Annotated in this window: 47 protein-coding genes and 8 pseudogenes (1 of these 55 running past the window's edge); 18 read left to right on the forward strand and 37 right to left on the reverse strand. The window is 60.6% G+C overall.

Going from position 1 to position 57,671, the window contains the following annotated elements; translation table 11 throughout:
- A pseudogene (locus tag AC0V2S_RS24245) lies at window positions 1-1,582 on the reverse strand (phosphoethanolamine transferase); the annotation flags it as partial.
- 367 nt (window positions 1,583-1,949) lie between these two features.
- Between AC0V2S_RS24245 and xdhA the strand changes: the two are divergent.
- The 4 genes and pseudogenes from xdhA (at window position 1,950) to guaD (ending at window position 8,321) form a co-directional block, all read left to right on the forward strand.
- Window positions 1,950-3,400 (forward strand): annotated as a pseudogene (gene xdhA, locus AC0V2S_RS24250) (xanthine dehydrogenase small subunit).
- Window positions 3,393-5,785, forward strand: a pseudogene (gene xdhB, locus AC0V2S_RS24255) (xanthine dehydrogenase molybdopterin binding subunit). Before xdhA ends, xdhB begins: the two co-directional pseudogenes overlap by 8 nt.
- Before the next feature lie 277 nt (window positions 5,786-6,062).
- A complete protein-coding gene (gene xdhC, locus AC0V2S_RS24260) occupies window positions 6,063-6,896 on the forward strand; it encodes a xanthine dehydrogenase accessory protein XdhC (protein ID WP_475511952.1) in 834 nt (277 codons plus the stop codon).
- A 123-nt stretch (window positions 6,897-7,019) separates the two neighbouring features.
- Window positions 7,020-8,321: a guanine deaminase gene (gene guaD / locus AC0V2S_RS24265; protein WP_475511953.1), complete on the forward strand. Its 1,302-nt coding sequence runs from the start codon at window positions 7,020-7,022 to the stop codon at window positions 8,319-8,321.
- 131 nt (window positions 8,322-8,452) lie between these two features.
- On the opposite strand, the gene AC0V2S_RS24270 is transcribed toward guaD, so the two are convergent.
- The gene (locus AC0V2S_RS24270; protein ID WP_475511995.1) at window positions 8,453-9,220 is read right to left on the reverse strand and encodes a GntR family transcriptional regulator; all 768 of its coding nucleotides are present in this window, start codon (window positions 9,218-9,220) and stop codon (window positions 8,453-8,455) included.
- A 611-nt stretch (window positions 9,221-9,831) separates the two neighbouring features.
- Between AC0V2S_RS24270 and AC0V2S_RS24275 the strand changes: the two genes are divergently transcribed.
- Complete coding sequence (locus tag AC0V2S_RS24275; protein WP_475511954.1) at window positions 9,832-11,175, forward strand: NCS2 family permease; 1,344 nt, start codon at window positions 9,832-9,834, stop codon at window positions 11,173-11,175.
- A gap of 81 nt (window positions 11,176-11,256) precedes the next feature.
- The gene (locus tag AC0V2S_RS24280; RefSeq protein WP_475511955.1) at window positions 11,257-11,886 is read left to right on the forward strand and encodes a LysE family translocator; all 630 of its coding nucleotides are present in this window, start codon (window positions 11,257-11,259) and stop codon (window positions 11,884-11,886) included.
- 56 nt (window positions 11,887-11,942) lie between these two features.
- On the opposite strand, the gene uraH is transcribed toward AC0V2S_RS24280, so the two are convergent.
- On the reverse strand, window positions 11,943-12,296 hold the full coding sequence (gene uraH / locus AC0V2S_RS24285) for a hydroxyisourate hydrolase (RefSeq protein ID WP_475511956.1): 354 nt from the start codon (window positions 12,294-12,296) through the stop codon (window positions 11,943-11,945).
- 405 nt (window positions 12,297-12,701) lie between these two features.
- Here uraH and puuE point away from each other — a divergent pair, with 405 nt between their 5' ends.
- The 5 genes and pseudogenes from puuE to AC0V2S_RS24310 all read left to right on the forward strand — a co-directional run bounded on the left by puuE (window position 12,702) and on the right by AC0V2S_RS24310 (window position 17,226).
- A complete protein-coding gene (puuE, locus tag AC0V2S_RS24290; protein ID WP_475511957.1) occupies window positions 12,702-13,631 on the forward strand; it encodes an allantoinase PuuE in 930 nt (309 codons plus the stop codon).
- On the forward strand, window positions 13,628-14,143 hold the full coding sequence (gene uraD, locus AC0V2S_RS24295) for a 2-oxo-4-hydroxy-4-carboxy-5-ureidoimidazoline decarboxylase (protein WP_475511958.1): 516 nt from the start codon (window positions 13,628-13,630) through the stop codon (window positions 14,141-14,143). Before puuE ends, uraD begins: the two co-directional genes overlap by 4 nt.
- Window positions 14,144-14,208: 65 nt before the next feature.
- Window positions 14,209-15,204, forward strand: a complete 996-nt coding sequence (gene alc, locus AC0V2S_RS24300; protein ID WP_475511959.1) for an allantoicase — start codon at window positions 14,209-14,211, stop codon at window positions 15,202-15,204.
- Window positions 15,205-15,349: 145 nt separating this feature from the next.
- Window positions 15,350-15,852 (forward strand): annotated as a pseudogene (locus AC0V2S_RS24305) (ureidoglycolate lyase).
- 48 nt (window positions 15,853-15,900) lie between these two features.
- Window positions 15,901-17,226 carry a urate hydroxylase PuuD gene (locus tag AC0V2S_RS24310; RefSeq protein ID WP_475511960.1) on the forward strand — a complete coding sequence of 442 codons (1,326 nt, stop codon included), beginning with the start codon at window positions 15,901-15,903 and terminating at the stop codon, window positions 17,224-17,226.
- 135 nt (window positions 17,227-17,361) lie between these two features.
- Here AC0V2S_RS24310 and murB read toward each other — a convergent pair whose 3' ends face one another.
- From murB to AC0V2S_RS24350, 8 genes and pseudogenes are all read right to left on the reverse strand, one after another.
- Window positions 17,362-18,372, reverse strand: coding sequence for a UDP-N-acetylmuramate dehydrogenase (gene murB, locus AC0V2S_RS24315; RefSeq protein ID WP_475511961.1), 1,011 nt, complete (start codon window positions 18,370-18,372; stop codon window positions 17,362-17,364).
- On the reverse strand, window positions 18,369-18,833 hold the full coding sequence (locus AC0V2S_RS24320; RefSeq protein WP_475511962.1) for a low molecular weight protein-tyrosine-phosphatase: 465 nt from the start codon (window positions 18,831-18,833) through the stop codon (window positions 18,369-18,371). The genes murB and AC0V2S_RS24320 overlap by 4 nt, the downstream gene beginning before the upstream one ends.
- A complete protein-coding gene (kdsB, locus tag AC0V2S_RS24325; RefSeq protein WP_475511963.1) occupies window positions 18,833-19,597 on the reverse strand; it encodes a 3-deoxy-manno-octulosonate cytidylyltransferase in 765 nt (254 codons plus the stop codon). The genes AC0V2S_RS24320 and kdsB overlap by 1 nt, the downstream gene beginning before the upstream one ends.
- Window positions 19,598-19,783: a Trm112 family protein gene (locus AC0V2S_RS24330; protein WP_108097092.1), complete on the reverse strand. Its 186-nt coding sequence runs from the start codon at window positions 19,781-19,783 to the stop codon at window positions 19,598-19,600. It lies immediately after the preceding gene.
- 34 nt (window positions 19,784-19,817) lie between these two features.
- Window positions 19,818-20,819, reverse strand: coding sequence for a tetraacyldisaccharide 4'-kinase (lpxK, locus tag AC0V2S_RS24335; RefSeq protein ID WP_475511964.1), 1,002 nt, complete (start codon window positions 20,817-20,819; stop codon window positions 19,818-19,820).
- 13 nt (window positions 20,820-20,832) lie between these two features.
- Window positions 20,833-21,273 (reverse strand): ExbD/TolR family protein, encoded by a 441-nt coding sequence (locus AC0V2S_RS24340; protein WP_475511965.1) that lies wholly within the window; start codon window positions 21,271-21,273, stop codon window positions 20,833-20,835.
- Entirely contained in the window at window positions 21,270-21,905 is a 636-nt protein-coding gene (locus tag AC0V2S_RS24345) for a MotA/TolQ/ExbB proton channel family protein (protein WP_475511966.1), read from the reverse strand. Before AC0V2S_RS24345 ends, AC0V2S_RS24340 begins: the two co-directional genes overlap by 4 nt.
- Window positions 21,906-22,005: 100 nt before the next feature.
- Window positions 22,006-24,245: pseudogene (locus AC0V2S_RS24350) on the reverse strand (DNA internalization-related competence protein ComEC/Rec2).
- A gap of 136 nt (window positions 24,246-24,381) precedes the next feature.
- On the opposite strand from AC0V2S_RS24350, the gene AC0V2S_RS24355 reads away from it, so the two are divergent.
- Complete coding sequence (locus AC0V2S_RS24355; protein ID WP_475511967.1) at window positions 24,382-24,945, forward strand: DUF2062 domain-containing protein; 564 nt, start codon at window positions 24,382-24,384, stop codon at window positions 24,943-24,945.
- Between the two features lie 58 nt (window positions 24,946-25,003).
- On the opposite strand, the pseudogene AC0V2S_RS24360 reads toward AC0V2S_RS24355, so the two are convergent.
- From AC0V2S_RS24360 to AC0V2S_RS24370, 3 genes and pseudogenes are all read right to left on the reverse strand, one after another.
- Window positions 25,004-26,246, reverse strand: a pseudogene (locus AC0V2S_RS24360) (lipoprotein-releasing ABC transporter permease subunit).
- Entirely contained in the window at window positions 26,246-26,938 is a 693-nt protein-coding gene (gene lolD / locus AC0V2S_RS24365; RefSeq protein WP_475511996.1) for a lipoprotein-releasing ABC transporter ATP-binding protein LolD, read from the reverse strand. Before lolD ends, AC0V2S_RS24360 begins: the two are co-directional and overlap by 1 nt.
- A gap of 7 nt (window positions 26,939-26,945) precedes the next feature.
- Window positions 26,946-28,196, reverse strand: a complete 1,251-nt coding sequence (locus tag AC0V2S_RS24370) for a lipoprotein-releasing ABC transporter permease subunit (protein ID WP_475511968.1) — start codon at window positions 28,194-28,196, stop codon at window positions 26,946-26,948.
- Window positions 28,197-28,337: 141 nt separating this feature from the next.
- Here AC0V2S_RS24370 and AC0V2S_RS24375 point away from each other — a divergent pair, with 141 nt between their 5' ends.
- Genes AC0V2S_RS24375 through AC0V2S_RS24385 form a run of 3 tightly spaced genes read left to right on the forward strand, consistent with a single transcriptional unit; the run spans window position 28,338 to window position 30,022 of the window.
- Window positions 28,338-28,916: a PilZ domain-containing protein gene (locus AC0V2S_RS24375; RefSeq protein ID WP_475511969.1), complete on the forward strand. Its 579-nt coding sequence runs from the start codon at window positions 28,338-28,340 to the stop codon at window positions 28,914-28,916.
- A 32-nt stretch (window positions 28,917-28,948) separates the two neighbouring features.
- Window positions 28,949-29,275, forward strand: a complete 327-nt coding sequence (locus AC0V2S_RS24380; protein WP_475511970.1) for a phosphodiesterase — start codon at window positions 28,949-28,951, stop codon at window positions 29,273-29,275.
- A gap of 24 nt (window positions 29,276-29,299) precedes the next feature.
- Window positions 29,300-30,022 carry a glycerophosphodiester phosphodiesterase gene (locus tag AC0V2S_RS24385; RefSeq protein WP_475511971.1) on the forward strand — a complete coding sequence of 241 codons (723 nt, stop codon included), beginning with the start codon at window positions 29,300-29,302 and terminating at the stop codon, window positions 30,020-30,022.
- A 51-nt stretch (window positions 30,023-30,073) separates the two neighbouring features.
- On the opposite strand, the gene sthA is transcribed toward AC0V2S_RS24385, so the two are convergent.
- Together sthA and AC0V2S_RS24395 are read right to left on the reverse strand one after the other, a co-directional pair.
- Window positions 30,074-31,468: a Si-specific NAD(P)(+) transhydrogenase gene (gene sthA / locus AC0V2S_RS24390; RefSeq protein ID WP_475511972.1), complete on the reverse strand. Its 1,395-nt coding sequence runs from the start codon at window positions 31,466-31,468 to the stop codon at window positions 30,074-30,076.
- 64 nt (window positions 31,469-31,532) lie between these two features.
- Window positions 31,533-32,597 carry an FAD:protein FMN transferase gene (locus AC0V2S_RS24395; protein WP_475511973.1) on the reverse strand — a complete coding sequence of 355 codons (1,065 nt, stop codon included), beginning with the start codon at window positions 32,595-32,597 and terminating at the stop codon, window positions 31,533-31,535.
- A gap of 171 nt (window positions 32,598-32,768) precedes the next feature.
- Between AC0V2S_RS24395 and AC0V2S_RS24400 the strand changes: the two genes are divergently transcribed.
- The gene (locus AC0V2S_RS24400) at window positions 32,769-33,311 is read left to right on the forward strand and encodes a chalcone isomerase family protein (RefSeq protein ID WP_475511974.1); all 543 of its coding nucleotides are present in this window, start codon (window positions 32,769-32,771) and stop codon (window positions 33,309-33,311) included.
- Window positions 33,312-33,495: 184 nt separating this feature from the next.
- On the opposite strand, the gene AC0V2S_RS24405 is transcribed toward AC0V2S_RS24400, so the two are convergent.
- Window positions 33,496-34,944: a glyceraldehyde-3-phosphate dehydrogenase gene (locus AC0V2S_RS24405; protein WP_475511975.1), complete on the reverse strand. Its 1,449-nt coding sequence runs from the start codon at window positions 34,942-34,944 to the stop codon at window positions 33,496-33,498.
- Window positions 34,945-35,104: 160 nt separating this feature from the next.
- Here AC0V2S_RS24405 and mfd point away from each other — a divergent pair, with 160 nt between their 5' ends.
- Entirely contained in the window at window positions 35,105-38,554 is a 3,450-nt protein-coding gene (gene mfd, locus AC0V2S_RS24410; protein WP_475511976.1) for a transcription-repair coupling factor, read from the forward strand.
- A gap of 18 nt (window positions 38,555-38,572) precedes the next feature.
- The gene (locus tag AC0V2S_RS24415; RefSeq protein WP_475511977.1) at window positions 38,573-39,097 is read left to right on the forward strand and encodes a peptidoglycan binding protein CsiV; all 525 of its coding nucleotides are present in this window, start codon (window positions 38,573-38,575) and stop codon (window positions 39,095-39,097) included.
- Window positions 39,098-39,210: 113 nt separating this feature from the next.
- Here the strand turns inward: AC0V2S_RS24415 and AC0V2S_RS24420 are convergent.
- The 20 genes and pseudogenes from AC0V2S_RS24420 to AC0V2S_RS24515 all read right to left on the reverse strand — a co-directional run.
- Window positions 39,211-40,624 (reverse strand): annotated as a pseudogene (locus AC0V2S_RS24420) (sigma-54-dependent transcriptional regulator).
- Window positions 40,625-40,630: 6 nt separating this feature from the next.
- Window positions 40,631-41,835, reverse strand: a pseudogene (locus AC0V2S_RS24425) (sensor histidine kinase).
- Between the two features lie 121 nt (window positions 41,836-41,956).
- Window positions 41,957-43,429 carry a sigma-54-dependent transcriptional regulator gene (locus tag AC0V2S_RS24430; protein WP_475511978.1) on the reverse strand — a complete coding sequence of 491 codons (1,473 nt, stop codon included), beginning with the start codon at window positions 43,427-43,429 and terminating at the stop codon, window positions 41,957-41,959.
- Between the two features lie 220 nt (window positions 43,430-43,649).
- Window positions 43,650-43,964: a flagellar protein FliT gene (fliT, locus tag AC0V2S_RS24435; RefSeq protein WP_475511979.1), complete on the reverse strand. Its 315-nt coding sequence runs from the start codon at window positions 43,962-43,964 to the stop codon at window positions 43,650-43,652.
- Between the two features lie 14 nt (window positions 43,965-43,978).
- Complete coding sequence (gene fliS, locus AC0V2S_RS24440) at window positions 43,979-44,374, reverse strand: flagellar export chaperone FliS (protein ID WP_475511980.1); 396 nt, start codon at window positions 44,372-44,374, stop codon at window positions 43,979-43,981.
- Window positions 44,375-44,577: 203 nt separating this feature from the next.
- Complete coding sequence (gene fliD, locus AC0V2S_RS24445; protein WP_475511981.1) at window positions 44,578-46,029, reverse strand: flagellar filament capping protein FliD; 1,452 nt, start codon at window positions 46,027-46,029, stop codon at window positions 44,578-44,580.
- Between the two features lie 79 nt (window positions 46,030-46,108).
- Window positions 46,109-46,471, reverse strand: a complete 363-nt coding sequence (locus AC0V2S_RS24450; RefSeq protein ID WP_475511982.1) for a flagellar protein FlaG — start codon at window positions 46,469-46,471, stop codon at window positions 46,109-46,111.
- A 77-nt stretch (window positions 46,472-46,548) separates the two neighbouring features.
- Window positions 46,549-48,009, reverse strand: coding sequence for a flagellin (locus tag AC0V2S_RS24455; protein ID WP_475511983.1), 1,461 nt, complete (start codon window positions 48,007-48,009; stop codon window positions 46,549-46,551).
- 435 nt (window positions 48,010-48,444) lie between these two features.
- Entirely contained in the window at window positions 48,445-49,536 is a 1,092-nt protein-coding gene (locus tag AC0V2S_RS24460) for a glycosyltransferase family protein (RefSeq protein ID WP_475511984.1), read from the reverse strand.
- A gap of 352 nt (window positions 49,537-49,888) precedes the next feature.
- Window positions 49,889-50,203 carry a glycosyltransferase gene (locus tag AC0V2S_RS24465; protein ID WP_475511985.1) on the reverse strand — a complete coding sequence of 105 codons (315 nt, stop codon included), beginning with the start codon at window positions 50,201-50,203 and terminating at the stop codon, window positions 49,889-49,891.
- Window positions 50,197-50,694, reverse strand: coding sequence for a hypothetical protein (locus AC0V2S_RS24470; protein WP_475511986.1), 498 nt, complete (start codon window positions 50,692-50,694; stop codon window positions 50,197-50,199). The genes AC0V2S_RS24465 and AC0V2S_RS24470 overlap by 7 nt, the downstream gene beginning before the upstream one ends.
- Entirely contained in the window at window positions 50,684-51,817 is a 1,134-nt protein-coding gene (locus tag AC0V2S_RS24475; RefSeq protein ID WP_475511987.1) for a hypothetical protein, read from the reverse strand. The genes AC0V2S_RS24470 and AC0V2S_RS24475 overlap by 11 nt, the downstream gene beginning before the upstream one ends.
- Before the next feature lie 38 nt (window positions 51,818-51,855).
- Window positions 51,856-53,784: a methyltransferase gene (locus AC0V2S_RS24480; RefSeq protein ID WP_475511988.1), complete on the reverse strand. Its 1,929-nt coding sequence runs from the start codon at window positions 53,782-53,784 to the stop codon at window positions 51,856-51,858.
- A 59-nt stretch (window positions 53,785-53,843) separates the two neighbouring features.
- Window positions 53,844-54,527, reverse strand: a complete 684-nt coding sequence (locus tag AC0V2S_RS24485) for a class I SAM-dependent methyltransferase (protein WP_475511989.1) — start codon at window positions 54,525-54,527, stop codon at window positions 53,844-53,846.
- Window positions 54,524-55,291 carry a phosphocholine cytidylyltransferase family protein gene (locus tag AC0V2S_RS24490; RefSeq protein WP_475511990.1) on the reverse strand — a complete coding sequence of 256 codons (768 nt, stop codon included), beginning with the start codon at window positions 55,289-55,291 and terminating at the stop codon, window positions 54,524-54,526. Before AC0V2S_RS24490 ends, AC0V2S_RS24485 begins: the two co-directional genes overlap by 4 nt.
- Entirely contained in the window at window positions 55,288-56,343 is a 1,056-nt protein-coding gene (locus AC0V2S_RS24495) for a pyridoxal-phosphate-dependent aminotransferase family protein (protein WP_475511991.1), read from the reverse strand. Before AC0V2S_RS24495 ends, AC0V2S_RS24490 begins: the two co-directional genes overlap by 4 nt.
- A gap of 19 nt (window positions 56,344-56,362) precedes the next feature.
- Entirely contained in the window at window positions 56,363-56,806 is a 444-nt protein-coding gene (locus tag AC0V2S_RS24500) for a thiamine pyrophosphate-dependent enzyme (protein WP_475511997.1), read from the reverse strand.
- Between the two features lie 238 nt (window positions 56,807-57,044).
- Window positions 57,045-57,275, reverse strand: coding sequence for a hypothetical protein (locus tag AC0V2S_RS24505; RefSeq protein ID WP_475511992.1), 231 nt, complete (start codon window positions 57,273-57,275; stop codon window positions 57,045-57,047).
- A gap of 5 nt (window positions 57,276-57,280) precedes the next feature.
- Entirely contained in the window at window positions 57,281-57,520 is a 240-nt protein-coding gene (locus AC0V2S_RS24510) for a hypothetical protein (RefSeq protein WP_475511993.1), read from the reverse strand.
- A 115-nt stretch (window positions 57,521-57,635) separates the two neighbouring features.
- The coding region annotated (locus AC0V2S_RS24515) for a hypothetical protein (protein ID WP_475511994.1) crosses the window boundary (this coding region is incomplete at its 5' end): on the reverse strand, window positions 57,636-57,671 show 36 of its 352 nt. 316 nt of the annotated region lie beyond the right edge of the window.

The following is a 57,671-nucleotide window of genomic DNA, read 5'->3' on the forward strand; positions in this document are numbered from 1 at the left end:
CGTACACCTTGGTATTCACCTGCCAACCCCAGCATCGAGCTGAACAAATTGTCCTGGCTCACCGGCTGCTCCCGCTGGGCGCGCAAGCAGTCAGCATCCATCTGAAACTCCTGCTGATAGCTATCCGAGAACCACGCCACCATTCCCACATGCTTCTGCTGCTCGGGCGCCATCATGTACGGCGTGCCGTGCAGGTACAGGTTGTATTCGCCCAGCGACTCACCGTGGTCAGACATATACAGCATGGCGCTGTCGACCTTGCTCTGGTTGGCGCGCAGCACGTCGATCAGGCTGGATAGCACATGGTCGGTATAAAGGATGGTGTTGTCGTAGCCGTTCACGATGCTTTCCCGCGAGCATTCATTCAGCGCGTTACTGGTGCACACCGGGGTGAATTGTTCGAAGGATTTCGGGTAGCGCTTGAAGTATTCCGGGCCATGGCTGCCCATCTGGTGCAGCACCAGCACGGTGTCGTTTTTAAGGTTGTCGATAAACCCTTGCAGGCCTTGCAGCAGAATTTCGTCATGGCATTCGCTGTTGGCGCACAAGGTCGGGTCTTTGAGGTTGCTGACGTCTTCGAAATTCACCCGGTCGCAGGTGCCTTTGCAGCCAGACTGGTTGTCGCGCCACACCACGTCCACCCCGGCACGCTTGATTACATCCAGCAGGCCTTCCTGGGAGTACGCCTTGGTGGCGCTGTAATTGGCGCGGCCCAAGTCGGAGAACATGCAAGGCACAGACACGGCAGTTTCGGTTCCGCAGGAGTGTGCATCCGGGTAGGCGATTACGCCGTCCTGGGCCTTGAGTTTCGGCGTGGTATTGCGGTCGTAGCCGAGGATGCCGAAGTTATCGGCGCGGGCGCTTTCACCCACCACCACCAGCACGGTGAGCGACTTGTGCCGACGGCTCGCCCACGCCGGGGCTTTCACGGCGTCTTCGCCAATCTTGCGGAACGGTTGGCTGTCGGTGCTTATTTGCTCGCGCACGAACTGTACGAAGCGCCCACGTAGTTGCTCGGCACCACCATCAAGCGCAGCTCGTGGTGGTTGCGAAACAACGACGACAGCCCTTGGTAGTTGACCATCGCAACCACACCCAGAACCGCCAGACAGGCCCCCGCCACCAGCAGTTTGGTTAACAGTTCGCGAGGCCAGGCGCGGTATTTCACCGGCGTGGCCCACAGCAGCGCGACCGGAATAATGCCCAAAAACAGCACATAGGCGGCCAATTTGAGCGACAACAGGTCACGCACTTCGGTGGGATTGGTCTGAACGGCGTTGCGCAGCATGCCCAGATCGATCAGTACGCCGTACTGGTTCATGAAATAGGCCACCCCGGCGCTGATAAGCAGCAGCACGGTCAGTACCGGTTTGAGCACCCAGCGAAACGCCAACACGGTCAGCACCAGGTTGAACAGCGCCAGTACGATAAGGCCGAAGGCCAGGCGCATCATCAGGCCGGAAGCGGTGCTCGGGGTGATGGTGAACAGGTGCCCCCACAGCACGGAGTTGCAGGCCAACAGAAGAAACGCACTGCCGATCAGGGTCAGCAGTTCCGGGCGTATGGCCTTTACTTTCAATATCGAGTTCACGTTCGGGGTCCACCATCAGTTGATGGGTGCGGATCCTAGAAACGAAGCGATCAAATTTTCGTGAAAAAAACCTGAATAAACGGTTGGCCAGAATTGCCTACCGCTCACGGCGAACAAGCGCCTGACATAACTATAGGAAAACCTGATTGCCAGGCACGCGGATTGCTTGACTAAAGAGTCAAATATTTTATTGACCCAAAAGTCAGAATTCTCTAAATTCGCAAAACAAACCCATCGGCTCTTCACCCCTCTCCCGCGTGCGGGAGAGGGGCCGGGGGTGAGGGCAAGCCGTTACGCAACCTCGCTCCCCAAAAAAGTTGCGTGCCATAAAAAACAAGAAAGTGCCTGGAGGTCGTCCTTGATCCAGTTTTTACTCAACCGTGAGCTGCGTACTGAGCAGCGTCTCGACCCAAATGTCACTGTGCTCAATTACCTGCGTGAGCACGTGGCCAAACCGGTACCAAGGAAGGTTGCGCTTCCGGTGACTGCGGCGCCTGTACCGTTGTGGTGGGTGAACTGGACAACTCGTCCGGCACCCCGCGTATTCGCTACCGCACCCTCAACTCCTGCCTGACCTTCGTTTCTTCGCTGCACGGCAAACAGCTGATCAGCGTTGAAGACCTGAAGCACCAGGGCCAATTGCACAGCGTTCAGCAAGCCATGGTCGATTGCCACGGCTCGCAGTGCGGCTTCTGCACCCCAGGCTTTGTGATGTCGTTGTTCGCGCTGCAAAAGAACAGCGATGGCTTCGACAAGGGGCAGACCATGGAAGCCCTGGCCGGCAACCTCTGCCGTTGCACCGGCTACCGCCCGATCATCGACGCCGCTGAGCAAGCCTGCTGCCAGAAGCAGCCGGACCAGTTCGACGCCGCCGAAGCCGAAACCATCGCCAAGCTGCAGGCCATCGCGCCGCAGGAAACTGCCGAGCTCAACAGCGGCGATAAACGCTGCCTGCTGCCGCTCACCATCGGCGACCTGGCCGACCTCTACACCGCCAACCCACAAGCGCGCTTGCTGGCCGGTGGTACCGACCTGGCTCTGGAAGTCACCCAGTTCCACCGTGAACTGCCAGTGATGATCTACGTAGGTCACGTGGAAGCGATGAAACGCGTCGAGATCACCGACGATGCCATCGAGATCGGCGCCGCTACTGCGCTGTCTGATTGCTACGGCGCGCTGGCCAAGGAATACCCGGACTTCGGCGACCTGCTGCACCGCTTCGCCTCCTTGCAGATCCGCAACCAGGGCACCCTGGGCGGCAACATCGGCAACGCCTCGCCCATCGGCGATGCCCCTCCCCTGCTTATCGCCCTCGGCGCCAGTGTGGTGCTGCGCAAAGGCGGCCAGACCCGCAGCCTGCCCATCGAAGATTACTTCCTCGATTACAAGGTGACGGCCCGTCAGGAAGCCGAGTTCATCGAAAAGGTGATCGTGCCCCGCCACCAGACCAACCAGGCGTTCCGCGCCTACAAAGTGTCCAAGCGTCTGGATGACGATATTTCCGCCGTGTGCGCGGCCTTCAACATCGTCGTCGCCGACGGCGTAGTGCAAAGCGCCCGCGTTGCCTTCGGCGGCATGGCGGCCATTCCGAAACGCGCGGCCGCCTGCGAAGCCGTGCTGCAAGGCGCCGCCTGGTACCCGGATGTGATCGAACAAGCGTGCGAAGCCCTGGCCAAGGACTTCAGCCCGCTGAGCGACTTCCGCGCCAGCAAGGAATACCGCCTGCTCACCGCACAGAACCTGCTGCGTAAATTCTTCCTCGAGCTGCAAGCTCCAGACGTCGAAACACGGGTGACCGCTTATGTCTAACCACCACGCCCCGAAAAGCCAGGAAGAGCTGGCCGAACTGTTCCGCGCCGGCATCACCACTGGCGTCGGCAAGAGCGTTAAACACGAAAGTGCCGACAAGCATGTGTCCGGCGAAGCCGTGTACGTAGACGACCGCCTGGAATTCCCGAACCAGCTGCACGTGTATGCCCGCATGAGCGACCGCGCCCATGCCCGCGTCACCAAGATCGACGTGTCGCCCTGCTACAACATTCCGGGCGTGGCGATTGCCATCACCCATAAAGATGTACCCGGCCTGCTGGATATCGGCGCCGTTGCGCCCGGCGACCCGCTGCTGGCCGATGGCCTGGTGCAGTACGTTGGCCAGGTGGTAATTGCCGTGGCCGCCGACTCCCATGAAAACGCCCGCAAAGGCGCCATGGCGGCGATCATCGAATACGAAGACCTGGAGCCGGTGCTCGACGTGGTCGAAGCGTTGCGCAAGAAACACTTCGTGCTCGACAGCCATCAGCACAAGATCGGCGACTCGGTGAGCAAGCTCGCCACGGCCCCGCACCGCCTGCAAGGTTCGCTGCATATCGGCGGCCAGGAACACTTCTACCTGGAAACCCAGATTTCCTCGGTAATGCCCACCGAAGACGGCGGCATGATCGTCTACACCTCCACGCAGAACGCCACCGAAGTGCAAAAACTGGTGGCCGAAGTGTTGGGCGTGCCGATGCACAAAATCGTCATCGACATGCGCCGCATGGGCGGCGGTTTCGGCGGCAAGGAAACCCAGGCCGCAAGCCCGGCGTGCCTGTGCGCAGTGATTGCCCACCTGACCAAACGCCCGACCAAAATGCGTCTGCCGCGTGTGGAAGACATGCAGATGACCGGCAAGCGTCACCCGTTCTACGTCGAGTACGACGTGGGCTTTGACGACGACGGCTTGCTGCACGGTATCGAGATCGAGCTGGCCGGTAACTGCGGCTACTCGCCCGACCTGTCGAACTCCATCGTCGACCGCGCCATGTTCCACTCCGACAACGCCTATTTCCTCGGCAACGCCACTGTGAATGGCCATCGCTGCAAGACCAACACCGCGTCGAACACTGCCTACCGCGGCTTCGGTGGCCCGCAGGGCATGGTGGCGATCGAAGAGATCATGGACGCCATTGCCCGCGACCTCGGCAAAGACCCGCTGGAAGTGCGCAAGCTCAACTACTACGGCAAGACCGAGCGCAACGTCACCCACTACCACCAGACCGTCGAGCACAACGTTATCCACGAGATGACCGCCGAACTGGAAGCCAGCAGTGACTACGCCAAGCGCCGTCTCGAAATCGCCGAATTCAACAAGAAAAGCCCGGTACTGAAGAAAGGTCTGGCGCTGACCCCGGTTAAATTCGGTATCAGCTTACCGCCAGCTTTCTCAACCAGGCCGGCGCGCTGATTCACATCTACACCGACGGCAGCATCCACCTGAACCACGGTGGCACCGAGATGGGTCAGGGCCTGAACACCAAAGTGGCGCAGATCGTCGCCGAAGTGCTGCAGGTGGATATCGCCCGTATCCAGATCACCGCAACCAACACCGACAAAGTGCCCAACACCTCGCCGACCGCTGCGTCCAGCGGCGCCGACCTGAACGGCATGGCCGCCAAGAACGCGGCCGAAACCATCAAGGCGCGCCTGGTGGACTTCCTGACCCGCGAATACCGCGTGAGCCCCGAAGACGTGGAGTTCAGCAACGGCCAGGTGCGCGTGCGTGACCAGTACCTGTCGTTTGAAGAGATGATTCAGAAGGCCTACTTCGGCCAGATCTCGCTCTCGGCCACCGGTTTCTACCGCACACCAAAGATTTTCTACGACCGCAGCAAAGCCGCTGGCCGGCCGTTCTACTACTTCGCCTACGGCGCTGCCTGCATCGAAGTGATCGTCGACACCCTGACGGGCGAGTACAAATTCCTGCGCGGCGACATCCTGCATGACGTCGGCAACTCGCTGAACCCGGCCATCGACATCGGCCAGGTGGAAGGCGCGTTCGTGCAAGGCCTGGGTTGGCTGACCATGGAAGAGCTGGTGTGGAACGCCAAGGGCAAGCTGATGACCAACGGCCCGGCGAGCTACAAGATTCCGGCCATTGCCGACATGCCGCTGGACCTGCGCGTAAAGCTGGTGGAAAACCGCAAAAACCCGGAAGACACCGTGTTCCACTCCAAGGCCGTGGGCGAGCCGCCGTTCATGCTCGGCATCGCTGCCTGGTGCGCCATCAAGGACGCCGTGGCCAGCCTGGCTGACTACCGCGTGCAACCCCAGATCGACGCCCCCGCCACTCCTGAGCGCGTGCTCTGGGGTGTGGAGCAGATGAAGAAAGTGCTGAAGGCGCAGAAGGCCGAAACCACCGCAACAGAACCGGCCTAAGCAAAACCAGTGTGGAGAGGCTTCAGCCTCGATCTTTTGATCTTAAAAGCATCGAGGCTGAAGCCTCTCCCACAGGTAATACGATTGACCCAAAAAAACGGTGAACAACAATGACAACACACACCGCACAGACAACGAAGCCAGCCGCGCCACAGAGCACTGAAGCTCTACCGCGTCTGGTCTTACTGGAACAGCCCGCTGACGCGCCATCGAAAGCCGATGACGACTGGCGCCTGTCCCGTTCCGCCAAACCGCTTCGCACCTGGAGGCTGAGCAAATGAGTTGGATCAGCGCCCTCGCCGACTTGCAGCAACAGGGCCAGCCCTGCGTGCTGGTCACTATCATCGAAGAACTCGGCTCTACCCCGCGTAACGCCGGCTCGAAGATGGTCGTGACCGCTGACCGTATCTACGAAACCGTAGGTGGCGGCCATCTGGAATTCAAAGCGATGGAGCTGGCCCGCGAAATGCTCGTCAGCCGCACCCAGGACACCCGCCTGGAGCGCTTCAGCCTTGGCGCGAGCCTGGGCCAGTGCTGCGGCGGCGCCACCGTGCTGCTGTTCGAGCCCATGGGGCAACCACAGGCGCATATCGCCGTGTTCGGTGCCGGCCACGTCGGCCGCGCCCTGGTGCCGCTACTGGCCAGCCTGCCGTGCAAGGTGCAGTGGATCGATTCGCGCGAAAACGAATTTCCCGAGCACATTCCCCACGGCGCCACCAAGGTGGTGAACGAGGAAGTGGTGGATGAGGTAGAAAACATGCCTCCGGGCAGTTACTACATCGTCATGACCCACAATCATGCGCTCGACCTGGAACTGACCGCCGCCATCCTCAAGCGCAACGACTTCGCCTACTACGGCCTGATCGGTTCGCAGACCAAGCGCGTCAAGTTCGAACACCGTCTGCGCGATCGCGGTTTTACGCCCGACGTCATGCAGAAAATGCGCTGCCCGATGGGCATCGCCGAAGTCAAAGGCAAGCTGCCGGTCGAGATCGCCATCTCCATTGCCGGTGAAGTGATCGCCACCTACAACGCCAACTTTGGCCAGGGCGAAAAGAGCGGCGAAAGCGTCGCCAAACTCATGCCCGCCTCGCGCCGCGCCAAGGCATAAAAAATGCGATGTTGGGCTTCGCCTGCGGCTCAACCCAACCTACGGTTTCGGCGTAGGTTGGGTTGAGCGCAGCGAAGCCCAACAGCCCCCGAACACCAATAAATACGCACCACGAGACTGCCCATGACTAGCCATGTAAAAGCCTACCGCGCCGCCATCCTGCACAGCATTGCCGACCCCGCCCTGGTGGGCGACGCGCAGTCCTATGAGTATTTCGAAGATGGCGTGCTGGTGGTCGACAATGGCCAGGTGGCCAAGATCGGCCACGCCAAGGATCTGCTGCCAACGCTCAACGGCGTGGACGTTATCGAATACCGCGACGCACTGATCACCCCAGGCTTTATCGACACCCATATCCACTACCCACAAACCGGCATGATCGCCGCCTACGGCGAGCAGTTGCTGGATTGGCTGAATACCTACACCTTCCCCACCGAAAAGCAGTTCGCCGACCCGGCACACGCCGCCGATGTGGCGAACATTTTCCTCAAGGAATTGCTGCGTAACGGCACCACCACCGCCCTGGTTTTCGCCAGCGTGCACAAGCAGTCGGTAGACGCCTTCTTCGAGGCCAGCCAGGCCCTGAACCTGCGCATGATTGCGGGCAAGGTGATGATGGACCGCAACGCGCCGGACTACCTGACCGACACCGCGCAATCGAGCTACGACGACAGCAAAGAGCTGATCGAACGCTGGCACGGCAAGGCACGCCTGCACTACGCCGTCACCCCGCGCTTCGCCCCGACCAGTACCCCGGAGCAGCTGACTGCCGCCGGCAAACTGCTGGCTGAATACGACGGCCTGTATATGCACACCCACCTCTCGGAGAACGTCGACGAGATCGCCTGGGTGAAGTCGCTGTTCCCCGAGCAAAAGGGTTACCTGGATGTGTACGACCACTTCCAACTGCTGAGCGAGCGCTCGATGTTCGCCCACGGCGTGCACCTGTGCGACGAGGAATGCCAGCGTCTGGCCGAGACTGGTTCGGCCGTGTCGCACTGCCCGACGTCCAACCTGTTCCTCGGTAGCGGCCTGTTCAACCTCAAGCAGGCCGAGCAGTTCGGTGTGAATGTAGGCTTGGGTACTGACGTCGGCGCCGGCACCAGCTTCTCGATGCTGCAAACGCTGAACGAGGCTTACAAAGTGCAGCAGCTGCAACGCAACAAGCTGAGCCCGTTCAAGTCGCTGTTCCTGGCCACTTTGGGCGGCGCGCAGGCGCTGCGTCTGGACGACAAGATCGGCAGCTTCGCCACCGGTAACGACGCGGACTTTATCGTGCTCGACTACCACGCCACGCCCCTGCTGTCGTACCGCTTGCAGCAAGCCAAGAACCTGGAAGAGACGTTGTTTGTGCTGATGACGATTGGCGATGATCGGGCGGTGAAGGAGACCTTCGCAGCGGGCCAGAGCGTGCATAAGCGCTGAGGCCCAATCGAGGCTAAAGCCTCTCCCACAGGTCATCGAGGTTCATTGTGGGAGAGGCTTCAGCCTCGATGCTTTTGCTTCACCCAATAAAAAACCGCCCATCGAGGGCGGTTTTTTTATGGCCGGAGAACCTAGCGCGGCGCCGCTGAGCGCGGTGCTTTTTTCTTGGTCTGCAACAGGTGCGAGAACACCGCGTGCAAATCGTCCGAAGCGCTGTCTTCGTCCAGGTTGAGCTTGCTGTCGATGTGATCCATGTGATGCATCATCAGGCTCACCGCCTTCACCGCATCGCGGGCTTCAATCGCATCAATCAACTGGTTGTGTTCATCGTACGAGCAGTGCGAGCGGCTGCCGCTTTCGTACTGGGCGATGATCAACGAAGTCTGCGACACCAGGCTGCGTTGGAAGCTGATCAGCGGGGCGTTTTTCGCCGCCTCGGCCAGCTTGAGGTGGAATTCGCCGGAAAGACGAATGCCGGCGCCACGATCACCACGGGAGAAACTGGTTTGCTCATCGGCAACCATCTGGCGCAGTTCAGCCAGTTGCTCGGCGGTGGCGTGATCGACCGCCAACTCCGTGATGGCTCGCTCAACCATGCGGCGTGCGTAGAAAATCTGCCGGGCATCCTCAACGCTTGGGCTGGCCACTACCGCACCGCGGTTGGGGCGCAACAACACGACGCTTTCATGGGCCAGACGCGACAAGGCGCGGCGAATGATGGTGCGGCTGACGCCGAAGATCTCACCCAGCGCTTCTTCGCTCAGCTTGGTGCCGGGCGCCAGGCGTTGTTCAAGAATCGCGTCGAAGATGTGCGCGTAAACGACGTCATCCTGCGTGCCGCTGTGGCTGGCTTTACCAGCACGCGGTTGCTTCTTTAGGGGCTGCAATTGTTCGTTCATTCGGGCTCGCGTCAGAAGTTCTGCGGTCATGCGCGACTCTACTGCGTTCCCCCCCAGTGCTGGCAAGCCTTCGAAGGGAAAATAGAGGGTAAAAATACCCGCGCATTGTACACAATCGAAGCGGCAGCTCCTAACCCGCTCAATTCGCCCTCAGACCCTTCGCTATTTGCTATCGCCCTCTCCCCTACAGACGTTTTTAGTTTTTTCCGGCTTAACCAGACAAAAACACCGACGTTTTTACCTCAAAGAGCGTCTTTGCAACGCTCAAGCCGCGCTCAATCGTCGCCAACCCATTACTTAGCTAACAACCTATAAAAGCCTATCTATTTGTTTTAATTGATATTTTTATGCGAAACGAAACAAAACTGTCGCATACAATTTGCTTATCAAGCGATGGACAATCGATAAGAGCAATTTGCGCAACAGTGAAAACATTAATTGCTTTTTTTGTATACAAACGCATAATCGCGCTCGTGTGACTTCCTGACCAAAGAGTCAACAAAACACCAGCAAGCGCACCACGCAAGCCACCTACCTCAGAGCTCTGCCACCTTTCTTATAGGGATGCAGGACTCGGTGACCAAAATAAGAGAATTGAGGAGTACCCCGCTGTGGAAAGCACAAAACAAGAACAACTCTATGCCGCCAAGCCTGCGCGCACCGGCCTGCTGGAACGGCTGTTCAAGCTGAGCCTGCATGGCACCACCGTCAAAACCGAGCTCGCCGCCGGCCTGACGACCTTCATCACCATGGCGTACATCATCTTCGTTAACCCCAACATCATGGCCGACGCCGGCATCGATCACGGTGCGGCCTTCGTCGCCACCTGTATCGCTGCGGCATTTGGTTGCTTCCTGATGGGGCTCTACGCCAACTGGCCAGTTGGCTTGGCACCGGGCATGGGTTTGAACGCGTTCTTCACCTACACCGTGGTTGGCACCATGGGCTACAGCTGGCAGATCGCGTTGGGGGCGGTATTCCTCTCGGGCATTCTGTTTATGATCCTCACCTTCTCGCGTATCCGTGAATGGCTGCTCAACAGCATTCCGGCGAGCCTGCGCTTTGCGATGGGCGCCGGGGTGGGATTGTTCCTCGGCCTTATCGGCCTGAAAACCGCTGGCATCGTGGTCGCAAGCCCGGCCACCCTGATCAAGATGGGTGACCTCACCACCGCCGGCCCGCTGCTGGCAGCGATCTGTTTCCTGATGATTGCGGTGCTGGAATACCACCGTGTCTTCGGCGGCATTCTGATCAGCATCCTCACCGTTACCCTGATTGGCTGGGGGTTGGGTGAAGTGCAGTTCGGCGGCATCTTCTCCATGCCACCGAGCCTGGCACCGACCTGGCTGGCCATGGATATTTCCGGCGCGATGAACGTCGGCATGATCAGCGTGGTACTGGCCTTCCTCTTTGTGCATATGTTCGACACCGCCGGCACCCTGATGGGCGTTGCCCAGCGTGCGGGCCTGGTGGACGAGAACGGCCACATTGAAAACCTCAGCAGGGCCATGAAGGCCGACAGTACCTCCAGCGCCTTCGGTGCTCTGGTTGGCTGCCCGCCGGTGACCAGCTACGTGGAAAGCGCCGCTGGCGTGGCCTCCGGTGGCCGTACCGGCCTCACCGCCGTTACCGTTGGCGTGCTGTTTATTGCCGCGATGTTCTTCGCCCCGCTGGCCGGCATGATCCCTGCCTACGCCACCGCCGGTGCGCTGATCTATGTAGCGATGCTGATGATGAGCGGCATGGCGCACATCGACTGGGAAGACCACACCAACACCATCCCGGCGATCATTACCGTGGTGATGATGCCGCTGACCTTCTCGGTCACCGATGGTCTGGCCATGGGCTTTATCACTTTCGTGGTGCTGAAGCTGGCCACCGGCAAGCACAAGGAAATCACCCCGAGCTTGTATGTGCTGTCGATTATTTGCGCGGCGAAATTTGCCTTCTTGTAATCTCTGCACCACGGCTTAACCCGCAACAAAAAGCCCCGGCGTTCGAGCGTCGGGGCTTTGCTGCATTTGAAGAGAGACGATATGAACCTGGAAACCTGGCTGCTGTTTAGCAGCGCTGCGCTGATCGTGATTCTGATCCCTGGCCCGCTGTCGCTACTGATGGTCAGCAACAGCCTGAACTACGGCCTGCGCCGCTCGGCCCCGGCCTTTCTCGGCGGCGTCAGCGCTTCCATCTGTTTGCTCAGCGCTTCGGCGCTCGGCCTGGGTGCACTGCTGCTGGCCTCGGAAAAGCTGTTCAGCGTGCTGAAAGTGGTCGGCGCCTTGTATCTGTTCTACCTCGCCTACCAGAGCTGGCAAGAATCGCGGCAAGCCGCCAAACCGGCCCAGGCCGATGACCAACCGCTTGCCGCGCCAAGCCGGCGCAGCATGTTTCTCAAGGCCTTTGGCCTGGGTGCCAGCAACCCGAAAGACATTCTATTTTTTGCAGCCTTTCTGCCGCAGTTCATCAGTGCCGACGCGCCAATCCTCAGCCAACTGGCGGTGATGATTGCCACCTGGGCGGTGCTGGATCTGGGCTGCAAACTGTTTTATGGCTTGAGTGCACGCGGCGCGGCGAAGTTTCTGCGCTCGGGCAAGGGCCAGGTATGGTTCAACCGCATCAGCGCTGCGCTGTTTGCCGGGGCCGGCACGGCGTCGCTGTTGAGTCGGTAAGAGAAGGGAATAAGAAGTGCGGCGCCGGTTGAACTGAACCGGCGCCGCCACGCGGACTAGCTGCCGCGGTACGTCGAATAGCTATACGGCGAAATCAGCAGCGGCACATGGTAGTGATCCTGGCCGGCATCAATGCCAAAGCGCAGCACCACTACATCCAGAAACGCCGGTTCCGGCAGTTGCACACCACGGGCGCGGTAGTAATCGCCGGCGTGGAAATGCAGTTGGTAAACGCCTGAGGCGTAGTCGTCACCTTGCAGCACCGGCGCATCGCAACGGCCGTCATCATTGGTGTGCAGGGTGTTGATCAGGACCACGGAAGAGCCTTCTACGCGGTACAACTCAACCTTGATATTGCTACCTGGGCAGCCGTGAGCGGCGTCCAATACATGCGTGGTTAAACGTCCCATCGGTTTCGGGCAGCGGCGCCGGGCCTACTGCCACGCCTCCTCTATGCAGTTGAATTCGGAGCGCCAGGCCAGCGGGTTCGCCGGGGCGCGGTCGGAGCATAGCATGGGCATCTGCGCTTTCGAGACATTCCACATAAAAATTGTACACAATCACCATGAACAATTTACCTCATGGTTTCCTGCCCAGTCGCAGCGCGACATTTCCGCCCATGCACCACAATGGCACGCCATACAGCCAAGAGCGGGCGTTGAGCTACGCTGGATGGCATAGCGCAAATGGAAAAATTGGTGAAATTTACCATTTACAAAACACCCATCACTTTGTATACAATCACTCCATCACGGTCGCCCACCGCCTACCCGGCACGGCACGACCGCACACATTCATAAGAAGGAATACCTGCAGTGAGCGCTGACTACCCTCGCGACCTGATCGGTTACGGCAACGACATCCCCCATCCGCACTGGCCGGGCAATGCCCGCATCGCCATCTCCTTTGTGCTCAATTACGAGGAAGGCGGCGAGCGTAACGTGTTGCACGGCGACAAAGAGTCGGAGGCCTTCCTCTCGGAAATGGTCGCCGCTCAGCCGCTGCAAGGCGCGCGCAACATGAGCATGGAGTCGTTGTACGAATACGGCAGCCGCGCTGGCGTTTGGCGCATTCTCAAGTTGTTTGAGAAAACCGGTATTCCGCTCACCGTGTTTGCCGTGGCGATGGCCGCCCAGCGTCACCCCGACCTGATCCGCGCCATGGCCGCTGCCGGTCACGAGATCTGCAGCCACGGCTACCGCTGGATCGACTACCAATATATGGACGAGGCCCAGGAGCGCGAGCACATGCTCGAAGCCATCCGCATCCTCACCGAAATCACCGGCGAACGCCCACTGGGCTGGTACACCGGCCGCACTGGCCCGAACACCCGGCGCCTGGTGATGGAGGAAGGCGGCTTCCTCTACGACTCCGATACCTACGACGATGACCTGCCCTACTGGGAACCGAACAACCCGACCGGCAAAGCGCACCTGGTGATCCCGTATACCCTGGACACCAACGACATGCGTTTTACCCAAGTCCAAGGTTTCAACAGCGGCGATGACTTCTTCAACTACCTGAAAGACGCCTTCGACGTGCTGTACGCCGAAGGTGGCGAGGCGCCGAAGATGTTGTCCATCGGCCTGCATTGCCGCCTGATCGGCCGCCCGGCGCGCCTGGCTTCGTTGCAACGTTTTATTGAATACGTGCAGGGCTTCGAGCAGGTGTGGTTCGCCCGCCGCGTCGACATCGCCAAGCACTGGCACGCCACTCACCCCTTCAGCCAAGAGAGCGCGAAATGAGCCGCTTCCAGACCCTGACCCCCTCCACGTTGAGCCGCGACGCCTTCGTTGCCGCCTTCGCCGATATCTACGAGCACTCCCCGTGGGTCGCCGAGAAAGCGTTTGATCTGGGTGTTGATTCCAGCATCGACGATATCCAAGGCCTGCACAGCCGCATGGCCGACATTCTGCTGAGCGCCGATCACGCCGCTCAGCTGGCCCTGATCAACGCTCACCCGGACCTTGCCGGCAAGGCCGCGGTCCGTGGCGAACTCACTGAAGCCAGCACCTCGGAGCAATCTGGTGCCGGCATCCACGAATGCACGGCTGAAGAGTTCCAACGCTTCACCGAGCTGAACGACGCCTACAAAGCGAAGTTCGCGTTTCCCTTCATCATGGCGGTAAAGGGCAGCAATCGGCACCAGATTCTCGCGGCGTTCGAGGAGCGCATTCATAACTCCACGGAAGCAGAGTTCACGCGGGCGCTGGCCGAAATCAACAAGATCGCGCTGTTCCGGCTGCAGACCCTATAAGGCCTGAAGCTCCTACGCCGCCACCTCTCCCCGCCGTCTAAAAGGCACATAAAAGGCAGATTTTCATGAAAGCTTACGCCGTACCCTTCGAGAAATACGTCAACCTCGCCGACGCCCGCCTGGGCACCAAAGCCCTCTCCGTCACCGATGACTGGTTCGCCGACGTCAACCGTCTGTTCCAACCCACCCCGGCGGTCTGGAAAGAAGGCGTGTTCGACGACAACGGCAAGTGGATGGATGGTTGGGAATCGCGCCGCAAGCGCTTCGAAGGCTACGACAGCGCCGTGATCAAACTGGGCGTGCCTGGCTCGATCAAGGGCGTGGATATCGACACCAGCTTCTTCACCGGTAACTTCCCGCCGTCGGCGTCCCTGGAAGGCTGCTTCTTAGCCGAAGGCGACCCGAGCGACAGCACCGAGTGGACCGAAGTACTGGGCGCCGTGGAACTGCAAGGCAACAGCCACCACTACCACGAAATCGCCAACAGCCAGGCCTTCACTCACCTGCGCTTCAACATCTACCCGGACGGCGGCGTTGCCCGTCTGCGCGTATACGGCGTGCCGTTCCGCGACTGGTCCAACACCGGCGACAACGAACAAGTCGATCTGGCCAGCGCCCTTAACGGCGGCCGCGCCCTGGCGTGCTCGGACGAACACTTCGGCCGTATGAGCAACATCCTCAACCCAGGCCGTGGCATCAACATGGGCGATGGCTGGGAAACTGCCCGCCGCCGTACTCCAGGCAACGACTGGGTTATCGTCGCCCTCGGTCACCCGGGCGAGATCGAGCGCATCGTGGTCGACACCCTGCACTTCAAAGGCAACTACCCGGACAGCTGCTCCATCCAGGGCGCCTTTGTAAAAGGCGGCACCGACAGCCAGATCGAAACCCAGAGCCTGTTCTGGCGCGAACTGCTGCCAAGCCAGAAACTGCAAATGCACGCCGAGCACGAATTCGCCGAGCAGATCAAAGCCCTGGGCCCGATCACCCACATCCGTTTGAACGTGTTCCCGGATGGTGGTGTTAGCCGTCTGCGGTTGTTTGGCAAGGTTGCCAAGTAATACTCGGCCAGTCCCCTCTCCTCTGGGAGAGGGTTAGGGTGAGGGGCTTTTAAGGCATAACAGAACGTTTGCCCCGGCCCTCACCCCCAGCCCCTCTCCCGTAAACGGGAGAGGGGAGCTCAATCACGAAAATGTAGAAACCAACATGCGCACACTGATCATCGAACCGCTGACCAAGAAGCCTTCGCCCCCTTCGGCGATGTGATTGAAACCGAAGGCAGCGATCACTTCATGATCAACAACGGTTCCACCCGCCGTTACCACAAGCTGGCAACGGTCGAGACCGCGCAGCCGGACGACAAGGCGATCATCAGCATTTTCAGCGCCGAAAAGCTGGAGTACCCCTTGACCGTCCGCATGTTGGAGCGCCATCCGCAGGGCAGCCAGGCGTTTATACCGCTGCTCGGCAACCCCTTTCTGATCGTGGTCGCGCCAGTTGGCGATGCACCTGAATCAGAGTTGGCCCGCGCGTTTGTCAGCAATGGCAAGCAGGGCATTAATTACCATCGCGGCGTTTGGCACCACCCGGTGCTGACGATCGAAAAGCGGGATGACTTCCTGGTGGTTGATCGCAGTGGTTCAGGCAACAACTGCGATGAGCATTTTTTTATCGAGGATGAACAACTTCTCCTCAACCCCCACCAATAAGAGAAGCTTGGACATCGGCGTGCCGAGTCCGAGAAAGAGGTAAAGACTGTGGAAGCACATTTGATTGAATGGGCGAACCTGGCGGTACGCTGGGTTCACATGATCGTCGGCATCGCCTGGATCGGTGCCTCGTTCTACTTCGTCTGGCTGGAAAACAACCTCAACCGGGTCAACCCGCGCGACGGTCTGGCGGGCGATCTGTGGGCCATCCACGGTGGCGGTATCTACCACCTGGAAAAATACAAACTCGCACCACCAAAAATGCCGGACAACCTGCACTGGTTCAAATGGGAAGCCTATTGGACCTGGATGTCGGGCGTTACCCTGCTGCTGATCGTGTACTACCTCAACCCTTCGCTGTACCTGATTCAGCCTGGCAGCGACCTGAGCCCGGCAGTGGCCATCGCCATCGGCGTCGGTTCCCTGGTCAGCGGCTGGTTTATCTACAACTTCCTCTGCGACTCGGCGCTGGGCAAACAACCTGCCCTGCTCGGCCTGGTGCTGTTCGCCCTGCTGGTTGGCGCGGCGTATGGCCTGAGCCAGGTGTTCAGCGGTCGCGGTGCGTATATCCATGTCGGCGCCATCATCGGCACCATCATGGTCGGCAACGTGTTCAACACGATCATGCCGGCGCAGCGCGCCTTGGTGAAAGCCATCGAAGAGAACCGCACGCCAGACCCGGCCCTGCCGGCCAAAGGCCTGCTGCGCTCGCGTCACAACAACTACTTCACCTTGCCGGTGCTGTTCATCATGATCAGCAACCACTTCCCGAGCACGTACGGCAGCCACTACAACTGGCTGATCCTGTCGGGCATCGCGGTACTGGCAGTGATCGTGCGTCACTACTTCAACACCCGCCACACCAGCAACAGCTTCAGCTGGGCGCTGCCGGCCGGCGCACTGGGCATGATCTGCCTGGCGTTCGTCACCGGCCCGAGCCTGTCCACCGTTAGCGGTGCAAGCGATGCGCAAGCGGCGAAAACCATCGAGTACCAACCGCTGCCAGCGACCGCCATTGGTGGCAAGACCGCCAAGGAAGCTGCCGATGACGCCGCCAAGCAGCCAGCCCCAGCTGAGCAACCGGTAGCCCAGGCGACTGCGCCAGCGGCCGGTGCGGGTTTCGACAAGGTGCATGAAGTGATTCAAGTGCGTTGCGCGGTGTGCCACTCGGCCAAGCCGACCAACAGCATGTTCAGCGCGGCACCGGCTGGGGTGATGTTTGATACCCCGGCGCAAATCCAGCAGATGGCGCCGCGTATTCAGGCCCAGGCTGTGGCGACCCAGGCGATGCCGCTGGGTAACCTGACCCAGATGACTCCGCAAGAGCGGGAGTTGATCGGGGCGTGGATTGCCAAGGGTGCACAGGTGAACTGAGTTACCCGCCGAAACAAAAAACCGCGCCTTGTGCGCGGTTTTTTGTTTGGGTAAATCGATTACCCGTAGGTTGGGTTGAGCGCAGCGAAGCCCAACAAATTACGTAACGTTGGGCTTCGCTGCGCTCAACCCAACCTACAACACGTTCGGCTCGATTTCCAAGGTAACGCCGAACCGCGCCAACACATCCGCCTGAATGCGCTTCGCCAACGCCAACAACTCACTTCCCGTGGCGCCGCCGTAATTCACCAGCACCAGCGCCTGCAACTTATGCACGCCGGCATCGCCTTCGCGAAAGCCCTTCCACCCTGCTCGCTCGATCAACCAACCCGCGGCCAACTTCACTTGGCCATCGGCCTGGGGATACGCCACCACATCGGCGTGCTCCGCTCGAACCTGCGCGGCCATTTCAGCACTCACCAACGGGTTTTTGAAGAAACTACCGGCATTGCCGAGCACCGCCGGGTCCGGCAGCTTTTCAGCACGAATCGAGCAAATGGCACGGCTCACATCGCTGGCTGTCGGGCTATCAATGCCCTGCTCGCTCAAGCGCTGACGCACCGGCCCGTATTCCAGGTGCAACGTCTGCTGCCGGCTCAACACAAAGCGCACGCGCAAAATCAGCCAACGCCCGGCCTGCTGTTTGAACAGGCTGTCGCGATAGGCGAAGTTGCAGTCGGCGAGGTTGAAGTCGCACAGCTCGCCGGTGTGTCGGTCCAGCGCGGTGAGGCTATGGAACACGTCTTTGATCTCGACGCCATAGGCACCGATGTTCTGCATCGGCGCAGCGCCCACGGTGCCGGGAATCAGGCTGAGGTTTTCCAGGCCGGTAAGGCCCTGGGCCAACGTCCATTGCACAAACGGGTGCCACGGCTCGCCGGCCTCGGCTTCGATCAGCACCTGCTCGCCGTCTTCCACGATACGAGTGCCGCGGCTGGCCATACGCAGCACCAGCGCTTGCACATCGCCGGTCAGCAGCAGGTTGCTGCCGCCGCCAATCACCAGCAGCGGCAGTTGCCGCTCTTCAGCCAATTGCAGGGCGGCACGCACGTCGGCGTCGTTATGGGCTTCGGCAAACAGCGCCGCCTTCACGTCGACGCCGAAGCTGTTGAACGGCTTGAGCGAGACCTGCTCAGTCAGGGTCATAACCGGCCCCGCACTTCATTGAGCAATTGCGCGCCGGCGTTTTCCAGCAGATCCAGCACATGCTCGAAGCCATCGGCGCCGCCGTAGTACGGGTCGGGCACCTCGTCCTCATCGAGTTGGTAACGACGCAGATAAAGGTCCAGTTCGGCGCGGCTATTGGCCGGCTGCAGGGCCTTGAGGTCGGCGAAGTTGCTGTGGTCCATGGCCAGAATCAGGTCGAACCGCTCGAAGTCGGCACGGCTCACCTGGCGCCCACGCAGGGCCGACAAGTCATAACCGCGCTGCAATGCGGCGGCGCTGGCGCGGCTATCGGCGGGCTTGCCCACATGCCAAGGGCCGGTGCCGGCGGAATCAACTTCCACCAGGCCATCGAGCCCGGCCTGCAGCAATTGCTGACGGAACACGCCCTCGGCAGACGGCGAGCGGCAGATATTGCCCAGGCACACGAACAACACGCGCATCAGGCCCCCAGCAGGCGCCGAACGCGCTCCAGGTCTTCTTGCGTATCGACGCCGGCTTGCGGCGCTTCCAGGGCGTCGGCGACATGAATGCGCTCACCGTGGAACAAGGCACGCAACTGCTCCAGGCATTCGGTGTCTTCCAGCCAGCACGGGCCCCAGCTCACAAAGTTGTGCAGGAACTGCGCGCGGTAGGCGTAGATGCCGATATGGCGACGGTACGGCACGCCGGCCGGCAGTTGCTCGCGGCTCGCGGCAAACGCATCGCGGGCCCACGGCAGCGGCGCGCGGCTGAAGGTAAGGGCCAGGCCGTTCTGGTCGGTAACGACCTTTACCACGTTGGGGTTGAACAGCGCGGCCACGTCTTCAATCGGCTCGGCCAAGGTGGACATCGCCGCCTCGGGGTGGGCAGCCAGGTTGGCGGCCACCTGATCGATAACAGCCGGCGGAATCAGCGGTTCGTCGCCCTGCACATTCACCACGATGGCATCGCCGGCCAGACCCAACGCGGCGGCCACTTCGGCCAGGCGGTCGGTGCCGGAGTTGTGGTCAACGCGGGTCAGCACCACGTCGGCGCCAAAGCCTTTGCAGGCCTCGACGATGCGTGCGTCATCGGTCGCGACGACTACGCGCTGAGCGCTGCTTTTGCAGGCCTGTTCCCAGACGTGCTGAATCATCGGCTTGCCGCAGATGTCCTGCAGCGGTTTGCCCGGCAGGCGGGTGGAGGCGTAGCGGGCGGGAATTACGACGGTAAAGGCTGTGCTCATTTACTTGTCCAGGCGCTCATCGACATTCAGGCTGCGGGCTTCGGTTTCCAGCATCACCGGGATGCCTTCACGCACGGGAAACGCCAGGGCGTCGGCTTTGCACACCAGCTCGGACTTGTCGTCAGCCAGCTTCAACGGGCCTTTGCACAGGGGGCAGGCGAGGATATCGAGTAGTTTCGGGTCCATTTCATAGTCCTTAAACGGTTGAATGGAGAGCGGTTCAGACGGCGGCCAACAGGGTGGCCAAACGGGCGTCGAACCAGGTGAAAAATGCCGGCGAAGGTGCGGCATCAACGGCCAGGTACCACCAGTTTTCGGCGGCGAAGGCGCGGCACTTCACGGCGTCCTTCTCGGTCATTACCAGCGGCAATGCGGGGCTGAAGGTCAGCTGCGCGGCATCGAACTGGGCATGGTCGGCGAAGGCATGGGGAATCGGGCGCCAGTGTAGCGCCTCGAGGGTATTGAAGAAACGCTGTGGGTTACCGATGCCGGCCACCGCGTGCAGGGCTTGGCCGGCGGGAAAATGGTCGAGCCCCACCCGCTGCCCGGTGCGCAGATTGACTAAAGCCGAGGGCTGCAAGGTAAAGCCGAAGCCTTCGTTGCTGTCGCTGGCAGCGCCATTGAGCAGCACGGCATCCACGCTTTGCAGACGCTCCACCGGCTCACGCAACGGCCCGGCCGGCAGGCAACGGCGATTGCCCAGACCGCGGGCGGCGTCGATCAACACCAGTTCAATATCCCGCGCCAGGCGATAGTGCTGCATGCCGTCGTCGCAGAGGATCAGGTCCAGCGGCTCGTCGGCGAGCAAGGCGCGCACGGCGCGGGAGCGGTCGGGGTCGATCATTAGCGGCACGCCGGTGCGCTGCACGATCAGCAGCGGCTCGTCGCCGGCTTCGCTGGCAGCCTGCTCGGCCCGCACCCGCCACGGCAATTGCGGCGGCGTGGCGCCATAGCCGCGGCTGACCACGCCAACCTTGAGGCCACGGGCTTGGCAGTGGGCGATCAGGCTGAGGATCATCGGCGTTTTGCCGGTGCCGCCGACGGTGATATTGCCCACCACCACAACCGGCACCGGCGCGCGATAAATGTCGCCCTCGCCGGCCAGAAACCGCCGGCGCTTACGCTGCACCACCGCGCGGTACAAGCACTCCAGCGGCCATAGCAGACGCAGGGCCGGGTGGCCCTGGTACCAGGCGTTAAGGAGTTTTTCGGAGGCAGCCATCAGAGGCAGGCTATCAAGGCGCCGACGGCGCCTCGATGGTCGTGATGCGCAGGTGGCTAAAGCCCAGCTTGCCCGCGGCATCCATGGCGGTGACCACGGCTTGATGGGTGGCTTTGCCATCGGCATTGATGGTGAGCGGCAGGCTGTTGTCACCCTCGGACTCACGCTGGATGGCGCTCATCAAGGTCGCCAGATCACTCTTGGCCAGCACCTGATCGTTCAGCGAGTAAGTACCGTCAGCGGCAATCGACACTTCCATTTGCTTGAGCTGAGTCGCTTCCGGCGGCGTGCCGCTGGCAGCTTCCGGCAGGTCGATTTTCAGCTGAGTGGGGCGGCTGAACGTGGTGGTGACGACAAAGAACAGCAGCAGCACGAAAATCACGTCGATCAGCGACGTCAGGTTCAAAAACACCTCGTCGCGGGCAACACTGTTGGCTCTGCGGCGGAATTTCACGGCTTGCTGTCCTCAACGAAATCGACTTCGCGATCACCCTGGGTCACTTCCACCAGTTTGATGGCTTCCTGCTCCATGGTGATGACGATTTCATCGACGCGGCGCAGCAGGAAACGGTGAAAGAACACAGCGGGGATAGCGACGATCAAACCGGCGGCAGTGGTCACCAGCGCCTTGCCGATACCACCGGCCAATTGCCCGGCGTTGGCCTGACCGTTGTCCATAAAGCCGGAGAAGATTTCGATCATGCCAAACACGGTGCCGAGCAAACCCAGCAGTGGCGCCATGGCGGCGATAGTACCCAAGGCGTTGAGGTAGCGTTCCAGCTCATGAATAACGCGGCTGGCGGCCTCTTCAATGCACTCTTTCATGATCTCGCGACCATGCTTGGAGTTGGTCAGGCCGGCGGCCAGAATCTGCCCCAGCGGCGAGCTGTTGCGCAGTTCCTTGAGCTTTTCTTTATTCAGTTGTTTGTCTTTGATCATGCGCCATACCTGCCCGAGCAGATGGGGCGGCGCCACGCGGCTGACGCGCAGGGTCCACAGGCGTTCGGCAACGATGGCCAAGGTAGCGATGGAACACAGAATGATCGGTAGCATCATCCAGCCACCTGCTTTGACTAGCTCCCACACAGTGTCGACTCTCCTGGTTATCCGTGGCCTGGTTAATCTGGCCTGACAAAAGTGGCGCCACTCTAGCATAGGGCCGACGCCTCGCCGACCGTCGCGGTTCTCATTTTTCCCGCCAAAATCGACCTTCTTTACGCAGCCCGCTCGGCGGCGCAAACGCCCCTAGCCGAAGCAGCACCGCGCCCTGCTCCACGCTGTCGTAAACCGTCATGCCAAGTGCCTGGTAGCGCGCCATTACCTGCGGATGGGGATGGCCGAACGTGTTGTGCGCACCGCGTGAGACCAGCACCGAGTGGCTGGCCAGGGCGCGCAAGAAAACCGCCGAGGAGGAACTACGGCTGCCATGGTGCGGCGCCTGCAACCACTGCGCCTGAACGCCGGGGTGGGCGGCCAGCCAGGCGGCTTCGGCGTGTACGTCTATATCGCCAGTGAGCAGCAGACGTTCGCCGCTGGCATCGATCAGCAGCACGCATGACGCCGGGTTTCCGGAGGTGGCCTGGGGCCAACGCCAGGTTTGAAAGTGCACGCCATCCCATTGCCAGTGGGCACCGTTGATACAGGGCTTGGCCTTGAGTGCCGGCGGCAATTCGCCCGGCTCGCCGCTTAGCACCTCAGCAACGGCCAGACTGCGTTGCACGGCCAGCGCGCCGCCGGCGTGGTCGTTGTCGGCATGGCTGATCAGCATCTGGTTCAGATACCCGATGCCCAAGCTGCGCAGAGTCGGCACCACCAAACGCTCGCCGCTATCGAAGTCGCCGTAACGCGGGCCGGCGTCATACAGCAGCGTGTGTTGGCGGGTGCGGATCAGGATGGAGAGGCCCTGGCCAACGTCCAGTTGCAGAACCTCGGCCTGGCCTTCCGGCACAGCGGACTTTGGTGGATAAAAAAGCGGCACCAGCATAGCCAGCCCCAGCGCGCGGATCGGGACACCGGCCGGTGCCAACACGGTGAGCGCACCCACCGCGCCGAGCAGCCAGACCCACGGCGGCACCTGCGGCGCCAACCATGCTGGTTGCCAGTCAGCCAATAGCGCGAGCAGGCGAAACAACACCTCCAGCAAACCGCCCGCCAGTTGCAGCAAGCCCTCGCCCACCCACGGAATCGGTAAGGCCACTGTGCCGAACAACGCCAACGGCACCACGGCCAGGCTGACCCAAGGCACCGCCAGCAGATTGGCCAGCGGCGCACTGAGGCTGATGGGCAAACCCAGGCCCAGTAATAAAGGCAACAGGCCGATGCTCATGGTCCACTGCGCCCGGCCCCAGGTTCGCCACCAGGCCCAGGCACCCAGGCGCCCGCCAAACACCCAGACCAGCACCGCCACCGCGCCAAACGACAGCCAGAAGCCGGGCTGCAAACAGGCCAGCGGTTCGGCCAGCAACACCAGATTGAGCGCCAGCAGAATCGGCAGCGCTACGCCCAGATGGCGAAAACGCAGCCGCCAGATCAACACCAGCAGCAACATCACGCAGGCCCGCTGCACCGGCACCTGAAAGCCGGCCAGCACGCCATAACCGAGCCCCCGATGGCGGCGAGAAAACAGGCTGAAGGCAACCACGGCAAGCGTTGCGGCCACAGGCCCAAGCGCGCCAAGCCGGCCACCAAGCCATAGAGCAGCCCGGCAAACAGGCCGATATGCTGCCCGGAAATCACCAGCAGATGCACCGTGCCGGTGTCTTGCAGCACCCGCCAGTCGGCACTGGTTAGCCCGGAATCATCCCCCAGCACCAGCGCCGCCAGACCGCCTTCGCGGCCGAAAGCATCGACCGTCAGCAGCCGTTGCCGCAATTGATCGCGCCAAGCCAACGGGCCGCTGGCCGCACTGATGCGCTCGCCGTATTTGACCGAGCCCTGGGCGCCGATACGCTGCGCCAGCAACCAGGCTTCGTAATCAAACCCTTGCGGATTGACCAGGCCGCGCGGACGTTTGAGCTTCACCGCCAGGCGCCAGGTTTCGCCGGCTTGTACGGGCGGGCCGCCGTGCCAGGTCACCCGCATACGGGCCGGCAGCGTGGCGCGGCGTGCGCTTACCTCTTCCAGCTGAAAACGCACCACCTCCTGGCTCTGCGCAGGCAGGCCTACCACCCGGCCCTCAAGCCAGCGGGTCTGGCCATCCAGCTCCACGGGGAGGCGATCATCCAGCGCGCCCTGGGCTGACCAGCACGCCCAACTGAAGCCCAACAGCGCCAGACCGAGCGGCCGTCGCACCTCGCGGTACCGGCCACCCAACAGCAACAGCACGCCAAAAACCGCGAACAGCACCAGCACCCAACCCGGCGGCAACACCGGCAACCAGCGCAAGGCAACCATGCCCATCGCCAGCGCGAACATCCCTGTGCGCATTGTTTTTTGCTCCTGGCAGCGCCGCCTTACGTCGTTTTACGCAAACCGGCGGCGCTTATTTGTTGTCACAAAGTCAACGTATAACCCCCGAACAATCGGGGCATAATCCGCCTTTTTCCGCCTGCCAGAGATGCCTATGCCGCGCCGCCTGTTCAAGCGCTACATGCCCAACCCCGAGCTGATTCGCGAGCACAAGTCGCTGCGTTTTCTCGGCACGCTGATGCATGACCCCAACCTCTGGCACCTCAATCGTCACTCAGTTGCGCGCGCCATGGCCGTCGGCTTGTTCGCCGCCTTCATCCCCCTGCCTCTGCAAATGCTGATAGCCGCTTCCCTGGCGATTCCCTTGCGCGCCAACCTGCCGATCTCGGTGGGCCTGGTGTGGTTGACCAACCCCATCACCATGCCGCCGGTGTTTTATTGCACCTACAAGCTCGGTTCGTGGGTGATGCAGGTGCCGGTCGGCGAGATCACCACCAACGTCTGGCCGCGCATCAGCCACTTCTTTGAAGACCCTTCCTGGGAGCTGATCCAGCTGTTGTGGAAGCCGATTCTGGCGCCGTTTTTGGTCGGCTCGTTGCTGGCGGGATTGATCGCCGGGGCACTGGGCTATCTGCTGACGATGCTGTATTGGCGCTGGTGGGTGCGCAGTAGCTGGAAGAAGCGTCAAAAGATTCGCCGAGAGAGAGCGGCGCTTTGACGAACCCCGCGCAATAAAAAACGCCGCATTACGCGGCGTTTTTTTGTGGGTTCAACCCTTACTCGTAGCGCAGCGCCTCGGCGGGCTGAATCTGCGCCGCGCGCCACGATGGATACAGCGTCGCCAGGAAGCTGAGGATAAACGCCACACTGCAAATCAACACCACATCGGGGCTTGCAGTTCCGAGGGCAGGTTGCTGACGAAGTACACGTCAGAGCTGAAGATATGTTGCCCGGTGATGCGCTCAAGCCAGCCCACCACTGCACTGACGTTCAGCGCCAGCAACACACCGAGCAGGCCGCCGGCCGCCGTACCAATCACACCGATCACCGTACCCTGCACCATGAAGACGCCCATGATCTGCCCCGGCGTGGCGCCGAGGGTACGCAAGATGGCGATATCGGCACCCTTGTCTGCGACCACCATGATCAGCGTGGCGATGATATTGAATGCAGCCACCGCCACGATCAGCGACAGCAGCAGACCGATCATGGTCTTTTCCATTTTCATCGCACTGAACAGGCTGCCCTGGCTGACGGTCCAGTCGCTGGGGCGGTAGCCGTCACCCAGTTGCTTGGCCACTGCCGCCGCCACTTGCGGCGCCTGGTACAGGTCTTTCAATGCCAAGCGCACGCTCGGCACCTGGCCGCTTTGCATGTGCTGCAGCTGGGCGGCATCGGCGACGTTGATCATGGCCAGCGAGCTGTCCAGTTCCGCGCCGACCTTGAATACACCCACCACATTCAGGCGCTGCATACGCGGGGTAATACCGCCGACCGCGCTGCTCAGTTCGGGAATGATCAAGGTGAGAGCGTCGCCGACGTTCAAGCGGAAACGGCGCGCGGTGATTTCACCGACCACCACGCCAAACTCGCCCGGCTTCAACGCATCCAGGCTGCCCTGCACAATGTGCTGGCCGATGATCGAGACCTTGGTTTCTTCCTGCGGGTCGATGCCGTTGATTTGCACCGCTGCATCACACCCTTGTAGGAGAGCATGCCGTCCAACTCGGCAAACGGTACGGCGGCGGTCACCTGCGGGTTCTTGCGCGCTTCGGCGGCCACCTGCTGCCAATCGGCAATCGGTTGCGCACCGGTGACCGTCGCGTGGGGCACCATGCCAAGAATCCGCGAGCTCATTTCCCGCTGAAATCCGTTCATCACCGATAACACGGTAATCATCGCCATCACGCCCAGGGCCAGACCGATCATCGAGGCCAGGGAGATAAACGAGATGTACTGGTTACGGCGTTTGGCGCCGGTATAGCGCAGGCCGATAAAGAGGCTGAGCGGGCGGAACATCAGGCAGCCACCAACTTGCCGTCTTCCAGACGCCAGATCCGGTCCATTTGCTGCGCCAGTTCCTGCGAGTGCGTCACCACCAGAAAGGCGGTTTTCGAATCGCGGCTCAGCTCCAGCATCAAATCCTGAATGCCCTGGGCGGTGTGGTGGTCGAGGTTGCCGGTAGGCTCATCGAGCAGCACCAAGCCGGGGTTGTTCACCAGGGCGCGGGCGATGGCCACGCGTTGGCGCTCGCCGCCGGAGAGTTCGGCCGGCTTGTGCGCCAGGCGATGGCCGAGGCCGACGCGGGTCAGCAATTTGGTCGCACGTTCCCGGGCTTCTGGAATGCCGACCTTGCCGATCAATAGCGGCATGCAGACGTTTTCCAGCGCGGTGAATTCCGGCAGCAGGTGGTGGAACTGGTACACGAAGCCCAGCGCGCGGTTACGCAGCAGGCCGCGTTTTTTCTCGCTCAGAGCCGACAGTTCTTCGCCGGCCAGCCAGACGCTGCCGGTGCTCGGGGTGTCGAGGCCGCCGAGCATATTTAGCAGCGTGCTTTTGCCCGAACCGGAGCTGCCGACGATGGCCACGCGCTCACCAGGGTGCAGCTCGAGTTGCAGGTTGGACAACACGACGACCGACTGCGGGCCCTCGTCGTAGCTTTTGCCCAGGTTGCGGCAGCTGAGAACGGCTTTATTGGCTGTGGCTTGCATAGCGACATTACTCATAACGCAGGGCCTCCGCGGGCTGGGTGCGCGCCGCGCGCCAGGCCGGGTAAAGAGTGGCGAGGAAACTCAGCAACAAGGCCGCGCCGCACACTTGCAGCACGTCCTGGGCCATCAATTGCGAGGGCAGGTAGTCGATGAAATAGACATCGGCATTGAGGAATTTAAACCCCAACAGGTGCTCGATGCTGGCGATCCAGCTGCTGATATTGAGCGCGGCAATAATGCCGAGCACCGCGCCGATCAGGGTGCCGACCACGCCGATCACGGTGCCCTGCACCATGAAGATCCGCATGATCTGCCCCGGCGTGGCGCCCAGGGTCCGCAGAATGGCGATATCGCCTTTCTTGTCGGTGACCACCATCACCAGGGTAGAAATGATGTTGAAGGCCGCCACCGCGATGATCAGCAGCAAGAGCAGGCCGATCATGGATTTCTCCATGCGGATGGCCTGGTACAGGTTGCCCTGGGTGCGGGTCCAGTCGCGGGCGACGAACTGGCGGTCGCCCAACTGCCCGGCAATTTCCCAGGAAACCCGTGGCGCCTGGAACAGATCGGCGAATTTCAGCCGCAGGCCCTGCACTTGGTTGGGCTTCCAACGGTGCAAGCGACCGATGTCGTGAATATTGGCCAGGGCCATATAGCCGTCGATTTCGCCGGCGCCGACATGAAAGATGCCTGCCACGGTAAAGCGCTTCAGACGGGGAAACAGACCGGCCGGGGTAACGGTTACGTCGGGGGCCACAAAGGTGACTTTGTCGCCGACTTTCACGCCGAGCTTGGCGGCGGCCTTGTCGCCGATCAGCAAGGCGAACTCACCCTTGTTAAGGGCGTCCAGGCTGCCTTGCTTGAAGAATTTGTCGATGATCGAGACTTTCGCTTCTTCGGCCGGGTCGATGGCATTGATCAACACCTTTTGCGAGGTGCCGTTGTTGGTCAGCAGGCCCTGCATCTGGGTGAACGGCGCGACGGCCAGCACCTGACGGTGTTGCAGTACCTTGGTGGCCAAGGCATGCCAGTCATCGATGGGCTCGTACGACTCCACCGTGGCGTGGGGCACCATGCCCAGCACGCGGGTGCGCATTTCATAGTCGAAGCCATTCATCACCGAGAGCACCACGATCATTACCACCACGCCCAAGGCGAGGCCAATCATCGAGGTCAGGGAGATGAACGAAACAAAATGGTTTCGGCGTTTGGCACGGGTGTAACGTGCACCGATAAAAACGGACAGCGGTCTGAACATAGAAGGAGAGTTTTCGCTGCGAAGGAAGGGGCATCCTGCTGTACAAAATCCAACAGTGGCGAGGCGTGGCTTGCGGCCTTACACTTTGGGCACACTGCGCGGAGCTATGGCTCTGACAACCACCGCTGCCATGGGTTCGCCATGACGTCTAACGATGCAAGTGATCGCCGCGAATACTATCGCATCGCCGATACGATCGCACTGGAATTCAGCCTTCTGTCAGGCGCCGAAGCGGTGGCCAGCGAAGCCCTGCACGACGACTCCCCGCTGTTCAATCTGCTCAGCGACCTGCACCTTTCCGACTTCGAATCGCAACATTTGTTGCGCCATATCGGCGAGCGCGACCGCACCCTGGCCAGCTACCTGAAGGTGGTGAACAAGCGCATCGACCTGCTCGGTCAAGCCTTGGCACAGAACCTGGTACGCGAAGTCGGCGCGCCGAAAAAGGTGACCTTGTCGGAGGGCGGCGTGAGTTTCGAACACCCGCAAGCTGTGACCGTTGGCAGCCATCTGGCGATCAAGATGGTGCTGATGCCCCAGGCGCTCGGCCTGCTGTTGCGCGGCCAGGTGGTGCATTGCCGCCAGCAGGAAAACGGCCAGTTCGAGATCGGCACCGAGTTCGAAGCGCTGACCGACGCACAGCGCCAATTGCTGGCTCGGCATATTCTGCAGAAGCAGGCGATGGAACGTCGCCAAGCCCGAGAAACATCCAGCGGCTAAGCTGCTGGTAGACCTGCAGAAGAAGACCCTTTATGCATCGCCCTACTCTGTTGTTAAGCCTGCTGCTTGGCCTGCTGCCCCTGGCGGCCCAAGCCGACACCCTGGAAATCCCCCTCGGCCAGCAAGGCGCCAGCAGTACGCCGCTGCCCGTGCGCGGCCAATTGCAGCGCAGCGTGCTCGACCAGTTCGGCCTGCCGGACGAAGAGCACAAGCCGGTCGGCAACCCGCCAATCACCCGCTGGGACTACCGTGATTTCAGCGTGTACTTCGAGAACACCCATGTGGTCGACGCCGTTCGCCACTTCGAGCCGCGTGCCGCGCAACCTGCGCCGGCGGCCACCCCACCCGTTTCCAACTAAGCACGATTTCAGCAAGGAGCAACCGTGACCCTGATCTACGGCCACCGCGGCGCCAAGGGCGAAGCACCGGAAAACACCCTGGCCAGTTTCCAGCAATGCCTCAAGCACGGCGTACGCCGCTGCGAACTGGATCTGCATCTGTCCCGCGATGGCGAGCTGATGGTGATCCACGATCCCACCCTGAAACGCACTACTGGCCATCGCGGCAAGGTGGTCGAACACGACGCCGCCGAACTGGTCACCTACGACGCGCGCAAAGGCGGCCCGGGAGCGGTGCAGCCGACGCCGATTCCGCGCTTGGCCGAGCTGTTCGAGAAATGCGATTTCGAGCACTGGCAGCTGGAAGTGAAAAGCGCCTCGCGGGTACGCGCGGCGAGCACCGTGCTGGCTATTCGGGAGCTGGCGCAGGAATACAATCTGCTGGACAAGGTGACCATCACCTCAAGCTCGCGGGAAGTGTTGCGCGCTGCGGCAAACCTGACACCGGACCTGGCCCGCGGGCTGGTGGCCGAGTACGCCTGGCTCGATCCGCTGAAGGTGGCGCAGAACTACGGCTGTACGTTGCTGGCGTTGAACTGGACGTTATGCACGCCCGAGCGTCTGCTCAAAGCGCAGAAGCAAGGGCTGCATGTGTCGGTGTGGACGGTCAACGAACCGGCGCTGATGCGCCGGCTCGCCGACTTTGGCGTGGACAGCCTGATTACAGACTTTCCCGGTTTGGCCAGCGCCACTCTCGCGAATCGCTGAACCCGAAACAGTCCGCCTCCCCGACCGGCTCAGGCCGCCGGTCGGTGCCGCTCAAAAAAGCCGGTTGAGGCCGTCGAACGCCGCAACCCGATAGGCTTCCGCCATGGTCGGGTAGTTGAACGTGGTGTTCACGAAGTACTTGATGGTGTTGGCTTCACCCGGCTGGTTCATGATCGCCTGGCCGATATGCACAATCTCCGAAGCCTGATAGCCGAAGCAGTGCACGCCGAGAATTTCCAGGGTTTCGCGGTGGAACAACAGCTTGAGCATGCCCACCGGCTCGATGGCGATCTGCGCACGGGCCATGCCTTTGAAGAACGCCTTGCCCACTTCATACGGAATTTTTGCCGCGGTCAGTTCCTGCTCGGTTTTACCGATGGAGCTGATTTCCGGAATCGTATAAATGCCGGTCGGCACATCGTTCACAAAGCGCCAGCTGCCATTTTCGATGATGCTGCCAGCGGCCGAACGGCCCTGGTCGAAGGCGGCACTGGCCAGGCTTGGCCAACCGATCACATCACCCGCGGCAAACACATTGGACACGCTGGTGCGGTAGCTCTCATCGACCTCGACCTGGCCACGGCTGTTGACCTTGATGCCGATATTTTCCAGGCCCAGCTTGTCGGTGTTGCCGGTGCGGCCGTTACACCAGAGCAAGGCGTCGGCCTTGATCTTCTTGCCGGACTTGAGGTGCAGCACCACGCCGTTTTCCATACCTTCGATGCGCTCGTATTCCTCGTTGTGGCGTACCAGCACGTTGTTATTGCGCAGGTGGTAGCTCAAGGCATCGGAGATTTCACCGTCGAGGAAACTCAGCAACTGGTCGCGGTTGTCGATCAGGTCGACCAGCACGCCCAGGCCACTGAAGATCGAGGCGTACTCGCAACCGATCACGCCGGCGCCGTAAATGATCAGGCGGCGCGGGGTGTGGCTGAGGGTCAGGATGGTGTCGCTGTCGTAGACGCGCTCGTGGTGAAAGTCGATATCGGCCGGGCGATACGGGCGCGAGCCGGTGGCGATGATGATCTGCGCGGCCACCAGTTTTTCCACCACACCGTTGGGGCAGACCACTTCGATGGTTTGCTCATCGGAGAAACTGCCGGTGCCGTAGAACAGGTCGACCCGGTTGCGTGCGTAGTAGCTGGTGCGCGAGGTGACTTGTTTGGAGATCACCCGCTCGGCGCTTTTCAGTACGTCCGGGAAGGAGAACCAACGCGGCTCGCCAATCTGGCGAAACATCGGGTTGGTGTTGAACTGCATGATCTGCCGAACCGAGTGACGCAGCGCCTTGGACGGGATGGTGCCGAGGTGCAGGCAGTTGCCGCCGACCTCGCGACGGTTGTCGACCACCGCCACTTTTTTCCCGGCCTTGGCAGCGTTCATGGCTGCCCCCTCGCCCGCCGGGCCCGAACCCAATACCACCACGTCGTAGTTGTAGACCGCCATGTTCACTCCTCTGGAACAGCTCAAAACTGCCGCGCAGCTTAACTGCGACGTTGTGTTGCGCACATTAGCGATTGGTCGCTAGGTAGGCGAGCGTTGAATGCACTACATCGCGAGTGACTGCTAATGGCGTGTGCGCGTTGGCAACTTGCCGGGTAAAGGCCGCAGTGGCCTGACTGTGAAAACCGTTTGCCGTACGGCTCACAAACAACGCGGCGATGCCCTGCTCTTCGGCAAACGCAACACCACGTTCGGGGCCCAGCACCATCAGTAAAGTCGATAGACCGTCGGCGCGCAGGGTGGAGGCGTCGAGCACCGTCACTTCGGCCAGCGCATGGGTGATGGGCGCGCCGGTGCGCGGGTCTAGTGTGTGGGAATAGCGCTGGCCGTTGCGCTCGAAATAATTGTGGTAATCGCCCGAGGTAGACACGCCCAGGCCATCGAGCTCTAGCACCTGCTCGGCGACCTGGACGTCTTCACGGGGCGATTCGATGGCGACTTTCCATGGCGAACCGTCGGGCTTTTTGCCAGCGGCCTTGAGCTCGCCGGTGACGTTCAACAGGTAGCTGTCGATGCCTAGCGTGCCGAGCAAGGTGGCGATGCGGTCGACCGTGTAGCCGGCGACGATGCTGTTGAGGTCCAGCTGCAGGGCGATGTCTTTGCACAACTGCTCGCCGTCGATGCGCAGATTGGCTTGCCCGACCAACGCCTTGACCGCCGTGATCTGCTCGGCGCTTGGCACCTCTTGGCTGCGCGATTGCGGGCCAAAACCCCAGAGGTTCATCAGCGGTTCGACGGTGATATCGAAGGCGCCGTCGCTTTCTTTCCACAGTGTGTTGGCGAAGGTCACCAACTCGAGCACCGGCGCCGGCATGGGCGCGCAACTGCCGGCGGGCAAGGCGTTGAAGCGGGAAAGATCGGAGTCGGCACGCCAGGTGGACAGCTGCTGATCCACCTCGGCCAGCACCGCTTCCACGTCCGCCTGCACCTTGGCTTGCCCCGGTGTGTTAGCGCCGGCCACGTATTTAATCGAATAGTGACTGCCCATGGTCGGGCCGCCGAACTCAGCGACCTGCGGGCCGCAGCCAACCAGAAACAGGCAAACCAGAACAGACAGATAGCGGCAGGACAAGGCAGCACTCGGAGGTCAACGCGGGCGAGCAAGGATAACGCGCAGGCCAGGCCCTCGACAGCGCCGATTGCGACCAACACTGGGTCGCAATCGGCAACAGTGCAAAAGTGGCCAAACAACTGTCATCGCCAACGTCGTATGCTGGCAGGGCCTTTGTTTGCGAGCACCGCCATGCGCCTGACCTTTGCCCTGTTGTTACTGCTGTCGAGCAATGCCCTGTGGGCCAGCGAACCCTTGCAGCAAGCCGCCTTCCCGGCCGAGCGGGAGCAGCTGCAACGCAAAACCCAGACGGTGCTCACCTACCTGTGGGTGGACCTGTATGCCGTGGCGTTCTACACCGATGCCGGCGTGAGCCCGCGCGATGCCGTCAGCCAGATGCGCGACCAGCGCCTGGAGCTTTACTACCTGCGCGCCATAGACCGTAGCGACGTGATCAAAGCCGCCTGGACCACCCTCGAACGCCAGCAACCGGCCGACAAGCTGCAAGCCCTGCGCGCCGAAATCGAACCGATGGAGGCGAACTTCAAGGATATCCAGCCAGGCGACCGCTACGCGCTCAACTACAGCGCGGCGGGTGGATTGGTGTTGGAGCTCAACGGCAAACAGGTGTACCGCAACCATAACGCCGAGTTTGCTCGGGCGTATCTGGGGCTGTGGTTGGCGCGGGATGGGTTGTCGGACGAATTACGCGAAAGGCTGCTTGCCACGCCTTAAGGTGCTCGGCGCAAGATTCTGGGTCCCCGCCTGCGCGGGGACGACGGGTCTTTCCTCCACACCACCGTCATTCCCGCGCAGGCGGGAATCCAGAGTTTCGGATGGCAGCGCGCTCAAAAGTAGAGAGTAGTACCCATAAAAAAACGGGAGCCGAAGCTCCCGTTTTTTTATGCCCGAACCGCGCTTACTGCGGGAAAGCCGGAGGATTTACATCCGCCATGTCTTCCATCACACGCACAACCTGGCAGCTGTAACCGAATTCGTTGTCGTACCAAACGTACAGAACAACACGGTTGTCGTTGCAGATGGTGGCTTCAGCGTCGACCACACCGGCAAAGCGCGAACCCACGAAGTCGGTCGAAACCACTTCCAGCGAATTGACGAAGTCGATCTGGCGATGCAGATCCGAGTGCAGCGCCACGTAACGCAGGTACTCGTTCATCTCTTCCCGGGTGGAGGCTTTTTCCAGGTTCAGGTTGAGGATGGCCATCGACACGTTCGGCGTCGGTACGCGAATGGCGTTGCCAGTCAACTTGCCAGCCAGTTCCGGCAGGGCTTTGGCGGCAGCAGTGGCAGCACCGGTTTCGGTGATAACCATGTTCAGCGGCGCGCTGCGACCACGACGGTCGCCCTTGTGGAAGTTGTCGATCAGGTTCTGGTCGTTGGTGTACGAGTGAACAGTTTCAACGTGGCCGTTAACGATGCCGAACTTGTCATTCACAGCTTTCAGCACCGGCACGATGGCGTTGGTGGTGCAGGAAGCGGCGGAGATGATTTTGTCGTCCGGAGTGATTTCACCGTGGTTGATGCCGTGCACGATGTTCTTCAGTTTGCCTTTGCCCGGCGCGGTGAGCACCACGCGGTCAACGCCTGGGCAAGCCAGGTGCTGGCCGAGGCCCTCGGCGTCACGCCATACACCGGTGTTGTCGACCAGCAGGGCATTGCTGATGCCGTACTGGGTGTAGTCGACTTCTTTCGGGTCTTTGGCGTAGATGATTTGAATCAGGTTGCCGTTGGCGGTGAGGGTGTTGTTTTCCTCGTCAACGGTGATGGTGCCATTGAACGGACCGTGTACCGAGTCGCGACGCAGCAGGCTGGCGCGTTTTACCAGGTCGTTGCTGGCGCCTTTGCGCACAACGATGGCACGCAGACGCAGGCCATCACCGCCGCCGGTTTTCTCGATCAGGATGCGCGCCAGCAGGCGGCCGATACGACCGAAGCCGTACAACACAACATCGGTGCCTTTGCGCGCGGTGCCGTTTTGCTTGCCCACTACAGCGGCCAGTTCGTCACGCACGAACTGCTCGATGGCGCGGCCATTGCCTTCGGCTTTGAATTTGACGACGAGTTTGCCGAGGTCAACAGAAGCGGCGCCCAGTTTCAGGCTGCTCATTTCTTTCAGAACGGCGAAGGTCTCGTGAACCGACAGTTCGCTTTCGTCGGACTGACGGTGACGGGCGAAACGGTGGGCTTTGAGAATCTGGATAACCGAGCGATTAATCATGCTGCGGCCGTAAATCGAGGTCACCACATTGTTATTGCGGTACAGCTGACCAATCAGCGGAATCATCGCCTCCGCGAGTGCTTCACGATCAATCCATTCACCAAGACACTGATCAGGCTTCTGAGTCACGGGCAATACCTTTAACAAGTATGTAGGGGCTGAAAAAACGGGCTACATTATGACGGCCTCCGCAACCGGCGGCAATCTGCAGCGGACGAAACACTGACAGCATCGAGCCTGGATAGTTACAATCGGCCGGGTTAATCCTCAACCGGAGCCACGACCTCTCGTGTCCGTATTGCGCTTACCCAGCCTTCCCGCCGCCTCTGGCAAACAAACGTGGGGCAACCTCCCTGGCGCAGCACTAAGCCTGGCGATTGCCGAAGCCGCTAACGCCGCCAAACGTTTCACGCTGCTGCTGACTGCTGACAGCCAGAGCGCCGAACGTTTGGAGCAGGAGCTGAAGTTTTTTGCGCCAGAGCTCCCGGTGCTGCATTTTCCCGACTGGGAAACCCTGCCGTACGACCTGTTCTCGCCGCACCAAGACATTATTTCCCAGCGCATCGCCAGTCTCTACCGCTTGCCGGAGCTAAGTCACGGCATTCTTGTAGTGCCGATCACCACTGCCCTTCACCGTCTCGCTCCCAAGCGTTTTCTGCTGGGTAGCAGCCTGGTCTTGGATGTGGGCCAGAAGCTGGACGTGGAGCAGATGCGCACGCGGCTCGAAGCCACCGGCTACCGCTATGTAGAGACGGTATACGAGCACGGCGAATTTACCGTGCGCGGCGCCATTATCGATCTATTCCCCATGGGCACGCCGCAGCCCTACCGCATCGACCTGTTCGATGACGAAATCGAAACCCTGCGCACGTTCGACCCGGAAACCCAGCGCTCCATCGACAAGGTCGACTCGATTCGCCTGCTGCCGGCCCGTGAATTCCCGCTGAATAAAGAAGCCGTCACCGGCTTCCGCGCGCGCTTTCGCGACCGTTTCGACGTGGATTTCCGCCGTTGCACCATTTACCAGGATCTCAACAGCGGCATCACTCCGGCCGGTATCGAGTACTACCTGCCGCTGTTTTTCGATGAAACCGACACCCTGTTCGACTACCTGCCCAGCGACACCCAGGTGTTCTCGCTGCCGGGCATCGAGCAGGCGAGCGAGAACTTCTGGAACGACGTTCGCAACCGCTACGAAGAACGCCGCGTCGACCCCGAGCGCCCACTGGTGCCGCCAGCCGAGCTGTTCCTCCCGGTGGAAGACTGCTTCGCGCGCCTGAAAAACTGGCCACGCGTGGTGGTCAGCCAACAGGATGTGGACGTTGGCGTCGGCCGCGAGCGCTTCCCCGCGCAGGCATTGCCAGACCTGGCCATTCAGGCCAAAGCCCAGCAGCCGATGGCCGCCCTGGAAAACTTCCTCAACGACTTCCCCGGCCGCGTGCTGTTTACCGCCGAATCCGCCGGGCGCCGTGAAGTGCTGCTGGAGTTGCTGGCCCGCCTGCACCTGAAACCGATCGAAGTGGAAGGCTGGAGCGACTTCACCACCGGCAAAGAGCGCCTGGCGATCACCATCGCGCCGCTGGACGACGGCTTGCAGCTGGACGACCCGGCCCTGGCCCTGATCGCCGAAAGCCCGCTGTTCGGCCAACGCGTGATGCAGCGCCGGCGCCGCGAGAAAACCCGTGGCGACCACGGCGATGCGGTGATCAAAAACCTCACCGAGCTTCGCGAAGGCGCGCCGGTGGTGCATATCGACCACGGCGTCGGCCGCTACCTGGGCCTGGCGACGCTGGAAGTGGACAACCAGATCGCCGAATTCCTCATGCTGGCCTACGCCGACGAGGCCAAGCTGTATGTGCCGGTGGCCAACCTGCACCTCATCGCCCGCTACACCGGCAGCGACGACGCGCTGGCCCCGCTGCACCGCCTGGGTTCGGAAACCTGGCAGAAGGCCAAACGCAAAGCCGCCGAACAAGTCCGCGATGTGGCTGCCGAACTGCTGGATATCTACGCTCGCCGCGCGGCACGTGAAGGCTATGCCTTCGCCGACCCGAAACTCGATTACGCCACCTTCAGCGCCGGCTTCGCGTTCGAAGAAACCCCGGACCAGCAAACCACCATCGAAGCCGTCATGGCCGACATGCTCGCGCCCAAGCCGATGGACCGCCTGGTGTGCGGCGACGTGGGCTTCGGCAAGACCGAAGTGGCCATGCGCGCGGCCTTTATTGCCGTGCACAGCGGCAAGCAGGTGGCGATTCTGGTGCCCACTACCCTGCTCGCCCAACAGCACTACAACAGCTTCCGCGACCGCTTCGCCGATTGGCCGGTCACCGTGGAAGTGATGAGCCGCTTCAAGTCCGACAAGGAAGTGAAGGCCGCCGTCGCGCAACTGGCCGAGGGTAAGATCGATATCGTGATCGGCACCCACAAGCTGTTGCAGGACGACGTCAAAATCAAAAACCTGGGCCTGGTGATCATCGACGAGGAGCACCGTTTCGGCGTGCGCCAGAAGGAACAGCTCAAGGCCCTGCGCAGCGAGGTGGATATCCTCACCCTCACCGCCACACCGATTCCGCGCACGCTGAACATGGCCGTGTCCGGCATGCGCGACCTGTCGATCATCGCCACGCCACCAGCGCGGCGTTTGTCGGTGCGCACCTTTGTGATGGAGCAGCAAAAGCCCGTCATCAAGGAAGCCTTGCTGCGTGAACTGCTGCGCGGCGGCCAGGTGTATTACCTGCACAACGATGTAAAAACCATCGAGAAATGCGCCACTGATTTGGCCGAACTCGTACCGGAAGCGCGTATCGGCATCGGCCACGGGCAGATGCACGAGCGCGAGCTGGAACAGGTGATGAGCGACTTTTACCACAAGCGCTTCAACGTGCTGATCGCCTCGACCATCATCGAAACCGGCATCGACGTACCGAGCGCCAACACCATCATCATCGAGCGCGCTGACAAGTTCGGTCTGGCCCAGCTGCACCAGCTCCGTGGCCGCGTTGGTCGCAGTCACCACCAGGCGTATGCCTACCTGCTGACGCCGCCGCGCAAGCAGATGACCCCGGACGCCGAAAAGCGCCTGGAAGCCATCGCCAACACCCAGGACCTCGGTGCCGGTTTTGTGCTGGCCACCAATGACTTGGAAATCCGTGGCGCCGGCGAATTGCTCGGCGACGGCCAGAGCGGGCAGATTCAGGCGGTGGGTTTTACCCTGTATATGGAAATGCTCGAGCGCGCGGTGAAAGCCATCCGCAAAGGCGAGCAGCCAAACCTCGAACAACCGCTCGGCGGCGGCCCGGAAATCAATCTGCGCGTACCGGCGTTGATTCCCGATGCCTATCTGCCAGATGTGCACACGCGGTTGATTCTGTACAAACGCATTGCCTCGGCCGCCGATGAAGAGGCGTTGAAGGAACTGCAGGTAGAAATGATCGACCGCTTCGGCCTGTTGCCGGAGCCGACCAAGAACCTGATGCGCCTGACCCTGCTCAAACTGCAAGCCGAGCAGCTTGGCATCAAGAAACTGGACGCCGGCCCGCAAGGCGGCAAGATTGAATTTGCCGCCGATACCCAGGTCGACCCTCTGGTGCTGATCAAGCTGATTCAAGGCCAGCCCAACCGCTACAAATTCGAAGGCGCCACCCAGTTCAAATTCCAGGTGCCGATGGAGCGTCCGGAAGAAAGATTTAACGTGCTGGAAGCGCTGTTCGAGCGCCTCACGCCCAAACAAGCTTGATTACTAAAGGACTACTGAATGCGTGCCCTCCGTTGTTTCGCCCTGCTCCTGAGCCTTGTTGCGCCGATGGCGTTTGCCGATGGCCTGTATCAGGTTGAGCTGATCATCTTCCGCCAGGCCGGCGAGCCGATTCCTGCCAGCCAGACCGCGCCGGACGATTGGGCTGCCGGCGTGCAAGGCAGCGCCGCCGACAATGCCCGCGGCACCGCGCTGAATGGCGAGGCGGCCAAGCTGAACGAGAAAAATGGCTATACCGTGCTGCTGCACCAGGCTTGGCAACAAAGCATGGGCGGCGCGCCGACCAAGATTGCGGTGAATACCGGCAACCAGCAGTTTGGCCACTACCCAGTGGAAGGCACGCTGAGCCTGAAGCAGGTGAAGTTTGTCGATCTGGATGCCAACTTCTGGATCAACCAGTTTGATGGCACCGGGTTGCTGACCGGCAGTGAGCGGTTGAAGCAGAGCGCGCGCCTGAAAACTGGCGAGCTGACGTATCTGGATCACTCGAACCTGGGCATGCTGATTCGAATCAGCCCGCTCTAAGACACGAACAGGGTTCCGTAGGAGCGAGCTTGCTCGCGAACCCTGCAAACCCCGTTCGCGAGCAAGCTCGCTCCTACAGAAAAGCAAAAGCCCGCCAAATGGCGGGCTTCTTGTTATTCGGTCAGACAATCAACTGGCGAACAATACGCCTCTACATCCATCCCCGCATCCCGCATCTGCGCCAGCTTGTACCGCAAGGTGCGCGGGCTGATGCCCAGGCGTTCGGCGGCTTCCTTGCGCCGGCCACGCTCGGCCCGCAGGGTGTCGATGATCATCTGGAACTCGTGCCGACGCAGGTCATCACCCAGCGCGCCGCCGTCATCGCTTGTCGACAATAGGGCGCTGCCGCTGGCCACGGCCACCAATGTCGGCACCGGGCTGGCCAGAGGCGCCAAACCAATCGGCCCGCTCAGGCACAGGTCCTGCGGCTGAATGGTGCCGCCCTGCTGCAGAATCAGCGCCCGTTGAATGGCGTTATCCAGCTCGCGCACGTTGCCCGGCCATGGGTAGCCGGTCAGTGCGTGCTGCGCCTCGGCCGAAGCCGTGCCGGGGCGTGGTTCATTTTCTTCGCGTGCTTGGCCAGCAGGCGTTCTGCCAGCGGCAGAATGTCGGCGGTGCGCTCACGCAGCGGACGCCAGCCCAGCGGGAATACCGACAGGCGATAGAACAAGTCTTCACGGAACCGCCCCGCCGCCACTTCGCCGGCCAGGTCGCGGTTGCTGGTGGCCAGTACGCGGATATCCAGGTCAATCGGCTTGCGCGCACCCACCCGCTCCACTTCGCGCTCTTGCAGCACCCGCAGCAGCTTGGCTTGCAGGCCCAGGGGCATTTCGGAAATCTCGTCGAGCAGAATGGTGCCGCCTTCGGCCAGCTCGAACTTGCCGGGCTGCGAGGCGACGGCGCCGGTAAAGGCGCCCTTCTCGTGACCGAACAGCGTGGCTTCCAGCATGTTGTCGGGGATGGCCGCGCAGTTGATGGCGATAAAGGGTTGTTGGCCCGTGGCGATTGCTGGTGAATAAAGCGCGCCAGCACTTCCTTGCCGGTACCCGACTCGCCGGAGATCAGCACTGTGGAATCGCTCTGCGCCACGCGCTTGGCCAGCTCCAGCAATTGCTGACTGGCCGGTTCCAGGGCCACCGGGCCGTCGCCATCGTCTTTGCTCAAGCGGCCGAGGGCGTGGCGCTCTACCAACTCCAGCAGCGCTTTGGGCTCGAAGGGTTTGACCAGGTAATCGGCGGCGCCACGGCGCATGGCATCCACGGCACGCTCGACGGCGCCGAAGGCGGTCATCAGTAGCACCGGCAATTGCGGGTAGCGGTTGCGGATCTGGTTGAGCAGTTGGTGACCGTCCATGCCGGGCATGTTGACGTCGCTGACCACCATGGAAAACGAATCGCGACCCAACGCCGTCAGCGCCGCTTCGGCACTGTCTACCGCGCAAAAGTCGTAGCCGCCGATTACCAGGGTATCGGCCAACGCCTCACGCAGTGCGCGGTCGTCTTCTACCAATAAAACTTTGCTAGCCATGGGCTGTTACTCCTGGGAAACCCGTGGGGCCACTGAAATCAGCGGCAATACCAGAATGGCGCAGGTGCCACGCCCGGGGCGCGAGCGCAGCAGCAGTTCGCCCTGGTGGGCACGGGCCACCGCTTTAACCACTGCCAGGCCAAGGCCGGTGCCGGTGGTTTTGGTGGTAAAGAACGGTTCGCCCAGACGCGCCAGCGTATTGGCGTCGATGCCGGGGCCGTTGTCGCTGATACACAGACGCAGGGTTTGACCACGGCTATAGAAATGAATTTTCAGATTGGCATCGCGGCCGGCGGCCTGAATGGCGTTTTCCACCAGATTCAGTACGGTACCGACCAGTGTGTCGCGGTTGCACAGCATCTCACCGACATGGGCATCACATTGCCAGCGCACGTTCATTCCTGCACATGGGATTCGGCAGCGGCGCGCAGCGCGTCGTAGAGTTTTTTCGGCGCCAGGCGGTCCGGCAGCGGCAGTTCGCCACGGGCAAACACCAGCATGTCGCGCACCTGGTGTTCCAGTTCGTGCAGGCGTTCTTTCAGGCGGCTGGCAAAACGTTGCTGTTGATCGACCGGCAACACCTGCTCCGTCAAATGGCTGGCGTAGAGCAACGCGGCCGACAGCGGCGTACGAATTTGATGGGCGAGCGAGGCAACCATGCGGCCCAACGCCGACAGGCGCTCATGGCGGGCCAGTTGGTCTTGCAGCTGACGGGTTTCCGTCAGGTCGTTAAGGAGTACGAGTTGCCCGGGTTCGGCGGAGAGAGACCGAGTGGCAATCGAAAGGCGGCGACCGTTTTTCAGCGAGACTTCGTGGCCGTCGTCTTTGCGCGGGGCAAAGTTGCGGGCAATCACTTCGCGCCAGAGCATGCCTACCAGCGGCTTGCCCAACAGCGCACAGGCCACCGGGTTGGCTTCGCGCACCACGCCTTGGCCGTCGATGACGATCACGCCGCCGGGCAGCACGTCCAGCAGGCTCTGCAGCCGGTGCGCCAGGCGCTCCTTCTCGGCCAGCTCCTGCATACGCTGAGCGCTCACCAGCGCCAGTTGGCCCTTGAGCTCGGTCACCCGCGCTTCCAACAGGTTGTAGGAGTCACTGAGCTGCGTGGACATCTGGCTGAACATGGCGAACGCCTGCTCAAGCCCTTCGCGGCTGGAGGCCTCGAGGTCGTCTACGGCAGTGCTGGAAGTTGGGAGTGCGGTTTGCTTCATGGTTCTCTCTCACCCGGTGAGCCGTCATAAGACGGTCAGTCGAGAGAGAACTAGCAATAGCCGTGCCTAAAAAAATATCCTTATTTTTCAAGGCACTAGTGAGAAGCTCAGAAATTACGCGTCAATCATCCGACTGTTCGTCGTCATCCTTACGACTCATACCGTATTTGCGCATCTTCTCCACCAGGGTGGTACGGCGAATGCGCAGGCGTTCGGCGGCACGGGCCACCACGCCTCCGGCGTCGTCCAACGCCTGTTGAATCAGGCCCTGTTCGAGGTTGCCGAGGTAGTCTTTGAGGTCCAGGCCTTCGGGCGGCAGCATCGCCGAGCTGTCGGCACTTGGCAGGTTGGTATTGAAGGAGAACCGCTCTTCCAGGTCGTCGCGCACGCTGGTGGCTTGCTGGTCGTGCTCATCGTCCACCTGACGGAATTTCTTCGGCAGCTCCAGCACACCGATCACGCCGTAGGGATGCATGATCGCCATGCGTTCCACCAGGTTGGCCAATTCGCGCACGTTGCCGGCCCAGTCGTGGCGGCACAGCGACATGATGGCGGCGGAGTTAAAGCGGATCGAACCGCGCTTCTCCACTTCCATACGGGAAATCAGCTCGTTCATCAGCAGCGGAATATCTTCCACACGCTCACGCAGCGGGGCCATTTCGATGGGGAACACGTTGAGGCGGTAGTAGAGGTCTTCGCGGAACGTGCCCGCTTCGATCATTTGCTCCAGGTTCTTGTGGGTGGCGGCAATGATGCGCACGTCCGCGCTTTGGGTTTTGTTGCTGCCCACACGCTCAAAGGTGCGTTCTTGCAGCACGCGCAGCAGCTTGACCTGCATCGGCAGCGGCATGTCGCCGATTTCGTCGAGAAACAGCGTCCCGCCGTTGGCCAGTTCAAAACGCCCTGCTCGGCTGGTGATGGCGCCGGTAAAGGCGCCTTTCTCATGGCCGAACAGCTCGCTTTCCAGCAACTCGGCGGGAATGGCACCGCAGTTGACCGGCACAAAGGGCGCATCGCGGCGCTTGGAGTGGTAATGCAGGTTACGTGCGACCACTTCCTTGCCGGTGCCCGATTCGCCGAGGATCAGCACGCTGGCTTCGGTATCGGCCACCTGCGACATCATCTGCCGTACTTGCTGAATGGCGCGGCTGGTGCCGACCAGGCTGCGGAACAGGTTGGGCTCGCGGGCACGGGCGCCACGCGCCTGGTCGTACATTTCGCGGTACACCTGAGCGCGGTGCAGGGAGTCGAGGAGTTTGTTGTAGCTGGGCGGCATTTCCAGGGTGCTAAGCACACGGCGACGGATATCTTCCGGCCAGTCTTGCGGGGCGGCCTCGCCTACCAACAGCACCGGCAGTTGCTCGTCCCATGCGCTCAATTGCTTGAGGAGTTCCAGGGAGCCACCTTTGCTGGTGACTTCGCCGAGCAAGACGCTCAGCACATCGCGCGGGCTTTCGAGTTTGTCGACCGTCTCGCGCCAATTCTGGCTGGTGCAGGCCAGATGTTCTTCCCCAAGGAAATTTAGAATCACCGCCAGGTCACGGCGGCGTTCGCTGTTGTCATCGACCAGTAAAATTTTGGTTTCACGCCACATAGTGTCTGGTTCTGATCCGGGGAGTGAATAAAGCGCCGTATGCCAACACGATAAAATGACGCCAGCAATTGGCCACTAGTAGAGTCAATTTTTGTATGCAGTCAATTTTATGACGTGTTTTTTTCTACCCAGTTCAACCAGGTACGACATTGTATTGGGAATTAACGCAGAGGTTTGCAGCTAACGCCCCCTAGACGGAAGGTTAGCTACAAAGAATTGACTAGCCAAACATCTGATAGATTTTGGCGCTTTGATTGGACTTGACCAGCAGGGTGAGTTCTTCGCCCACCGCTTCACGTTTGCGGGTGCAGGCAGCGGTGAGCTGACGGTACACCTCGACCAGCGCTTCCATTTGGTCACGCAGCGCTTCTTCGATATCGGCGCTTTCGGCCATGGCGGCACTTACCTGTTCGCGGCAGGTGCTGTCCAACGCGCCGATGCGCTCCCAATCTTCCTGCTGGAAGGCATCGATCAGGGCCAGGCGAGTGTTTTCGATTTGCTGCAGCACAGGGTTAACCACCATGGTGTTAGTCATCGTATTTCTCCCGTTCAGGCCACAGAGGCCTCGGAAGCGATCGCATCCCAACCGGACTTGACCTCACGCAGCAAGCCAGACACTTCGACCAATGGCGCTGGGTCGTTGCTTTTGTTGGCTTCAAGCATGCGGGCAATCATGTACTCATAGACACGGTCGAGGTTTTGCGCAATTTCGCCACCCTTGGTCATGTCCAGGCCATCACGCAGACCGCCGACAATCCCGATCGCTTTGCTGATCAGCTCGCCTTTCATGGAGAACTGGCCGCGGGCCATGGCACCTTGGGCTTGAGCCAGGCGTTCCAGACCGCCTTCCATCAGCATCTGGATCAAACGATGAGGACTTGCTTCAAACACTTGAGCCGAGACACTCACTTGTTTGTACTGATTCATCGCCGACATCGCTCTCATTTTGCTAACCCTCGTGAACCGCTGTTTCGATAATAAAGATATCGGCCGGATCTACGAAACTTTATGCCTGACTTGAAAATTTTAATCACGGCAGAAACCGGACTAAGCCAGCACAAAGAGCATCAATTTCGATCTAGCTAGCGAAGCGGAGCAGGTGTTCTGGTCCGCTGGAGGAATATGCGCCCAGAATCGGACGCGCGTTATCAGCTTTTGGTGGAGTTGGCGAACGGCAGGCTGGCCAACTGCTGAGTGAGGCTGTCGCTGGTGGTGGTCAACTGCGATACCAAGGCATCCATCGCGTTGTACTGCTTGTACAAGCGATCTTGCAGAGCGGTCATACGCAGGTCGAGAGCTTCTTGCTGCTTGTCCAGGCTGGCAATCGTGTTGGACAGCTGCGTCGTGCGCTGCTCAATAATGCCGCCACCGTCGGTGTAGGGCTTGAGTTTGGTGGTCAAGCGTGAGGCCAAGCCGTCATCGCCGGTGAAATAGGCAGCTACGCCTTCGTAGTTATCACTGATGGCCGTGTCCAGCTTGGCGCTGTTCACCTCCAGGGTTCCGTCCTGCTTGGTGGTGATACCCAGGTTGGCCAATGCCGAGATCGCGCCAGTACCAGGTTGGTTTGATACCAACTCGTTGCGCACGGAGCTGATCAACGACCGTGCAGTAGAGTCGCCCGCCAGCGCAGCAACGACCGGTGCACTATTGGTAACGGTAGTCACCTTGGTCAGAGCGCTGACGGCGGTCATCATCTTGTTGTAGGCCGTAACGAAGTTCTGCACGTTCGTTTTCACCGCCGTGGTGTTGTCGGCGACGGTCAACGTAAGCGGCTCATCCTCGTCAGTGGTACCAGTCAGCTTAATGCTGACACCATCAATCGCTTTGTCGATGGTGTTGGAATCGCTGACTACATCCAGGCCGTCGATGGTGAGCTTGGCACTCTGCGCGGTGGTGATGGTTTTACCCGCAGTGGCCACAGCGGCGTCATATTCAGCCGTGGTAGCAAAGTCGGCAGCGTCCAAAGCAGCTGGTGGAAAGGTCAGACCTTCCAGGGAAGTGCTGCCGGTGCCGGTACTGGTACCGGTCATGGTGATGTCGTTGCCATCGCCCATCTTGCTACTGCTCAACACCAGTCGCGAGCCTTTGCTATCGCTGACGATAGTGGCACTGATGCCGGCTGTTTTGCCCTGTGCGTTGATGGCATCACGCATGCCGGCCAGAGTGTTATTGGTGCTGTCAACGTTGAGAGTCAACGCCGACTCGCCGCCAATCTTGATGTCCACGGTACCGGTATTGAAGGCGGTAGTGCTGCCGCCACTGAAGGCAGCCGAGGCAATCTTGCTGCTGGAGGCCAGCTGGGACACTTCAATTTTGTAAGTGCCGGCAACCGCACTGGCAGTACCAGTGGCGCTGAGGGCGGAGGTATTCGAAGAGGTCGCGGACTTGGTCAGGAAGCTGGAGGGGCTGTTCAGCAGCGCCAAAGCGGTTTGAAAGTCGCTCACGGCGCTTTTCAGCGATCCCAAACCAGTCAGCTTGGTCGTCGATTTGGTTTCCTGCGTATCGATTTGATTTTGCTTCGCTGCTTTTTCGGCTTTCACCGATGCAGCAACGATATCGTCAATATTGACACCAGAACCAATGCCAGTTACGCCAGCCATCTCGCACCTCCGTCAAAATAACGTTCCGAATTCCCTTCAGGAACCGATCAGGCGAGTTGCACTCAAGAACCGTACCAACTCACGCTTTAGCCTCGAACATGAGGCTGCGAATATCTTCCAGCTGCTCGGCGAGTTTCAGCAGTTCCTCGGAAGGAATCTGGCGAATCACCTTGCCGGAATCGGTGTCGATGACCTTGACGACTACATCGCCACTCTTGTCATCAACGTTAAAGCTCAAACCACGCTGCACAGTTTGTGCGTAAGAGTTGATATCGGAAACCACCGAATTCAAATCCCCGCTGCTGAGCGTATTGCCGACTGGCTTTGCGGTGTCGCTAGGCTTGCCGCTCTTATCAGCCTGCTTGGTCGCTGACACTGCTGAAACAACAGCTTCAGTCGTCTTAGGAAGGCCGGCACCAGACGTAATGTTGGAAACATCCATTTTAGATACCTCACAATGGCCAAATGGGAGAAAGGGTTAGCCCCTTTCCCCCATTGTTTTTGGCGCCTCGCCCTGCCTTATTGCAGCAGGCTGAGAACCGATTGTGGCAGCTTGTTAGCTTGGGCCAGAATCGCGGTACCAGCTTGTTGCAGCACTTGGTTTTTCGACAGTGTTGCAGTTTCAGCAGCGAAGTCAGTGTCTTTGATCCGGCTACGAGCAGCGTCAGCGTTCTCAGAGATGTTCTGCAGGTTGCTGATGGTGTTGTCGAAGCGGTTCTGTACAGCACCGAGGTCCGCACGCTGGCTGTCGATGTTCGCCAAGGCGTTGTCGATTACAGCGATTGCACGTTGAGCACCATCAGCGGTGGAGATATCCACATCCGAAACCGTGTTCAGCGTCGAAGCGGTATCACCAAATACTTCAGTGGTATCACCGGTCAGGGCGTAAGAAGTCGGAGAGTTCAGTTGAACATAACCGATCGCTTTACCGCCACCTGCTGCTACCACATCGGTTTCTGCACTGAACGTACCGTCAGAACCCTGCGCAGCCAAGTTGATCTTACCGCCAGCACCCGACACCGCACCGAAGGAGATGTTCTCACCCGTAGCGGAGGTGATGGTCACTTTGTCAGTCTTCGCGTCGTAGTTCGCCGTAACGTTCAACTTACCGGCGTTCGAGTTGATCTGGTCAGCCAACGATTTGCTGTCGGTTGCACCTACGATCGCCACGTCCTGGCTACCTACGGTCAGCGTGAAGCTAGCTGCACCGGAAGTCAGAGCTACACCAGCCTGTACAACGGTACGAGCGGTAGCGGTCAGGCCGGAGATGGCGCCGTCGAACTTGGCAGCCAGAGACTTGGCGCTATCGCCAGAAGCAATGGCCACATCCTTGGTTTGACCACCACCAACCACGGTGACAGTGCCCGAAGCGAACGCTGCACCGCTGGTGCCAATGCTGGCAGCAATGGTGGTACCCGAAGCCGAAGCACCGGCGCTGGTGGTCGAAGCACCGCCACCCACCTGGTACGAACCCAGGGAAGTCGCGGAGGCATCTTTCAGCGAAACGTCGATGGTTTCGTAAGCGTTGGAACCCACCTGAAAGCTGGTGGTACCGAACGAACCGTCGAGCAGTTTGCGACCACCGAAGGTGGTGGTGTCAGCAATACGGCTCAATTCAGCTTGTTGGGCCGATACTTCTTTTTGCAGAGCGGCACGGTCGGTGTCGCTGTTCGAACCGTTGGCTGCCTGAATGGACAGGTCACGGATACGCTGCAGAATGTTGGTCGACTGTTGCAGCGCGCCTTCAGCGGTTTGCGCCAGCGAGATACCGTCGTTGGCGTTGCGGGTCGCTACGTTCAGGCCGCTGATCTGGTTGGTCAGACGGTTAGAGATCTGCAGACCGGCGGCGTCGTCTTTGGCGCTGTTGATGCGGTTACCGGTGGACAGACGTTGCAGCGAGGTATTCAGCGAGCTGGACGAGGCGTTCAGGTTGCGCTGAGTGTTGAGCGAAGCAATGTTCGTGTTAACTGTAAGTGCCATTTGGGCGTCTCCCGAGTACCTAGTATTTGCCTGAGCTTGCGACGTTCAGGGCCTGCAGCTCAGGCGCCCCTAGAATTCGCATTCGAAGTGTTTATCGGCGCTTGTTCTTGGAGCTTTAGCAAAATTTTCAAATATTTTGCTGGCTGCTTGCCGAACCGGTGCAAACCGTTTCCACAACTTCTGTATCGGCAGGGCCCGCAGAACTAAAGGGCTCTCTTAAAGATTTTGTCCTCACTGAGCAAAAAACGATCAATAAAACGAGCTAAAAAATGCCGACCTCGCGAATTCATGGCGCCAAAAATCAATACAGTTCAACACTTAGCCAAGCTGCGTTCGCAACCCACCGTTTTTTGACACCCATAAAAAAAGGCCAGTTATTTTCATAACTGACCCTTTCATACCGCTAAAGCCTAGCCTACAGGCGCCGCCAGCGCGTTAATCCGGCAGCCAGGCCTTCGCCCAGTTCTGCAGATTTTCGCCTTCCAGCATCCAGTCACGTTTGATGACTGCCTGCAATTTGTCTCCCGCCTCGGCTGTGGCATCAAGATCCGACAGGTGCATACGCACCGCATCCATCCAGTCCTTGTAGCGGTTTTTCACTCGAGTCACCGGCAAACCATCGCGGTAGCACACCACGTCGCTGCAAATAACCGGGAAACCCAGTACGCCGTATTCCAGCAACCGCAGGTTGCTCTTGCAGTCGTTGAACTGGTTCTGCTCAAGCGGCGCCAGGGCCAGGTCAAGATCGAGTGTCGCCAGCACCGCCGGGTATCGCTCGATAGGCACTCCCCGGTGGAACTCGTGCACATAGGGTTTGAGTTTTTCCGGGCACAGGCCGAAGAACACCCACTCCACCTCGCCCGCCAGATCGCGCACCAGATCAGCGATCAGCTCCAGGTCACCGGTATGGCCCACGCCACCGGCCCAGCCGACGCGAGGCTTGCGCCCTACCCGTCGCTGGCTTTGCAAACCGCTCCACCAGTCGGTCGGCAAGCGGTTTTTCACCACGCGGATATCGGAGTGCAAATCGCCAAAGGCTTCGGCAAGCGGCTCGGTCGACACAACAAAACGGTCAACCAGGCCTAGGGCACGGCGCAGCGAACGCAGAATGTCTTTCGGCATATCCGCCCGGTGCACGCTTTTCAGCGGAAGGTTGGGCAGGTAATCGTCCAGCTCATAGACCTTGAAAGCACCACTGAACGCTTTCATATCGCCGATAGCATCTAACTGCGCATCCGTGACCTGACGTTGCAGAATCACCGAGTCGGCCTCGAAGCGCTCCATCTCGACCGGCAATAGCAAGGTTTCGGACAGACCTCCCTCCACCAGCCCTGCCCGCTGCATGCTGGCAAACGGTTGCCGCACCCGGTAATGGCCGCAACCGGAACGGTCGGCCGGGTGGCAGAGAATCCGCGGCAGTAATGGTTGCGAGAACGGCTGCCACTGCCGCAGACGACGCAGGTCCATCTCGAAACCGGTTTTTTCCAGATTGAGGTTGCGGTTGTAAGCCGGGTCACGCGCCAACACGGCAACCACTTGCGGTACATGCCGTCCTGCTCGCCTTTGAAGCGTTTGAGCTTGGCTTCCTGCGTGGCTGGGTCAACGCTCTTCTGGCTGACGTTGCCTTCGTGCATCACCAACGCGTAAGGCGTCCACACCGTGAGGTAGCCGGCGTACCGCACCTTGATGCACAGGTCGACGTCGTTATAGGAAACTTTGAAGTCCGTTTCATCCATCCCACCAACGTCGTCGTAGAGGGATTTACGAATCATCAGGCAGGCGGCGGTCACTGCGGTGTAGTTCTGATCAACCAGCAACCGGTGCATATAACCGGGCGCATCGCCCGGGTCACCGAGGAACGGATGGTCAGCCGGGCCGCTCAGGCCCAACACCACACCGCCGTGCTGCACCCGACCATCGGGGTACAGCAGTTTGGCGCCGACATACCAACCTCGGCGCGCTGTGCATGGTTAAGCAGGTTCTCCAGCCAGTCGGCCTGAATCACCGCCGTGTCGTTGTTCAGCAATACCAGGTATTCACCGCGGGCCTGCTGCGCCGCGAAGTTGTTGATCGCCGAGAAGTTAAACGGCTTGGGATAGCGCAGCACGCGAATCTGCTCGCTGCCCAGGTCCTCCAACCCCTGCAGCCAGGCTTTGGCTTCAGTTGTCTCGCTGTTGTTGTCGATGATCAGCAATTCGTATTGGTGTAGCTGGTTTTCTCGATCAGGCTCTCGATGCACCGCTGCAGAATCGGCAGCTGGTCCTTGGTCGGCACCAGGATGGAAACCAGCGGCTGGGCCGCATGCTGGTAGCGCACCCGGTTGATCAGGGGCAGTGCACCTTCAAGAATTTCGTGGGGCTGCTCCAGGCGCTCGAGGTGGGCCGCGACCATGGCCGGGGAATGCCCGACCACTTCAGGCAGCGACAGCCACTTACCGAACGACTGCCCGGTATGCACCAGCACTTCGCTGATATGGCCAACCACGTTCAGGCCAACACTTTCGACCATGCGGAACATCAAGTCGTGGGGCGCCAATTCACCGAAGCGCTCGTTGAACCCGCCCAGCTCTATATAGCGGTCACGGTTGAACGCCAATGTCCGGCCCACGTAGGGGTAGCTGCGCAGCATGTCCAGACTGAAATCCGGCTTGAACAGCGGGCTGTGGTACAGATCGTTATCCCGCACGTTCTCGTCGCTTGTAGCAGCTGAGCATGTCGGGTTTGCTGATGATGGTGTCGGCGAGCAATAGCAGCGCAAACCGGTCGAGCTGGTCGCCCGCATGCAGCAGGTAGAACCAGTCGGCTTCGATAGTCGCCATCTGCGCATTAAGGCTGGCCTGCCAGTTCGTGCCGGCGGCCACCCAATGCGTATCGTCGGTCAGGGCGGGCGCAACCGCGTTGGAGATCACCCAGGTGCTGGCCGGCGGATACAGTTGGTCCTGTAGCCGCGCTACCGAGTGCTGCAACTGTTCAGGCGACTGACCACTGTCCACCACGATCACGGCGATGCGCGGTGGCAGAGGCCAACTGTCGATACGGGCCTGAATGACCTCGAGGTTCACCGCCACTTGCCGGCTGGAAATCCACTCGGAATAGCTGACCCCGGCGCTCGGCGCCGCCACCTGCTGCTGCGAGCGATAACGATCGGCCTTCCACAGACCGCCATCGAAATGAATATGCCCGGTCTGCGCGTTCAACTGGCTCACCCGGCTCAACTGCTCGGCCGAATAGTCCACACCCAACACTTCACACAGCGCCTTGATGCGTTGCTCGAAGTTCTGTGGGTAGAACACCTCGCCCAGCTCCAGGGCAATTACCACCAGGCTGCGATAAATCAGCAGATCCAGAGGCAGCGGCTCCGAGTAATGCCATTCACGGTCAATGAAATGGCACTGCCCGTCGTCGTCGAGAATCATGTTGGCCGGAATGGCGTCCAGCCACTCAGGCGGCAAGAAGCCATCGACGGCTTCCTTGCGCACCGTTTCCAGCCACAGTTTGAGCAGACGATAGGCACGCGGCTGCTTGCCCTTGATCATCGCTCGCTTGATCAGACCGCCCAGATTGCGACCGCTCACATAGCGCTCGTTGGTCAACACCTGGCGCACATCGATGCGCTGATCCAGACGTTTGCTTTCCGGCACCATCGGGGTTTTCACCACGTTGATGCCGCCGGCGCCGTCGTCGATAAAACTGGTGACGCAGTTATAGGCCGGTGCGCGGCTGTCGGTGAATTTCTGCGCCAGCAGCCCTGGCCGGGCGAAGCGTTCGCCGGGCTCAGGACGGGCGAAGATCAGGAAGGAGTTGGCCATTTCACCGACCAACCCTTCGTCACCAATGGTTTCCCAGGTCAGCGGCAGGTTGAACTGGGTCTTGCCGGCATTGAAATAGTCGCGGTTTCCAGGTGCGAAATCAGGTCGCCAGTATTGAAGTCTTCGTTCTGCACCGCGCGCTCGGAAAGGATCACCTCCGGTAGCTTGTAATCGGGGTATGGGTAGAAGAAGTCGACCTGCGCAAAGCCGGCTTTTTTCAGGCGGCGGGTGAGCTGGCGTTTGCCGTAGGTGGTCGCGTCGTGCACGTCGTAGCGGTTTTCCACGCCGTAATACGGGGTGGCGCAGTGGTCTTCGCTGATGCCGGCGAAATACTTCAGGCCAACCTTGTTCTCGATGGCAAATACCAGCATGCCGCCGGGCTTCAAAGCGCTGGCTGCCATTTTCAGGCCGGCAATAAACGGGTCTTCGGCGTTAAGGTACACCGGCGAATATTCGAGCACGCCAATCAGGGTGACGATGTCGTATTGCGGCTCGAAATCGATGTCCTGGAAGTTGGAATGGAAAATTCGCGCGTTCGGGTGTTCACGAACCCGTTGTGCGGCGATGCCGGCACGGCGCGGAGAACCTTCGACCGCATCGATCTGGCACCCTGACTCGGCCAGGGTTTTGGTGATCGCACCGCAACCGCAGCCCAGTTCGAGCACTTTGACGTCACTGCCCAAACCATCGAGCCAGCGGAACAGGTTGGCCCGTCGCGGGGAGAAGTGGTACTCGCTAGGCCAGTCGTCAATCTGGCTCACCAGCTCAGGGGAAAACACGCTGACGTCGTTGGCACTGGCTACGATATGGCCAATTTTCTGCTCGGTGCCGTCGCCATCGGAATAACCGAAGTGGGTCTGCGTGCCGCCAGTCCATACGCCGGATGCGCGGTCGCGAACAAACTCGGTCAACTTGCGTTTGTGCGGTGCCGGGCGCAAATCGGCGTGGCCGATGGGAGCCGCCAGGTGTGGTTGCGGCAACGGTTTTTTCTGCAGCGCGGCTTCGAGCAGGTCCATCACGCGCTTGGCACTTTCGCCGAAGTGACTGAAGTGGAAATCGCGCAACGCACGCGCACTCTGTTTCGCCGCCTGCGGGTCTTTGAGCAGCGCTTCGATGGTGCCGCGCAAGTGCGCCTTGGTGGTTTTCAGCACATGGTCGAACGGTACGCTGGCCGGGCGTGGCGGATTGCGGTCGGGGATCATCCAGTCGGTCACGGAAATCGCCGGCACATCCAGCAAAGCCGCTTCGATCAGCACGCTCGACTCTTCCGAGACCAGGGCGTCGGCCAGGCCGATGCAATACATGATGCTCACGCGCGGGTCGACAATATGCACGTTGTCGGCAATACCGCGGTGCAGATCGTTCATCGCATGGATGTTGTTCCACACGCCGGTGTATTCAGGTGCCCACGGCGCCTGCTTGAGCAGGAGATTGACCGGTAGATCAATCAGCGCACGAACGAAGTCGTCCTGTTTGCCATCGTTCTCCCACGAGGGTGCGTAGAGAATCGTGTGCTCATGCTTGAGCCCCAGGCTCTCGCGCAGTTTTTTGGCTTCATCAGCAAACCGTTCGCGGTCGCGATAAATCAGATCAGCCTTGGGCCAGCCCACATTGAAGACGCCCAGTTTGGGCCACGCTTGCACTGAACCGGCCTGCGTCGCCCAGCGATCGCTCCATGCATTGCCCGGCACCAGGCCCATGTCGAAATGGTGCCAAGGCTCGGTGTTCCAGAACTGTGGCCAGATATCGTGCCGCTGGGCCAGGTCGTGCAGCATGATGATCGAGAAATCTGCATTGGGCTTGCAGGCGTGCTGGCAATAAACGCCGATCTCCACGCGCTCACTAAGGTCGCCACTGAAACGCACATTAAAGCCGCGTCGCTGCGCTTCTTCGGCAATGGGCGCTACGGCCTGTTTTTCGCAGTCATCACTGTGAAAGAAAGTAATCGAGGTGAAAGCCTTGGACATGATCAATCCGCCAGAATCTCGATCAGCTGAACAAACAGCCGATCACAGTGAGTCGAAATTCATTTAAAGAAAAAGCAGTTGAAGCGATAGCTGTTCTGCGCGTAATTGGGCACGAACTGCTCGCTCAGCTCAACGCGAAAACCGCGCCGCCGGCCCTGTTCGGCAAACCAGTCACGGGCGTAATACTGATGGGCAAAGCCGCGGTATTTACGCTCGTACTCTTCTTCGCTCAGGTGGTCCCGGCGGATGCGTTCGGCCAGCTCGGCATGTTGCAGGTCCGGCAGCTCCAGCACCGCCACGCAGCGCCGGGCTTTGGCAAACATCACGTCGAGCACGGCATTGGCGTAATCCAGATCGGCAAAGTACTGAAACACGCTGTTGGCAATCACCGCATCGAACTGCGGCTCAGCGCTTACCAGGCGTGCGTCGGTGGCCTCGAACAAGCCTTCGGGAATGGCGGCACGCGCATGATCAATCAAGTTCGCCGCGTAATCGGCGCCACCCACCGCGATGCCACGGGCGGCCAACGGGTACAGCAATGCGCCGGAGCCACAACCAATTTCGTACAGGCTGTCGCCTGGCTGCAACGCAAGCTTGTCGGCGACCAGGTGGGTGTATTCAAGCCAGTCATCGGCTTCGATGCGCCCCGCTCCGCTGTCAAAACCGTCCAGCTCAATCAGGGTTTGCAACTGATCGCGACCCTCGCTGGGTGCGCGCCGACTCCACACGTCATGCCAGCTCATAACCCGCGCTCCGCCTGATAGGCCTCGTCACGCTGTTGAATGCGTGGATACACGCGCTCGATCACACGGGTGCGATGTTCTTCGGTGTCGATTTCCGACCACTGCAAGTCATCGATGAGGTGGCAATTCACCGGCACGTCCCGTGCGGCGGCCACCAATGCCTGCTCGTACTCCAGCAGCAACGTCTCTTTGAACACGGTTTCGGCATAGCGACACATAGGGCCAAAACACGCGAGGGCAATACGTGTAATACCCACCAGTTCGCCAATCACCTCGCCTTGCAGTTGGGCGCGCTGTTTGGAGAGGTTGTGCAGTTGCGTGCCCTGCACCTCGACATACACCTCATCGTTCGACCCGGTGGCGCCGGATACCAACAGCACCGTTTCGCCGCCGGCGGCCAGCACGGCGGGAAGCGCACGCCGCTCATAGACCAGGTCCGACTCAAGTAACAAGAAGTCCTGGTTGATCAGCTCGCGGGCGCGGAACAGCGAATTCATGCTGCCGGAGATGGCGAAGTCGGGGTTGTAGACCAGTTCGATTACGCCTGGGTATTGGGCGGCGAACGTTTCGTAGTACGAGGCGAGGTGGCCAACGACCAGAATGATGCGCGTGATGCCCACTTCCAGGAGCTTTTCCACCGATTCCTGAATGATCGGTTTGCTGCCGAACTGCATAAAGCCCTTGGGTTTCTCCACCCCGGCCGGCCCCAGGCGCTGGCCTCTGCCTGCCGCCAGGATCACCGCCACTTCAATGCGTGTAGTCATAGCTGTCCTTTATGCAAAAGCGCACCCAGCGAGGTGAGAAAGCGATCAATGTCCTCGTCGCCAATGTCGCCCATGGTGGCGATACGGAAGATCGTGCTGGCAAGCCCACCTTGACCGGCGTAGATGGTAAAACCGTCGGCCTTCAAATGATCATGCAAAGCGGCGTAGCTCACCATTTCCGGCAAGTGATAGGCCGTCAGCATGCTGGAGCTCTGCGCGGGGTCCAGCAAGGGCTGCACACCCCACTCGGCCAGGGCCTGACGGATACGGTCGGTAAGCGCCTGGTAGCGTGCGCGACGGGCGTCCCAGCCACCTTGCTCCTGCAACTCGACGAGTGCCGCTTGCAATGCCATATAGCCCTGAACGGCTTGGGTGAAAGGCGACCAGCCGTCTTTCTGCGGCGTTACGTACTGCTCCAGATCGAGGTACAAGGCCGGGGAAAATCCGCGCCGCTGGGCCAGCAATTCGTCGCGCCCCAGCACCATTGCCACCCCTGGAACGCCATGCAGGCATTTGTTGGCGGTGGCTGCCACGGCCTGCGGTTGCCAGCGGTCGAAGTCGATGGCTTCACCACCGAAGCTGCTGACGGCGTCGATGAGCAAACCGACCTGACGGGCCTGACAAAGCGCCGCCAAGTCGTCCAGAGCGTTCAGGCGGCCCGTGGTGGTTTCGTGGTGGATAACTGCGACACAGGCGGTTTCGGGATGCAGCTCCAGCAGCTCGCCAACCTGAACCAGGTCGATGGCCTCGCCCCATGGCTGCTTGCTGATCAGCACCGGTTTGCCCTGGCGCTCCAGCATCTGCGCCAGGCGTTCGCCATACACGCCATTGCACACCACCAGCGTCGGTGCGCTGCGCGGTGCGAAAGTCGCCAGCATGGCTTCGACGGCGCAGCTGCCGGAACCGGTCAGCATGACGGCGGTATATCCGCCAGCCGCGTAAAGCGTCTGTATCTGTTGGCGCAAGCTCAACGTCAGCGCGGCGAACTCGGCCTCCCGGTGGCAAAGGTCTTCACCTAACAACGCTTCCCGTACACGCGGGGAAAGTGTCACAGGCCCTGGGTTCATCAAATCACAGCTCACTCCTTTTAGCGTGTTTGGACAGGCCTTGAACCTGCTGGCGCAAACGTTCGGTGACCACAATGGGCCCCACCGCCGGGCGCGGCAGCGGACTGACCACGCCCGGGGTGATCAGCGCACGCACAAAAGTCAGGCCCGAGGTGGCATGCTTGAGCAACGCCGATAATGCCGCGGGTTCATGAATATCGTGTACCTGGGCATAACCAAGCTGCGTGGCCACGGCGCTCAAATGCAGAGAATGGCTGATCGTACCTTGCCCACCGGTGGACTCGTGCATGCCGTTGTCGAGCAGCACATGGACCAAGTTGGCGGGGGCTTGATAACCCAGGGTGGCCATGGCCCCCATGCGCATCAGCACGGCGCCGTCCCCGTCCAGCACGATGACGCGTGCTTGCGGGCAACGAGCGCCAACCCCAGCCCAACGCTCGACGCACAGCCCATAGCACCGACCAGATAAAGCTGGTTGGCCCGGTCGTTCAGCGCATACAGCTCACGGCCGGTGTAACCGTGTGGCCACAATAAGATCGTGAGTTCCGCGGCCTGCTGCCCAGCCGCCAACATCTGGTTTCTGCTGGCATGCGGAGCGACAACTGGCGCTGCGGGTGCCGGTGTGGATGGCGGCTGCATCGGCGTCAGCGTAGGCGCCGGATTGGCCGCCACGCTGCCCTTGCGCATCACCAGGCAATAAGGCCGTGCCTCGTTTTGCTGCCAAGCAACGACGGCGTCGAGGCAGGCGTCAATGTCTTCGTCACAGGTGGGAAGTACGCCCAGGGGATCTCCATCAACTCCAGCATCGCTGGCGTAATGGAGCCCATCAGCTCATGTTGCGGCTCATCGGCTTCGCCGTGGGGATCACCGCGCAACGTCACGATCAGTAGGCAGGGAATGCGGTGGGTATGCAGCAAGGAGGTCAGTGGATGACCGCATTGCCCAAGCCCGAGTTCTGCATCATGGCAACAGCCGCGACACCGCCAATTTGCGCACCGGCCGCGATCGCCACGGCATCGCCTTCATTGGCCGCTGGCACATAGCGCAGCGACTGGTCGGCAATCACCCGTTGATCAACGCTGCAGGTACGAACACGGCACCCCGGTCCACAAACCGAAACCGCGCTGCTGGGCTGCGGCGATAACGCCTGAGCCGACACCATCAAAAATTCTCCGCGTCGAGCAGATCGTCTTCGGTATCAATATCCAGCCAGTGCCCGGTCAGGTAGACGACACGAACGGCATGCCCCTGCTCGACCAGCGCATTCAGCAGGCTGGTCATCTTCGCTTGCTCGGACGTTGCCAGCAGCCCTG

The sequence above is a fragment of the Pseudomonas sp. CC11G genome (assembly GCF_056174845.1).

Excerpts from the sequence above, each read along its gene's own strand:
- xdhC (WP_475511952.1), top strand. The coding sequence starts at position 6,063 with ATGAGTTGGATCAGCGCCCTCGCCGACTTGCAGCAACAGGGCCAGCCC.
- guaD (WP_475511953.1), top strand. The coding sequence starts at position 7,020 with ATGACTAGCCATGTAAAAGCCTACCGCGCCGCCATCCTGCACAGCATT.
- AC0V2S_RS24270 (WP_475511995.1), bottom strand. The coding sequence starts at position 9,220 with ATGAACGAACAATTGCAGCCCCTAAAGAAGCAACCGCGTGCTGGTAAA.
- AC0V2S_RS24280 (WP_475511955.1), top strand. The coding sequence starts at position 11,257 with ATGAACCTGGAAACCTGGCTGCTGTTTAGCAGCGCTGCGCTGATCGTG.
- uraH (WP_475511956.1), bottom strand. The coding sequence starts at position 12,296 with ATGGGACGTTTAACCACGCATGTATTGGACGCCGCTCACGGCTGCCCA.
- uraD (WP_475511958.1), top strand. The coding sequence starts at position 13,628 with ATGAGCCGCTTCCAGACCCTGACCCCCTCCACGTTGAGCCGCGACGCC.
- alc (WP_475511959.1), top strand. The coding sequence starts at position 14,209 with ATGAAAGCTTACGCCGTACCCTTCGAGAAATACGTCAACCTCGCCGAC.
- murB (WP_475511961.1), bottom strand. The coding sequence starts at position 18,372 with ATGACCCTGACTGAGCAGGTCTCGCTCAAGCCGTTCAACAGCTTCGGC.
- AC0V2S_RS24320 (WP_475511962.1), bottom strand. The coding sequence starts at position 18,833 with ATGCGCGTGTTGTTCGTGTGCCTGGGCAATATCTGCCGCTCGCCGTCT.
- kdsB (WP_475511963.1), bottom strand. The coding sequence starts at position 19,597 with ATGAGCACAGCCTTTACCGTCGTAATTCCCGCCCGCTACGCCTCCACC.
- AC0V2S_RS24330 (WP_108097092.1), bottom strand. The coding sequence starts at position 19,783 with ATGGACCCGAAACTACTCGATATCCTCGCCTGCCCCCTGTGCAAAGGC.
- lpxK (WP_475511964.1), bottom strand. The coding sequence starts at position 20,819 with ATGGCTGCCTCCGAAAAACTCCTTAACGCCTGGTACCAGGGCCACCCG.
- AC0V2S_RS24355 (WP_475511967.1), top strand. The coding sequence starts at position 24,382 with ATGCCGCGCCGCCTGTTCAAGCGCTACATGCCCAACCCCGAGCTGATT.
- lolD (WP_475511996.1), bottom strand. The coding sequence starts at position 26,938 with ATGCAAGCCACAGCCAATAAAGCCGTTCTCAGCTGCCGCAACCTGGGC.
- AC0V2S_RS24370 (WP_475511968.1), bottom strand. The coding sequence starts at position 28,196 with ATGTTCAGACCGCTGTCCGTTTTTATCGGTGCACGTTACACCCGTGCC.
- AC0V2S_RS24375 (WP_475511969.1), top strand. The coding sequence starts at position 28,338 with ATGACGTCTAACGATGCAAGTGATCGCCGCGAATACTATCGCATCGCC.
- AC0V2S_RS24380 (WP_475511970.1), top strand. The coding sequence starts at position 28,949 with ATGCATCGCCCTACTCTGTTGTTAAGCCTGCTGCTTGGCCTGCTGCCC.
- sthA (WP_475511972.1), bottom strand. The coding sequence starts at position 31,468 with ATGGCGGTCTACAACTACGACGTGGTGGTATTGGGTTCGGGCCCGGCG.
- AC0V2S_RS24400 (WP_475511974.1), top strand. The coding sequence starts at position 32,769 with ATGCGCCTGACCTTTGCCCTGTTGTTACTGCTGTCGAGCAATGCCCTG.
- AC0V2S_RS24415 (WP_475511977.1), top strand. The coding sequence starts at position 38,573 with ATGCGTGCCCTCCGTTGTTTCGCCCTGCTCCTGAGCCTTGTTGCGCCG.
- AC0V2S_RS24430 (WP_475511978.1), bottom strand. The coding sequence starts at position 43,429 with ATGTGGCGTGAAACCAAAATTTTACTGGTCGATGACAACAGCGAACGC.
- fliT (WP_475511979.1), bottom strand. The coding sequence starts at position 43,964 with ATGACTAACACCATGGTGGTTAACCCTGTGCTGCAGCAAATCGAAAAC.
- fliS (WP_475511980.1), bottom strand. The coding sequence starts at position 44,374 with ATGAGAGCGATGTCGGCGATGAATCAGTACAAACAAGTGAGTGTCTCG.
- fliD (WP_475511981.1), bottom strand. The coding sequence starts at position 46,029 with ATGGCTGGCGTAACTGGCATTGGTTCTGGTGTCAATATTGACGATATC.
- AC0V2S_RS24450 (WP_475511982.1), bottom strand. The coding sequence starts at position 46,471 with ATGGATGTTTCCAACATTACGTCTGGTGCCGGCCTTCCTAAGACGACT.
- AC0V2S_RS24455 (WP_475511983.1), bottom strand. The coding sequence starts at position 48,009 with ATGGCACTTACAGTTAACACGAACATTGCTTCGCTCAACACTCAGCGC.
- AC0V2S_RS24475 (WP_475511987.1), bottom strand. The coding sequence starts at position 51,817 with ATGGCCAACTCCTTCCTGATCTTCGCCCGTCCTGAGCCCGGCGAACGC.
- AC0V2S_RS24480 (WP_475511988.1), bottom strand. The coding sequence starts at position 53,784 with ATGTCCAAGGCTTTCACCTCGATTACTTTCTTTCACAGTGATGACTGC.
- AC0V2S_RS24485 (WP_475511989.1), bottom strand. The coding sequence starts at position 54,527 with ATGAGCTGGCATGACGTGTGGAGTCGGCGCGCACCCAGCGAGGGTCGC.
- AC0V2S_RS24490 (WP_475511990.1), bottom strand. The coding sequence starts at position 55,291 with ATGACTACACGCATTGAAGTGGCGGTGATCCTGGCGGCAGGCAGAGGC.
- AC0V2S_RS24510 (WP_475511993.1), bottom strand. The coding sequence starts at position 57,520 with ATGGTGTCGGCTCAGGCGTTATCGCCGCAGCCCAGCAGCGCGGTTTCG.